The 55,470-nt window shown below is 69.4% G+C and carries 54 protein-coding genes, 1 tRNA gene and 1 riboswitch (1 of these 56 only partly in view); of the genes, 32 read left to right on the forward strand and 23 right to left on the reverse strand.

Annotation, left to right across the window (positions count from 1 at the left end):
* Window positions 1–214 carry the start of a formate dehydrogenase subunit alpha gene (gene fdhF, locus HLB44_RS28005; RefSeq protein ID WP_173130801.1) on the reverse strand. Its footprint begins 2,621 nt before the window's first position, so only the first 214 of its 2,835 coding nucleotides appear in the window; the start codon lies at window positions 212–214; its stop codon lies beyond the left edge, outside the window.
* A complete protein-coding gene (locus HLB44_RS28010) occupies window positions 214–1,992 on the reverse strand; it encodes an NADH-ubiquinone oxidoreductase-F iron-sulfur binding region domain-containing protein (RefSeq protein WP_173130804.1) in 1,779 nt (592 codons plus the stop codon). The genes fdhF and HLB44_RS28010 overlap by 1 nt, the downstream gene beginning before the upstream one ends.
* Window positions 1,993–2,112: 120 nt before the next feature.
* Here HLB44_RS28010 and HLB44_RS28015 point away from each other — a divergent pair, with 120 nt between their 5' ends.
* The 4 genes from HLB44_RS28015 to ahpF all read left to right on the forward strand — a co-directional run bounded on the left by HLB44_RS28015 (window position 2,113) and on the right by ahpF (window position 8,024).
* On the forward strand, window positions 2,113–3,852 hold the full coding sequence (locus tag HLB44_RS28015) for a DUF4253 domain-containing protein (RefSeq protein ID WP_173130807.1): 1,740 nt from the start codon (window positions 2,113–2,115) through the stop codon (window positions 3,850–3,852).
* A gap of 27 nt (window positions 3,853–3,879) precedes the next feature.
* Complete coding sequence (locus HLB44_RS28020) at window positions 3,880–5,670, forward strand: DUF885 domain-containing protein (protein WP_173130810.1); 1,791 nt, start codon at window positions 3,880–3,882, stop codon at window positions 5,668–5,670.
* 107 nt (window positions 5,671–5,777) lie between these two features.
* Entirely contained in the window at window positions 5,778–6,341 is a 564-nt protein-coding gene (ahpC, locus tag HLB44_RS28025) for an alkyl hydroperoxide reductase subunit C (RefSeq protein WP_173130812.1), read from the forward strand.
* A 93-nt stretch (window positions 6,342–6,434) separates the two neighbouring features.
* Complete coding sequence (ahpF, locus tag HLB44_RS28030; RefSeq protein ID WP_173130815.1) at window positions 6,435–8,024, forward strand: alkyl hydroperoxide reductase subunit F; 1,590 nt, start codon at window positions 6,435–6,437, stop codon at window positions 8,022–8,024.
* A gap of 8 nt (window positions 8,025–8,032) precedes the next feature.
* On the opposite strand, the gene HLB44_RS28035 is transcribed toward ahpF, so the two are convergent.
* From HLB44_RS28035 to HLB44_RS28060, 6 genes are read right to left on the reverse strand one after another with little or no spacing between them, the layout of a single operon-like run.
* A complete protein-coding gene (locus HLB44_RS28035; RefSeq protein WP_173130818.1) occupies window positions 8,033–8,830 on the reverse strand; it encodes an SDR family NAD(P)-dependent oxidoreductase in 798 nt (265 codons plus the stop codon).
* 4 nt (window positions 8,831–8,834) lie between these two features.
* The gene (locus tag HLB44_RS28040) at window positions 8,835–9,758 is read right to left on the reverse strand and encodes a branched-chain amino acid ABC transporter permease (protein ID WP_217283823.1); all 924 of its coding nucleotides are present in this window, start codon (window positions 9,756–9,758) and stop codon (window positions 8,835–8,837) included.
* 27 nt (window positions 9,759–9,785) lie between these two features.
* On the reverse strand, window positions 9,786–11,114 hold the full coding sequence (locus HLB44_RS28045) for an ABC transporter substrate-binding protein (RefSeq protein ID WP_173130821.1): 1,329 nt from the start codon (window positions 11,112–11,114) through the stop codon (window positions 9,786–9,788).
* A gap of 33 nt (window positions 11,115–11,147) precedes the next feature.
* On the reverse strand, window positions 11,148–12,056 hold the full coding sequence (locus HLB44_RS28050; RefSeq protein ID WP_173130824.1) for an NAD(P)-dependent oxidoreductase: 909 nt from the start codon (window positions 12,054–12,056) through the stop codon (window positions 11,148–11,150).
* Window positions 12,053–13,972 carry a bifunctional 5-dehydro-2-deoxygluconokinase/5-dehydro-2-deoxyphosphogluconate aldolase gene (locus HLB44_RS28055; protein WP_173130827.1) on the reverse strand — a complete coding sequence of 640 codons (1,920 nt, stop codon included), beginning with the start codon at window positions 13,970–13,972 and terminating at the stop codon, window positions 12,053–12,055. Before HLB44_RS28055 ends, HLB44_RS28050 begins: the two co-directional genes overlap by 4 nt.
* Window positions 13,969–14,862 (reverse strand): MurR/RpiR family transcriptional regulator, encoded by an 894-nt coding sequence (locus tag HLB44_RS28060; protein ID WP_173130830.1) that lies wholly within the window; start codon window positions 14,860–14,862, stop codon window positions 13,969–13,971. Before HLB44_RS28060 ends, HLB44_RS28055 begins: the two co-directional genes overlap by 4 nt.
* Before the next feature lie 120 nt (window positions 14,863–14,982).
* Between HLB44_RS28060 and HLB44_RS28065 the strand changes: the two genes are divergently transcribed.
* The 4 genes from HLB44_RS28065 (at window position 14,983) to HLB44_RS28080 (ending at window position 18,497) form a co-directional block, all read left to right on the forward strand.
* Entirely contained in the window at window positions 14,983–16,005 is a 1,023-nt protein-coding gene (locus HLB44_RS28065; protein ID WP_173130833.1) for a branched-chain amino acid ABC transporter permease, read from the forward strand.
* Between the two features lie 408 nt (window positions 16,006–16,413).
* Window positions 16,414–17,157, forward strand: coding sequence for an ABC transporter ATP-binding protein (locus tag HLB44_RS28070; protein WP_173130836.1), 744 nt, complete (start codon window positions 16,414–16,416; stop codon window positions 17,155–17,157).
* A complete protein-coding gene (locus HLB44_RS28075; RefSeq protein WP_173130839.1) occupies window positions 17,157–17,852 on the forward strand; it encodes an ABC transporter ATP-binding protein in 696 nt (231 codons plus the stop codon). Before HLB44_RS28070 ends, HLB44_RS28075 begins: the two co-directional genes overlap by 1 nt.
* Before the next feature lie 3 nt (window positions 17,853–17,855).
* Window positions 17,856–18,497, forward strand: coding sequence for an ATP-binding cassette domain-containing protein (locus tag HLB44_RS28080; RefSeq protein WP_173130842.1), 642 nt, complete (start codon window positions 17,856–17,858; stop codon window positions 18,495–18,497).
* 20 nt (window positions 18,498–18,517) lie between these two features.
* On the opposite strand, the gene HLB44_RS28085 is transcribed toward HLB44_RS28080, so the two are convergent.
* Window positions 18,518–19,942 carry a CHASE3 domain-containing protein gene (locus HLB44_RS28085; protein ID WP_173130845.1) on the reverse strand — a complete coding sequence of 475 codons (1,425 nt, stop codon included), beginning with the start codon at window positions 19,940–19,942 and terminating at the stop codon, window positions 18,518–18,520.
* Window positions 19,943–20,007: 65 nt separating this feature from the next.
* Here HLB44_RS28085 and HLB44_RS28090 point away from each other — a divergent pair, with 65 nt between their 5' ends.
* Entirely contained in the window at window positions 20,008–20,640 is a 633-nt protein-coding gene (locus tag HLB44_RS28090) for a response regulator (RefSeq protein ID WP_173130849.1), read from the forward strand.
* Window positions 20,641–20,648: 8 nt separating this feature from the next.
* On the opposite strand, the gene HLB44_RS28095 is transcribed toward HLB44_RS28090, so the two are convergent.
* Both HLB44_RS28095 and HLB44_RS28100 read right to left on the reverse strand, forming a co-directional pair.
* The gene (locus HLB44_RS28095; protein WP_246312506.1) at window positions 20,649–21,062 is read right to left on the reverse strand and encodes a response regulator; all 414 of its coding nucleotides are present in this window, start codon (window positions 21,060–21,062) and stop codon (window positions 20,649–20,651) included.
* A gap of 152 nt (window positions 21,063–21,214) precedes the next feature.
* Window positions 21,215–21,418, reverse strand: a complete 204-nt coding sequence (locus HLB44_RS28100; RefSeq protein WP_173130854.1) for a hypothetical protein — start codon at window positions 21,416–21,418, stop codon at window positions 21,215–21,217.
* A gap of 164 nt (window positions 21,419–21,582) precedes the next feature.
* On the opposite strand from HLB44_RS28100, the gene HLB44_RS28105 reads away from it, so the two are divergent.
* On the forward strand, window positions 21,583–22,566 hold the full coding sequence (locus HLB44_RS28105) for a recombination-associated protein RdgC (RefSeq protein WP_173130857.1): 984 nt from the start codon (window positions 21,583–21,585) through the stop codon (window positions 22,564–22,566).
* On the opposite strand, the gene HLB44_RS28110 is transcribed toward HLB44_RS28105, so the two are convergent.
* Window positions 22,559–23,914 (reverse strand): alpha/beta hydrolase family protein, encoded by a 1,356-nt coding sequence (locus tag HLB44_RS28110; RefSeq protein WP_173130860.1) that lies wholly within the window; start codon window positions 23,912–23,914, stop codon window positions 22,559–22,561. The genes HLB44_RS28105 and HLB44_RS28110 overlap by 8 nt on opposite strands.
* Entirely contained in the window at window positions 23,911–25,113 is a 1,203-nt protein-coding gene (locus tag HLB44_RS28115; protein ID WP_173130863.1) for a hypothetical protein, read from the reverse strand. The genes HLB44_RS28110 and HLB44_RS28115 overlap by 4 nt, the downstream gene beginning before the upstream one ends.
* 101 nt (window positions 25,114–25,214) lie before the next feature.
* Between HLB44_RS28115 and HLB44_RS28120 the strand changes: the two genes are divergently transcribed.
* Window positions 25,215–26,129: a LysR family transcriptional regulator gene (locus tag HLB44_RS28120; RefSeq protein WP_173130865.1), complete on the forward strand. Its 915-nt coding sequence runs from the start codon at window positions 25,215–25,217 to the stop codon at window positions 26,127–26,129.
* Window positions 26,130–26,133: 4 nt separating this feature from the next.
* Here HLB44_RS28120 and apbC read toward each other — a convergent pair whose 3' ends face one another.
* Complete coding sequence (apbC, locus tag HLB44_RS28125; protein WP_173130868.1) at window positions 26,134–27,228, reverse strand: iron-sulfur cluster carrier protein ApbC; 1,095 nt, start codon at window positions 27,226–27,228, stop codon at window positions 26,134–26,136.
* An 81-nt stretch (window positions 27,229–27,309) separates the two neighbouring features.
* Here apbC and HLB44_RS28130 point away from each other — a divergent pair, with 81 nt between their 5' ends.
* From HLB44_RS28130 to HLB44_RS28160, 7 genes are all read left to right on the forward strand, one after another.
* Window positions 27,310–28,869 carry a class I adenylate-forming enzyme family protein gene (locus HLB44_RS28130; RefSeq protein WP_173130871.1) on the forward strand — a complete coding sequence of 520 codons (1,560 nt, stop codon included), beginning with the start codon at window positions 27,310–27,312 and terminating at the stop codon, window positions 28,867–28,869.
* 392 nt (window positions 28,870–29,261) lie between these two features.
* Window positions 29,262–29,870: an energy transducer TonB gene (locus tag HLB44_RS37990; RefSeq protein ID WP_281375237.1), complete on the forward strand. Its 609-nt coding sequence runs from the start codon at window positions 29,262–29,264 to the stop codon at window positions 29,868–29,870.
* Window positions 29,871–29,965: 95 nt separating this feature from the next.
* On the forward strand, window positions 29,966–30,799 hold the full coding sequence (locus HLB44_RS28140) for a MotA/TolQ/ExbB proton channel family protein (protein WP_173130874.1): 834 nt from the start codon (window positions 29,966–29,968) through the stop codon (window positions 30,797–30,799).
* A 38-nt stretch (window positions 30,800–30,837) separates the two neighbouring features.
* Window positions 30,838–31,266 carry an ExbD/TolR family protein gene (locus HLB44_RS28145; protein ID WP_173130877.1) on the forward strand — a complete coding sequence of 143 codons (429 nt, stop codon included), beginning with the start codon at window positions 30,838–30,840 and terminating at the stop codon, window positions 31,264–31,266.
* A 12-nt stretch (window positions 31,267–31,278) separates the two neighbouring features.
* A complete protein-coding gene (locus HLB44_RS28150; RefSeq protein ID WP_173130880.1) occupies window positions 31,279–31,701 on the forward strand; it encodes an ExbD/TolR family protein in 423 nt (140 codons plus the stop codon).
* A gap of 8 nt (window positions 31,702–31,709) precedes the next feature.
* On the forward strand, window positions 31,710–32,918 hold the full coding sequence (locus tag HLB44_RS28155; protein WP_173130883.1) for a hypothetical protein: 1,209 nt from the start codon (window positions 31,710–31,712) through the stop codon (window positions 32,916–32,918).
* 13 nt (window positions 32,919–32,931) lie between these two features.
* The gene (locus tag HLB44_RS28160) at window positions 32,932–33,882 is read left to right on the forward strand and encodes an MBL fold metallo-hydrolase (protein WP_173130888.1); all 951 of its coding nucleotides are present in this window, start codon (window positions 32,932–32,934) and stop codon (window positions 33,880–33,882) included.
* 37 nt (window positions 33,883–33,919) lie between these two features.
* Here HLB44_RS28160 and HLB44_RS28165 read toward each other — a convergent pair whose 3' ends face one another.
* The gene (locus HLB44_RS28165) at window positions 33,920–34,387 is read right to left on the reverse strand and encodes a MarR family winged helix-turn-helix transcriptional regulator (protein ID WP_173130891.1); all 468 of its coding nucleotides are present in this window, start codon (window positions 34,385–34,387) and stop codon (window positions 33,920–33,922) included.
* A 51-nt stretch (window positions 34,388–34,438) separates the two neighbouring features.
* Here HLB44_RS28165 and HLB44_RS28170 point away from each other — a divergent pair, with 51 nt between their 5' ends.
* Window positions 34,439–34,978, forward strand: coding sequence for a PaaI family thioesterase (locus HLB44_RS28170; RefSeq protein WP_173130894.1), 540 nt, complete (start codon window positions 34,439–34,441; stop codon window positions 34,976–34,978).
* Here the strand turns inward: HLB44_RS28170 and eda are convergent.
* The gene (gene eda, locus HLB44_RS28175; RefSeq protein ID WP_173130897.1) at window positions 34,975–35,604 is read right to left on the reverse strand and encodes a bifunctional 4-hydroxy-2-oxoglutarate aldolase/2-dehydro-3-deoxy-phosphogluconate aldolase; all 630 of its coding nucleotides are present in this window, start codon (window positions 35,602–35,604) and stop codon (window positions 34,975–34,977) included. The two genes, HLB44_RS28170 and eda, sit on opposite strands and share 4 nt — an antisense overlap.
* Before the next feature lie 7 nt (window positions 35,605–35,611).
* Window positions 35,612–37,441, reverse strand: a complete 1,830-nt coding sequence (gene edd / locus HLB44_RS28180) for a phosphogluconate dehydratase (RefSeq protein WP_173130900.1) — start codon at window positions 37,439–37,441, stop codon at window positions 35,612–35,614.
* 103 nt (window positions 37,442–37,544) lie between these two features.
* On the opposite strand from edd, the gene HLB44_RS28185 reads away from it, so the two are divergent.
* Window positions 37,545–38,135, forward strand: a complete 591-nt coding sequence (locus HLB44_RS28185; RefSeq protein ID WP_173130903.1) for a gamma-glutamylcyclotransferase — start codon at window positions 37,545–37,547, stop codon at window positions 38,133–38,135.
* Here HLB44_RS28185 and HLB44_RS28190 read toward each other — a convergent pair.
* Entirely contained in the window at window positions 38,132–38,752 is a 621-nt protein-coding gene (locus tag HLB44_RS28190) for a nucleotidyltransferase family protein (RefSeq protein ID WP_173130906.1), read from the reverse strand. The two genes, HLB44_RS28185 and HLB44_RS28190, sit on opposite strands and share 4 nt — an antisense overlap.
* 123 nt (window positions 38,753–38,875) lie before the next feature.
* Here HLB44_RS28190 and pdxH point away from each other — a divergent pair, with 123 nt between their 5' ends.
* The gene (pdxH, locus tag HLB44_RS28195; RefSeq protein WP_173130909.1) at window positions 38,876–39,514 is read left to right on the forward strand and encodes a pyridoxamine 5'-phosphate oxidase; all 639 of its coding nucleotides are present in this window, start codon (window positions 38,876–38,878) and stop codon (window positions 39,512–39,514) included.
* 10 nt (window positions 39,515–39,524) lie between these two features.
* Here the strand turns inward: pdxH and HLB44_RS28200 are convergent, their stop codons facing one another.
* A complete protein-coding gene (locus HLB44_RS28200; RefSeq protein WP_173130912.1) occupies window positions 39,525–42,143 on the reverse strand; it encodes a hybrid sensor histidine kinase/response regulator in 2,619 nt (872 codons plus the stop codon).
* A gap of 83 nt (window positions 42,144–42,226) precedes the next feature.
* Window positions 42,227–42,757, reverse strand: coding sequence for a peptide-methionine (S)-S-oxide reductase MsrA (msrA, locus tag HLB44_RS28205; RefSeq protein ID WP_173130916.1), 531 nt, complete (start codon window positions 42,755–42,757; stop codon window positions 42,227–42,229).
* A 114-nt stretch (window positions 42,758–42,871) separates the two neighbouring features.
* Here msrA and HLB44_RS28210 point away from each other — a divergent pair, with 114 nt between their 5' ends.
* Complete coding sequence (locus tag HLB44_RS28210; protein WP_173130919.1) at window positions 42,872–43,678, forward strand: YdcF family protein; 807 nt, start codon at window positions 42,872–42,874, stop codon at window positions 43,676–43,678.
* Window positions 43,679–43,916: 238 nt separating this feature from the next.
* Here HLB44_RS28210 and HLB44_RS28215 read toward each other — a convergent pair whose 3' ends face one another.
* Complete coding sequence (locus HLB44_RS28215) at window positions 43,917–45,488, reverse strand: UbiD family decarboxylase domain-containing protein (protein ID WP_173130922.1); 1,572 nt, start codon at window positions 45,486–45,488, stop codon at window positions 43,917–43,919.
* A 248-nt stretch (window positions 45,489–45,736) separates the two neighbouring features.
* Between HLB44_RS28215 and HLB44_RS28220 the strand changes: the two genes are divergently transcribed.
* The 9 genes from HLB44_RS28220 to HLB44_RS28260 all read left to right on the forward strand — a co-directional run bounded on the left by HLB44_RS28220 (window position 45,737) and on the right by HLB44_RS28260 (window position 53,900).
* Window positions 45,737–46,609 carry a lytic transglycosylase domain-containing protein gene (locus HLB44_RS28220; RefSeq protein WP_173130925.1) on the forward strand — a complete coding sequence of 291 codons (873 nt, stop codon included), beginning with the start codon at window positions 45,737–45,739 and terminating at the stop codon, window positions 46,607–46,609.
* 47 nt (window positions 46,610–46,656) lie between these two features.
* Window positions 46,657–46,775: riboswitch (ZMP/ZTP riboswitch) on the forward strand.
* A gap of 62 nt (window positions 46,776–46,837) precedes the next feature.
* Window positions 46,838–48,085 (forward strand): serine hydroxymethyltransferase, encoded by a 1,248-nt coding sequence (gene glyA, locus HLB44_RS28225; protein WP_173130928.1) that lies wholly within the window; start codon window positions 46,838–46,840, stop codon window positions 48,083–48,085.
* Between the two features lie 44 nt (window positions 48,086–48,129).
* Window positions 48,130–48,573 carry a transcriptional regulator NrdR gene (gene nrdR / locus HLB44_RS28230; protein ID WP_173130931.1) on the forward strand — a complete coding sequence of 148 codons (444 nt, stop codon included), beginning with the start codon at window positions 48,130–48,132 and terminating at the stop codon, window positions 48,571–48,573.
* Between the two features lie 105 nt (window positions 48,574–48,678).
* Window positions 48,679–49,236, forward strand: a complete 558-nt coding sequence (locus HLB44_RS28235; RefSeq protein ID WP_173130934.1) for a GspH/FimT family pseudopilin — start codon at window positions 48,679–48,681, stop codon at window positions 49,234–49,236.
* A 103-nt stretch (window positions 49,237–49,339) separates the two neighbouring features.
* Window positions 49,340–49,813: a type IV pilin protein gene (locus HLB44_RS28240; RefSeq protein ID WP_217283824.1), complete on the forward strand. Its 474-nt coding sequence runs from the start codon at window positions 49,340–49,342 to the stop codon at window positions 49,811–49,813.
* 2 nt (window positions 49,814–49,815) lie between these two features.
* A complete protein-coding gene (locus HLB44_RS28245) occupies window positions 49,816–50,388 on the forward strand; it encodes a prepilin-type N-terminal cleavage/methylation domain-containing protein (protein ID WP_173130937.1) in 573 nt (190 codons plus the stop codon).
* Complete coding sequence (locus HLB44_RS28250; protein WP_173130940.1) at window positions 50,379–51,083, forward strand: PilW family protein; 705 nt, start codon at window positions 50,379–50,381, stop codon at window positions 51,081–51,083. The genes HLB44_RS28245 and HLB44_RS28250 overlap by 10 nt, the downstream gene beginning before the upstream one ends.
* Window positions 51,080–52,435 (forward strand): PilX N-terminal domain-containing pilus assembly protein, encoded by a 1,356-nt coding sequence (locus HLB44_RS28255; RefSeq protein ID WP_173130943.1) that lies wholly within the window; start codon window positions 51,080–51,082, stop codon window positions 52,433–52,435. The genes HLB44_RS28250 and HLB44_RS28255 overlap by 4 nt, the downstream gene beginning before the upstream one ends.
* A 1-nt stretch (window position 52,436) precedes the next feature.
* Window positions 52,437–53,900 (forward strand): type IV pilus modification PilV family protein, encoded by a 1,464-nt coding sequence (locus tag HLB44_RS28260; RefSeq protein WP_173130946.1) that lies wholly within the window; start codon window positions 52,437–52,439, stop codon window positions 53,898–53,900.
* Between the two features lie 25 nt (window positions 53,901–53,925).
* Here the strand turns inward: HLB44_RS28260 and HLB44_RS28265 are convergent, their stop codons facing one another.
* Together HLB44_RS28265 and HLB44_RS28270 are read right to left on the reverse strand one after the other, a co-directional pair.
* Complete coding sequence (locus HLB44_RS28265; protein ID WP_173130949.1) at window positions 53,926–54,141, reverse strand: hypothetical protein; 216 nt, start codon at window positions 54,139–54,141, stop codon at window positions 53,926–53,928.
* A 212-nt stretch (window positions 54,142–54,353) separates the two neighbouring features.
* Window positions 54,354–54,430 (reverse strand) — tRNA-Asp (locus tag HLB44_RS28270).
* Window positions 54,431–54,547: 117 nt separating this feature from the next.
* Between HLB44_RS28270 and HLB44_RS28275 the strand changes: the two genes are divergently transcribed.
* Window positions 54,548–55,435, forward strand: coding sequence for a DMT family transporter (locus tag HLB44_RS28275; RefSeq protein WP_173130952.1), 888 nt, complete (start codon window positions 54,548–54,550; stop codon window positions 55,433–55,435).
* The last annotated feature ends 35 nt before the right edge of the window (window positions 55,436–55,470 follow it).

Genomic DNA, 55,470 nt, shown 5'->3' on the forward strand with positions numbered 1-55,470 from the left:
TCATGCCGGGCTGCACCGCGCGGCAGCAGGAGGGCGCCAGCGCACGCTCGCCTTGCACCTCGACGACGCAGGCGCGGCAGTTGCCGTCGGCGCGCAGGCCTTCGGCGTAACACAGGCGCGGGATCGCCACGCCGTGGCGCTCGGCGGCGTGCAGGATCGATTCGCCGGGATGCGCGTCGCAGGCGGCGCCGTTGAGCGTGAAGCTCGTCCCCATCACTTGACCTCGTCCGGAAAGTAGCGCTGCACGCAGCGCACGACGTTGGGCGCCGCCTGGCCGAGGCCACAGATCGATGCGTCGGCCATCACCTGGGACAGGTCGTCGAGCGTGGCCTGGTCCCAGTGCGGCGCCGTCATCAATCGCGCCGCCTTGTCGGTGCCGACGCGGCACGGCGTGCACTGGCCGCAGCTCTCGTCGGCGAAGAAGCGCATCGCGTTCAGCGCGGCATCGCGCGCGCGGTCGACCTGCGACAGCACCGTCACCGCGGCCGAGCCGATGAACGAGCCGTGCGGCTGCAGCGTGTCGAAGTCCAGCGGCACGTCGGCCAGCGTTGCCGGCAGGATGCCGCCCGAGGCGCCGCCCGGCAGGTAACCGTACAGCGTATGGCCCTCGGCCATGCCGCCGCAGTACTCGTCGACCAGCTCGCGCAGCGTGATGCCGGCCGGCGCCAGCTTCAGGCCTGGCAAGCGCACGCGGCCGCTGACCGAGAACGAGCGCAGCCCTGTGCGGCCATGACGGCCGAAGGACGTGTGCCAGGCGGCGCCGCGCAGGGCGATGTCGCGCACCCAGTACAGCGTCTCGAAGTTGTGCTCCAGCGTGGGCCGCCCGAACAGGCCGACTTCGGCGATGTACGGCGGCCGCAGCCGCGGCTCCCCGCGCTTGCCCTCGATGCTTTCGATCATCGCGGACTCCTCGCCGCAGATGTAGGCGCCGGCGCCGCGGCGCAGCTCGAAACGCGGCAGCGGGCACGGCGGGTCGGCCTGCAGCCGCGCGAGCTCACGCTCGAGCAGCGCGCGGCAGCCGTGGTATTCGTCGCGCAGGTAGAGGTACACCGCCTCGGTGCCGACGACCTGCGCGGCGATCAGCACGCCTTCGAGGAAGCGGTGCGGGTCGCGCTCGAGGTAGCTGCGATCCTTGAAGGTGCCGGGCTCGCCCTCGTCGATGTTGACGGCCATCAGGCGCGGCGCCGGATAAGCGCGCACGATGCGCCACTTGCGCCCGGCCGGGAAGCCGGCGCCGCCCAGGCCGCGCAGGCCGGCATCGTCGAGGGCTTGGATCAGGTCGTCGGCGCTGCGCTCGCCGCCGGCCACCGCGGCGGCGAGGCGGTAACCACCTTGCGCGCGGTAGGCGTCGTAGCCGACATACGCCGGCGCGATGCCGCCATCGGGCGGCGTCAATGCGGCCGGCGCCGCCGCCGCGGGATCGAACACCGCACGGTCGTCGGCCAGCGGATGGGTGTGCTCGCCGGCGGCGAGCGCGGCTTCGACCGCACCCGGCGTCGCCTGCGGCAGCGGCCGCTGCCCGAGCACCGCAACCGGCGCCTGCTCGCAGCGTCCGACGCACGGCGCAGCGCGCAGCCGCACATCCGCGCCGATCACGGCCGCCACGCCCTCATGCAGCGCGGCCGCACCGGCCATCGTGCAGGCCAGGCCATCGCAGACCCGCAGCGTGACCCGCGGCGCCGGCGTGTCGTCGCTGGCCACGTCGAAATGGTGATAGAAGCTCGCGACCTCGTAGACCTCGACGACCGACAGCCGCATCTGCGCCGCCAGCGCGACCAGGTGGCGCTCGTACAGCAGCCCCCAGCGGTCATTCAGCAGGTGCAGCAGCTCGATCAGCCGGTCGCGCGGATGCGGCCCCGGGCCGATCAGTGCACGTACGTCGGCGACGGCGATGGCCTCGGGCTGGCGGCCCTTCAGCCGTCCGGGGCCGCGGCGGCGCCGGTCATCGGCCGCAGGTGCTGCAACGGGTGGCGAAGCGGGATCGGGTGTCATCGTCCGGGGCAGTCGGTCGCGTGGTCGTCACTCGGGATTGTGCGTCGGCGGTCACCGCCCGCAGCGCGCGTAGGATGCGGCGCCAACGCATCATCACCAGGACAGCGAGGGAGGAATGGGATGCTGACGATGACGAGCCTGCGGCACGCCGACCTGGATCAAGCCGCCGCCGAACTGATGGCCAATGCCTGCACGCTGGCCGCCGGCGGGCTGGCAGCCGCGGCAGCCGACGCGTTGCACAAGCTGCAGTCGGACGGCCCGTGGCGCATCGGCCGCCATGGCGCATCGGCGCGGCAACTGGCACAACTGCTGCCGCGCACGTGCCTGCTGGCCGGACGCGCCTGCCCGCCGGTGGGCGACGAACCCGCGCGTGCGCACGACGCGCTGGCCTCCTGGGCCGAGCAGGAGGCCGCGCAGCAACTGCGCTCGATGGCAATGACCACCGCGCAACAACTGGCGCCTGCCGGCCAGGGCTGGACCGAGGCGGGCCTGATGACGATTGCGCACACCACGTCGTCCTTCGGCGGCCAACGGCCGCCGTTCACGCAGTTCTGCCTCGATGCCCAGGTGATCCTGAAGCGGCGCATCGCCGAGCGCTTCGGATTCGGCGGCGAGCCGGTCGAGATGCCGCCGGACGACGTGCTGGAATCGTTGCCGGCGGCGGACCTGCAGGCCCTGCTGGCGCGGCTGCAGTTCGCCGGTGCCGAGATCGCCGACGAGGCGCGGGCGATCCCGACGGCGACCATCGCCGAAGCGGCCGCCGCGCACTTGCTCCGGCACGAGCTGCCCACCGACTGGCTGAGCGAATTCATCTTCCGGGCCGCCGTCCTGCTGGAGTGCGCAGACGCTCGGCCCGACAGCGCGGCCACGATCGTCGCCGGGTGGTACGAGATCGACCCGGCTTGCGCCGCCCCGCTGCTGGAGATGGCGACGACCGAACCCGTGCGCGAGGCGCTCGCTGCGGGCCACTTCCGCGCGGCCCTGCACGTGCATGCCGCCGCGGCGGATCGCTACCTCGAGCTGCTGGATGAACGCCCGCAGCGGGCGCCGTCCGTGCCGGCGCAGCCGCAGTGGAACGGCGACACGCTGGCCTCCTTCGTCGCGCAGCTCGCCGGCACCCCGCTCGCCGGCCTGGACTTCGTCGAACTGCCGATCCTCGGCACGAGCGAACGTGCGTATGCCGCTGCCTGCCCGGTGGAGTCCGCCTACCCGCTGTGGCAGCGCGCGCGGGCAGCGGTCGATCGCACGCAGCGCTGGCCACTCGTCACCACGCTCTGGGGCAACAGGCGCACGCCGCTCGACCCGGCCTCCGTCGCCGACGAACTGTTCTCCCGCTTCGAGTTCGAGAACGGGCCGGCGGCGGACGACGTGTCGCCGCGCGCTGTCCTGGCGGCGGCCGAGGCCGTCGACCTCGAGGCCTACCTGGCACGCAAGGCAGCCGGGCGCGAAGCACCCGCCGAGGACGCCGGCGGCGCCGATGCTGACGAACCGGACCCGACGCTCGCGATGCCCGGCTGGTTCGAGCCCGACAACGCGCAGCTCGTCTTCCTGCCGACACCGCGCAGCGAGGATGCCCTGGCCTACCTGCACTGGTACGGCTGCCTGGACGGCGGCGCGGCCGGCATGATCGCGCTGATGCGCCGCTGGCGCGAGCGTTTCGGCGCCGAGCTGTTCGCGCACTACGGCACCATGCTGCAGCTCGTCGCCGCGCGGCCGCCAGAACAGCTCGACGCCGCGCTGGCGCTGGCGCACGAACACCACCTGGCCAGCAGCCGCGCGCTCGACTTCGCGGCCACGCTGCGCCACTACGCGCGCGGCTTGCTCGGGCACGAGCGCTGGTTCCTGCATGAGCGGCCCTGACAGCGGGCCACCAAGGAGAGCTCGACGATGACCCTCATCCGCACGACCGCCGCCCTGCTGCTCGGAGCCGCCGCCCTGCTGCCCCAGCCGGCGTCGGCGCAGGCCGACCCGGCCGAAGCGCAACGCCTGCACGCGCTGTTCGAAGCGCAATGGGAAGCGCTTGCCCGCGAGCATCCCGAATGGGCGACCTTTCGCGGCGACCACCGCTTCGACGATCGCTGGACCGACAACCGCCCCGCCGCACGCGAGCAGCGCGACCGCGCGGCACGCGAGCGGCTGCAGCAACTGCGCGCGATCGATCGCACCAAGCTCGGCGCCACCGACCTGGTCTCGCTCGACATGGCACTCGAACGCCTGCAACGCGAGGTGCGGCACCAGGCCTTCGCCGGTTACCGCACGATGTCGGTCGGCTCGATGCGCGGCCCGCACACCGCGCTGCCCGAGGTGCTGCGCTTCAACGCCAACTCGACGCGGCCGCAGGTCGAGCAGATGCTCGCCCGCGTTGGCGCCTTCCCGGCCTTCATCGACCAGGAGATCAACAACCTGCGCGAGGGCATGCGCCTGGGCTGGGTGCCGTCGAAGCCGGTGTTGCAGCGCGCGCTGATCACCCTCGACGGCCTGCTGGGCGCCCCCGAGGCCAGCCCGATCATGGAACCCTTCAAGACGCTCGGCTCGGCGATCCCGCTGGACGAGCAGCGCCAGCTGCGCGAGCGCGCGCTGAAGCTGATCGGCGAACAGGCGCAACCGGCGCTGCGCCGGCTGCGCGACTTCCTCGCCGGACCCTACCTCGCCGCCGCGCCGGCCGAGGGCGCGTATTCGGGCTATCCGGGCGGGGCCGAGGTGTATGCCGCGCTGGTGCAGGAGCACACGACGACGGCGTTGACGCCGGACCAGATCCACGCGATGGGCCTCGAGCTGGTCGGGCAGCTGCGCCGGCAGATGGAAGAGGTGATGCGCTCGAGCGGCTTCACCGGCGGCTGGGACGCGTTCCTGAGCTACCTGAACTCGGATCCGAAGTTCTTCCATGCCAGTCCCGAGGCGATGCTCGCCGGCTACCGCGAGATCGCCAAGCGCATCGATCCCGAGCTGCCGAAGCTCTTCGCCGAGCTGCCGCGCCTGCCCTACGGCATCCGCTCGATGCCGGCCTACCTGGGCCCCGGCGCTGCCGCCAACTACAGCCGCGGCTCGGCCGACGGCACGCGTGCCGGCTGGTTCAACGCCAATACGCAGGCCTACAAGGCCACGCCGACCTGGAGCATGGAAACGCTGGTCGCACACGAGGCGGCGCCCGGCCATCACCTGCAGACGGCCCGCGCGCTCGAGCTGCGCGACCTGCCGGCCTTCCGCCGCAGCGCCTTCTACACCGCCTACGGCGAGGGCTGGGCGCTGTATGCCGAGACGCTGGGCAGCGAGCTCGGGCTGTACACCGATCCGTACAGCCGCTTCGGCCACCTGCAGGCGCAGATGTTCCGCGCCGTGCGGCTGGTGGTCGACACCGGCCTGCATGCCAAGGGCTGGACGCGACAGCAAGCGCTCAGCTACATGATCGAGCAGACCGGCATGGACGCCGGATCGATGGCCGCCGAGGTCGACCGCTACCTGTCCAACCCCGGCCAGGCGCTGGCCTACATGGTCGGCCAGCAGCGCATCCTGGCGCTGCGCGAGCGCGCGAAGCAGGCGCTGAAGAGCCGTTTCGACATCCGGCAGTTCCACCACGTGATCCTCGACCAGGGCCCGATGCCGCTGGACGTGCTGGAGCGCCAGGTCGACGCCTGGATCCAGCGCTCGGGTGCCGTGGTAGCGGAAGTCGCCCGATAAAGATTTGCAATGACCGTTATCTGATCAATCAACCCACGCAATGCTGCACCGCAGCTAGAGTTCACTCCGTTGTCAGTCCTCACTCATCAACAAACGGAGTCGAACCCATGTCCCTCATCAACACCCAAGTCAAGCCGTTCAAGGCGACCGCCTACCACAACGGCAAGTTCGTCGAGCTGAGCGAAACCAGCCTGAAGGGCAAGTGGTCGGTGCTGTTCTTCTACCCGGCCGACTTCACCTTCGTCTGCCCGACCGAGCTGGGTGACCTGGCCGACCACTACGACACCTTCAAGTCGCTCGGCGTCGAGATCTACGGCGTGTCGACCGACACGCACTTCACCCACAAGGCCTGGCACGACACCTCGGACACGATCAAGAAGATCAAGTACCCGCTGATCGGCGACCCGACCGGCACGCTGACGCGCAACTTCGGCGTGATGATCGAAGAAGAAGGCCTCGCGCTGCGCGGCACCTTCGTGATCAACCCCGAGGGCCAGATCAAGCTGATGGAAGTGCACGACAACGGCATCGGCCGCGACGCGCAAGAGCTGCTGCGCAAGGTGCAGGCGGCCCAGTACGTGGCCAACCATCCGGGCGAAGTCTGCCCCGCCAAGTGGACGCCGGGCGCCGAAACGCTGGCGCCGTCGCTGGACCTGGTCGGCAAGATCTAAGCCGGCTTCTCCCCCTGCTCGCGACCGTTCATCCCGGGACCCTTACGGTCCCGGGTGGGGACGGCCTTTGCCTCGAACCCGGAGTTGACGCCCATGTTGGACACCGCCCTGAAGACCCAGCTCAAGGCCTACCTCGAGAAGCTGCAGCGCCCGATCGTGCTGGTCGCCGCGCTGGACGACACGCCGAAGTCGCAGGAGCTGCACGCGCTGCTGCGCGACATCGCCGAGCTGTCGCCGAAGGTCACGCTGGTCGAGCGCTCCGAGGTCGCCGACGAGCGCACGCCGTCGTTCGCGATCGGCCTGCCCGGCGAGCCGGCGCGCATCCGCTTCGCGGGCGTGCCGATGGGGCATGAGTTCACCTCGCTGGTGCTCGCGCTGCTGCAGACCGGCGGCCATCCGCCGAAGCTGGACGCGGCGCTGATCGAGCAGATCCGTGCGCTCGAGCCGGCACAGGACCTGGTCTTCGAGACCTACATGTCGCTGAGCTGCCAGAACTGCCCGGAGGTCGTGCAGGCGCTGAACCTGCTGGCGGTGCTGAACCCGCGCGTGCGCCACGTGACGATCGACGGTGCGCTGTTCCAGGACGAGATCGCGCAGCGCCAGATCATGGCGGTACCTACGGTTTACCTGAACGGGCAGGTCTTCGGCCAGGGCCGCATGGGTATCGAAGAGATCGTCGCCAAGCTCGACTCGGGCGCGGCGCAGCGTGAAGCCGTTCGCCTGCATGCCAAGCCGGTGTTCGACATGCTGATCGTCGGCGGTGGCCCGGCCGGTGCGGCGGCGGCGGTGTACGCCGCGCGCAAGGGCATCCGCACCGGCGTGGTGGCCGAGCGCTTCGGCGGCCAGACCCTGGACACGCTGGGCATCGAGAACTTCATTTCGGTCAAGGAAACCGAAGGCCCGAAATTCGCCGTCGCGCTGGAGCAGCACGTGCGCGAATACGAGGTCGACGTGATGAACGCGCAGCGCGTCGAGCGCGTGATCCCGGCCGACGAGCCGGGCGCGCCGATCGGCGTGCAGCTGGCCAATGGCGCGACGCTGCGCGCCCGCAGCGTCGTGGTGTCGACGGGAGCGCGCTGGCGCGAGGTCGGCGTGCCGGGCGAGCGCGAGTACCGCAACCGCGGCGTCGCCTACTGCCCGCACTGCGACGGGCCGCTGTTCAAGGGCAAGCGGGTCGCGGTGATCGGCGGTGGCAACTCCGGCGTCGAGGCGGCGATCGACCTGGCCGGTATCGTGCGTGAAGTCACGCTGCTCGAATTCGCGCCGCAACTGCGCGCCGATGCGGTGCTCGTGCGCAAGCTCGAGAGCCTGCCGAACGTGCGCATCGTGATCAATGCGCAGACGACCGAGATCACCGGCGCCGACGGCAAGGTCAATGGCCTGCGCTGGCGCGACCGGACGGCCGACGCCGAGCACGACATTGCGCTCGAAGGCGTCTTCGTGCAGATCGGCCTGCAGCCGAACACCGAATGGCTGCGCGGCACGCTGGCGCTGAGCAAGCACGGCGAGATCATCGTCGACGCGCGCGGCGCGACCAGCTTGGCCGGCGTGTTCGCCGCCGGCGACGTGACGACGGTGCCGTTCAAGCAGATCATCATCGCGGCCGGTGATGGCGCGAAGGCGGCGCTCGGGGCGTTCGATCACTTGATCAGGACGTCGGTACCGGAGGCCGTGGCCGCGTAAGTCGGCGCCTATTGGCAGGCGGTGATGCCGCCGTCCAGATACAGCACCTGGCCGGTCACGAAGGCCGCGCCGGGGCTGCACAGGAACACCGCCGCACCGGCGACGTCGGCCGGCTCGGCGACGCGGCCGAGCGGAATGCGGCCGACGATCTGCTCGCGCGTGGCGGGGTTCTCGAGCCAGTGCCGGGCCATTTCCGTACGCACGACAGTCGGCGCCAGGCCGTTGACGCGGATGCCGTGCGGGGCCAGCTCGCTGGCATGCTGGCGCACCAGCATCTGCAGCCCGCCCTTGCTGCTGCAATAGGCCGAGTAGCCGCGGCCGCGCAGGCCGAGCTGCGCGCGCACCGACAGCAGATGCAACTGCGCGCCGCCGCGCCGCGAAGCGATCTGCGCCTTGGCTGCCGCCTGCGCGAGGAACATCGCGGCCTTCAGGTTCAGCTGCAGTACCTCGTCGTAGGCGGCCTCGGTGACGTCGAGCAGCGGCTCCTCGCGCTGGATGCCGATGCAGTTGACGAGGATGTCGATCCGCCCCGCCGCCGCGACGCCGTCGCGGATCGACGGCACCGAGTGCGCATCGATCAGCGTCGCCGACGCGTCGTGACCGCCGGCGCGCAGCACGTCGACCAGCGCTGCTGCCTTGGCCTCGTCGCGCGCGCCGACCACGATCCGCGCACCGGCGATCGCCAGCGCCCAGGCGATCGTTTCGCCGATGCCGCCGGTCGCGCCGGCGACCAGTGCGCTCTGCCCGCGCAGGTCGAAGAGCCCGCGCAGCGACGCGGTGTCGAGTGGCGGTGTCACGGTGTCCATGGCTTCAAGTGTCCAGCACGCTCTTCTTGCCGAACAGCCCGCGTGACCGCCAGGTGACGATGGCGATGAACAGCAGGTACATGCTCATCAGCGACCATTCCGACGCGTAGGCCCCCGTCAGGCCGACGACCAGCCCGACCATCAAGCCAGCGATCACCGCGCCCCACAACGAGCCGACGCCACCGAGCACGATGATCAGGAAGGCCGGCACGACCGCATCGACGCCCACCTGCGGCCGGATGCCCCAGATCGGCGCCATCACCACGCCGGCCAGCGCCGCCAGCCCGACGCCGATCGCGAACACCACCATGCGCAGCCGCGACAGGTTGATGCCGAGCGCGCGCACCATCTCGCTGTCGTGCGCACCGGCCTTGATGATCGCGCCGTAGGGCGTGTACTCCAGGAACAGCCACAGCAGCACGATCATCAGCAGCGCGAAGCCGGTCGCGAAGAAGCGGTAGCGGGCATAGATCAGGTCGCCGATCAGCACCGCGCCGTTCAGCGCCTGCGGCAGCGGCAGCTGCTTCTCGGTGGCGCCCCACGTCAGTCGGATCAGCTCCTCGATCACCAGCGCGGCGCCGAAGGTCAGCAGCAGTCCATACAGCGGATCGCGGCCATAGGTGCGGCGCAGGCACAGCTCGAGCAGCAGGCCGAAGAGGCCGACGAAGACCGGCGCCAGCGCCAGCGCGAGCAGGTAACGCAGCTCGACCGACAGGGCCATGTACCACTGCTGCAACTGCGGGAACCAGCCGAGCTGCGGCGCCATCACGAACAGCGCCGCGTACATGCCGAGCGCGAAGAGCGAGCCGTGCGCCAGGTTGATCGTCTCCATCACGCCGACGATCAGCATGAAGCCGAGCGCGATCAGCGCGAACAGCAGCCCGAGCGACAGCCCGTTCAGCAGGTGCGGCAGGAGCTGCAGCAGCAAGTCAGACCTCGTAGCTCGATGGACTGGTCATACCTCGTAACTCGGTGTGGCCTCGTAGGTCTCCAGCTTGCACGCCGCCGGCGCATCCTTGTCCTGCACCTCCTTCGGATCGATCTGCGCCAGGATCTTGAAGATGTCGTCCTTCTCGGCCGGCGCGTCGTTGTAGCTGGCCATGTAGATCGTCTGCTGGCAGTGATGCGTCACCGGGTCGATCCACGCGTCGAAGTGCTGCAGCCGGTCGGCGGCAGCCATCTTGCGGCCTTCGAGCTTCTTGATCACCGCCAGGTTGTTGGTCGTGCCGGCCTCCTCGACGCAGCGCAGCAGCTCACGCGTGGCCATGTAGCCGTTGTGATAGACATTGCCCGGCACGCGGATCGCCATGCCCGGGTACTGCTTCTGGTACGCCGCGACGAATTCCTTGACGCCCGGCAGGCCGAGCCGGTAGTACCACGTGGTGCCGAAGACGCCGAAGATCGCCTCCGGTCCGAGGCCGTAGACATCGGGCCAGTCCTGCTGGTTGTTGATCCACGCCGCCGCCTGGTGCAGCTTCAATTGCACGACCTGCTGGCGCAGCGCCTTGATGTCGTCGCCGCCGACCGCGGTGGCCACGACCTGCGGCTTCAGCTGCTGCAGCTTCAAGAGATACGGCGAGAAGTCGCGCGTGTTCTGCGGCACCAACAGCTCTTCGACGATCTTGCCGCCGTTGGCCTCGACCACCGCACGCGTCGCCTTCGAGGTGTTGTGGCCCCACACGTAGTCGTTGGTCAGCAGCACCCAGTTCTTGCCGCTGGCCTTCATCGCGTTCTTGACGATGGCCTGCGAGAAATTGCTGCCGTTGCCGTCCCAGACGAACTTGACGCGGTGGCAGTCCTTGCCGGCCTCGGTCGGCGAGCTCGAGTTGGTGTTCAGGAAGATCGTGCCGTACTTCTGCGCCACCTGCGAGATCGCATTCGCCACGCCCGAGTGCACCGCGCCGATCAGGAAGGCCGCCTCGTTGCGCGTGATCAGACGTTCGGCCACGCGCGAGCCGGTCGCCGGCGTGGTCTCGGTGTCCATGTGCAGCGCTTCGATGCGCCGGCCGAGCACGCCGCCCTTCTCGTTGAACTCCCGGATCGCCATCATCGCGCCCAGCCGCTCCTCGCCGCCGGACGCCGCGTACTGCCCCGACGCGTCCATCGTCAGCCCGATCACCAGCGGCTTCTTCGCCGCCGCTTGCGCCCAGGCATGGTTGTGCTTCCACGGCCCGTAGAACGGTGCGGCGCCGTAGAGCCCGGCGCCCAGCAGCGCGAGGCTCGAACGCTTCAGCAGCGTGCGGCGGGTGGTCGGATCGGACGGCAGGTCGGAACGGTCGCTCATGGTCGTCTCCTCGTGTGATGCACGGACGTCAGTTCAGGCGCGCGGCACGATGCGCACGTCGTTCAATTGCTCCTGGGCCTCGAACAGCGAGGCGATCAGGTGTTCGCCGAAACCCAGGTTCACCGCCTGCACCAGCGCCTGGTGCGTCGCGGCGCCGATCGGGCTGGCCACCGGCAGCGTCTCGGCCAGGTGCGCGTAGTAGCGCAGGTCCTTGCGCGCATTGCCGATGCCGAACTTGAAGCCGTCGAGCGCGCCTTCCTTCAGCGTGCGCGTGGCCATCATCTGGAAGATGCCGCAGTTGACGCCGCCGACCGAGACCACGTCGTAGAGCTTGTTCAGATCGAGCCCCGACTTGGCGGCGACGGCGAAGGCCTCGGCGATCGCGCAGGCGAAGCTCATCGCCATCATGTTGTTGACGAGCTTGAGCACATGGCCGTGCCCGGGCGGGCCGACGTGGAAGATGTTTTCGCAGAAGGCGCGCAGCACCGGCTCGATCGCCGCGAAGTCTTCTGCCTCGGCGCCGACCATCGTGTTCAGCCGGCCCTCCTCGGCCTCCTTCGGCGTACGCGCCAGCGGCGCATCGATCAGCTTCGCGCCGCGCGCGGCGAGATCCGCGCGGAGGCGCGCCGTCGACGCCGGCTCGGCGGTCGAACAATCGATGATGCGCAGCCCTGGCCGCGCGCCTTCGAGCAGGCCGCCGCGGCCGTACACCACTTCCTCGACCTGCGGCGAGCCGGTGACGCAGACGATCACCGCATCGCATTCGCGCGCCAGCGCCGCATGGGTGTCGAGCTCCTGCGCGCCGGCCGCGAGCAGGTCGGCCAGCGTGTCGCGGCTGCGGTGCGCCTTGAAGCGCAGGCCGAAGCCCTTCGCGAGCAGATTGCGCGCGATGCCGTGCCCCATCATGCCCAGGCCGACCAGGCCGATCTGCTGCTGCGTCATGCGACGCTCCTTTCGGATGTGGGGTGGCGCGCGGCGTCCCAGTGGGCGATCAGCTGCGCGTAGCGGCGGGCGACATCGTCGATCACCGCGTCATCGCCGATCTCGCCGGCGAACCAGGCGCGCGCGGCCGGCGCGAAGACGGTGCGGCCGATCGCGAAGCCGCGGCAGATCGGATGCGGCGCGGCAGTGTGGAAGCTGCGCGCGATCGCCTCGTCGTCGGCATCATTGCCGAGCAGCAGCACGCCGCGGCAGTGGGGATCGTGGCGCGCAATCACGTCGGCGATCGCGCACCAGCCGGCCTCGCCGGACGGCGGCAACTTCCACCAGTCGGGCTTCAGGCCGGCGTCGTAAAGCTGCGCCAGCGCCTCGGCCAGCGTGCGCTCGTGGCTCGGCAACTCGCGCGGCGGCATCACTTCGAGCAGCCACTCGCGTGCGTCGGCGATGCAGATGCGCTGCAGCTCGGCCAGGCGTTCGAGCTGCGTTGCGCGCAGCGTCGGCGGATCGTCGGGATGGTGCAGCAGCAGGCACTTGGCGACGTGGTCGGCAGGCCAGTGCCGCAGCGCAAGTGCCAGGCCTTCGGGCGCCTCGAATTCGAGCGGCCGCGAGCCGGGCCGCTCGACCGCGCGGGCGATCCACCAGCCGCGGCCGATGGTCGCCGGGAACACGGCCTCGCCATAGCTGCTGTCCAGAATGATGCCGGCGCCAGGCCGGCCGGCGGCACCCTGCACTGCCGCGGCGTCGACCAGTTGCTTGAAGCGCTGGATGCGCACTGCGCCCTGCCCGTGCGCCTCGGCCAGCTGTTGCAGCTGCGCGCGGTGGTCGACGGCGAGCACCAGCAGCTCGGGCCAGGCGCGCGTGCGCGTCGTCACGCGGTGCAGGTGTTCGAGCTGCGCGTCCTCGCGCAGCCGCCGCGTCGGGCTGCCATGGAACAGGAAATGCTGCAGCTCGGTCCAGCTCGGCATCGCCGGCGCGCAACCGTGGCGCGAGACGACCAGCGCGCCGCAGGCATTGCCCCAGCGGCAGCAGCGCTCCAGCGGCTCGTCCTTCAACCAGCCGCGCAGGAAACCGGCCATGAAGGCATCGCCGGCGCCGAGCACGTTGAAGACCTCGATCGGAAAGCCCGGGCCCTGCAGGCCTTCATCGAGCATTGCGGGGATCGGGCCAGCGAAGGCGACGCAGCCGGCAGCGCCGCGCTTGAGCACCAGCAGGCCGGGCGTCAGGACACGCAGCCGCTTCAGTGCGACGATCGAATCGATGCTGCCACCGGCGATGTGGATCTCCTCGTCGGTGCCGACGACAAGGTCGCAATGCGGCACGATGGACTGCAGCACGGCGCTGACCTGCGCGCTCTCGACGAAACGCTGCTCGCCGAGGCCCGGCGCGGTCAGCCCCCACAGCACCGGCCGGTAGTCGATGTCCAGGATCACCCGCGTTCCGGCGGCGTGCGCCGCGGCGATCGCCGCCTCGCACGCGGCGCGCGTGCCGGGCTGCGACAGGTGCGTGCCGGAGATCAGCAGCGCACCGGCATCGGCGATGAAGCCGGGCTCGATGTCGTTTTCGCACAGACCCATGTCCGCGCAATTTGCGCGATAGAAAATCAGCGGGAAGGTGTCGCGGTCCTGGATGCCGAGGAACACCAGCGCAGTCAGCCGCTCGGGGTCGATGCGCACGCGGCTCACGTCGACGCCCTCGGCCGCCAGCGACTCGCGCACGAAGCGGCCGTTGTGCTCGTCGCCGACGCGGGTCAGCATGGCCGGCTTGAGGCCCAGGCGCGCCAGGCCGACTGCAGTGTTCGCGGGCGAGCCGCCGAGGTACTTGGCGAAGCTGCGCATGTCCTCGAGACGGCCGCCGATCTGGTCGCCGTACAGGTCGACCGCGGCGCGGCCGAGGCAGATCAGGTCGAAGCGGCGGGTCATGAGGCGCTCGCCTGCTTGCTCGTCCTGGTCGTTTTCGCGGTGCGCGCCGCCGGCTTGGCGCTGCCCTGCTCGGCCAGGCGGTGTCCGGTGCTGACCACCAGCGCCTGCGCCAGGCACAAGGGCGCGACCAGCGAGCGGAACGGCCGCGACGAATCGTCGGCAATCTCGAAGCACACGCGCGCCGAGGCCTGCAGCGGCGACAACGGCGCATCGGTCAGTGCGATCACCGGCACCTTCCGCGCGGCACAGGCCTGCGCCGCTTCGAGCACCTCCGGCGAATACGGCCGGAAGCTGGCGACGATCAGCACATCGCGCGCACCGATCAGGCGCAGGCCGTCGCGCAGCATGCCGCCGACACCATCGAGCAGCTGCGCCGGCAGCTCGAGCCGGCCGAGCGCATAGGCCAGGTAACACGCCACCGGAAACGCGCGCCGCTGCGCGAGCACGTGAATGCGCTCGGCCCGCGCGATCAGCGTCACCGCGGCCTGCAGGTCCGCCGCGCGGATGCCCTCCTCCAGTTGTCCGAGATCGGCGACCGCATCGCCGACCAGCTGGTGCAGCACGCCGCCGGGCGTGCCGCCACCATTGAACTGCTTGCGGCGCAGCTGGTCGATGCGCTCGCGGTAGCTGCTGCCGGAGCGCTCGACCAGGTGGCCGCGGAAGACCTGCTGCATCTCCGAGAAGCCGCGGTAGCCGAGCGCGTTGGCGAAACGCACCATCGCCGACGGCTGCACCTCGGTGGCCTCGGCCAGCGCAGCCACGGTGCCGAGCGCCAGCTCGTGCGGGTTCTCGAGCGCGAAACGCGCAATGCGCTGCTGCTGTTTCGACAGCGTCGGGAAAGCGCTGGAGATCACGCCTTTCAACTCTTCGTAGCTGCCTGCGGGGGTCATCGGGAGTTGCCCTGAATCTGAATCAAACGAGAATAAACGTTCTTGCTTGTGGAAAGCATAGAACGTACATTCGATTCCTGTCCAGTCTTTTCCAACGCCCCGTCGAAAGGGTTTTCGAGCATGCGCACCCGCAGCGGTCCCGCGAAACGCCTGCCCTGGCCGATGCTGGCGACACTGGGCCTGCTGCTGTCGACGCCGCTGTGGCTGCAGCAGGCGGGGCTCTACCAGTACCTCGCGCTCGAGGTCGCGATCTGGATGCTGTTCGCGCTCGGCTACAACCTGCTGCTCGGCGGCACCGGGCTGCCGTCGTTCGGCCATGGCGCCTACTTCGGCATCGGGGCTTATGCGTTTGGTTTGCTGCAGCAGCGGTGGGTGGCCAACCTTTGGCTCGACCTGCTCGGTGCAGTGCTTGCTGCGGCGCTTGCCGGCGCCTTGGTCGCCCTCTTCATCTCCCATCGCCGCGGCATCTACTACGCGCTGCTGACCATCGCCTTCGGCCAGGTCGGCTGGTTCATCGCCATCAAGTGGCATTCGGTCACCGGCGGCGAGGACGGTCTGCTGAACATCAAGCGCCTGCCGGCCGACTTCGGCTTCGCGACGCTGCCGCTGGCCAGCAACGAGGCGCTGTTCTTCTTCTGCATCGCCGTGCTGGCGATCGTGATGGCGCTGCTGTGGCGGCTGATCCATTCACCGTTCGGCCGCGTGCTCGCGGCGATCCGCCAGAACGAGCTGCGCGCCGCCTTCGTCGGCCACCACGTCTGGCTCTACAAGTGGCTGGTCTTCACGCTGTCGGCGGCGATTGCGGGTCTCGCCGGTGCGCTGTTCGCGATGGCCCAGCAGTCGGCCTATCCGAACGTGATGAGCCTGCACAACTCCGGCTTCGTCGTGATGATGGTGCTGATCGGCGGCGGACTGGTCAGCTTCTGGGGTCCGCTGGCCGGTGCCGCCTTCTTCATCCTCGCGCGCGACCTGCTCGGCGCTTACACCGAAACCTGGCTGCTGTGGTACGGGCTGATCTTCATCGGCATGGTGCTGCTGAAACCCGAGGGCCTGGCCGGGCTGTGGCAGGAATGGGCGGCACGGCTGCACAAGACGCCGGCGCCGTCGGCCGCACGCATCGAGCACAAGGAGAGCTTGGGATGAACCATCCGCGAGTGATGGATCACGGCCCGTTGCGGCCATTGCGGTTGAAGACTCAGCGAGATCAGGCCGCCAGGGCGCCCTGTTGCGCTCGTGTCCCCCGGTCGCTCCGCTCCCTCCTCCTCTTACCTCGCTCCACAGGGCACCCTGCCGTCCTGATCCGGCCCGTCTCTGGTATTCATCCTTCGCACGCCACTGCATCGCGCTTGCCAAGGACATGGGGTACCCGCTGCAGCGAGGTAAGAGGAGGAGGGAGCGGAGCGACCGGGGGACACGAGCGGCAGCGGGTACCCCGTGGCCTTGGCTCGCTCTGTCTCTGCATGCGGCGCCGAACGTCCGCACTGGGCCGCGAGCTGCCACCCGTGGCGCTTCATTCGCCGCCGGCGCCACGAATCGCGATGGACCACTGACATGCCCCTCTTTGAAGCCCAGGGCCTCGCCAAACGCTTCGGCGACCAGGTCGTGCTGCAGAACGTCTCGCTGGCCTTCGACGAAGGCATGCTGGCCGGCATCATGGGACCGAACGGCGCTGGCAAGACGACCTGCTTCCACCTGCTGACGGGCCGCTACAAGCCCGATCGCGGCTGCGTGCGCTTCGCCGGCGAGGACATCACCGGGCTGCCGCCGCGGGTGATCGCGCGCAAGGGCATCGCGCGCTCGTTCCAGGCGATGAACCTGTTCAACGACGACTCGGCGCTGGACAACGTGCTCGTGGCCACGCCTTTCGTGCGTCAGCACGGCTTCGATCCGTGGCGCGACCTCGGCGCCGACAGTGGCGCGCAGGACGCCGCGGCGCAGGTGCTGGCGCGCGTCGGGCTGAAAGGCAAGGAACACGTGCCGGCGAAGCGCCTGTCCTATGGCGACCGCCGCGCGCTGGAGATCGGCGTTGCGCTGGCCGCCGCGCCGCGGCTGATGTTCCTCGACGAGCCGACCGCCGGCCTGGGCGCCGACGGCACCGCGCGGCTGGTCGAGCTGATCGGCGAGCTGCGGCGCCAGCTGACGATCGTGATCATCGAGCACGACATGCGCTTCCTGTTCGGCCTGGCCGACCGCATCACCGTGATCCATTGGGGCCAGGTGATCGCCGAGGGCACACCGGACGAGCTGCGGCGCAATGAATGGGTGCAACGTTCGAACCTGGGGGCCTTGCAGTGATGTTGTCCGTAGATCGCATCGACACGTACTACGGCGAGACGCAGGTCCTCTTCGGCGTGTCGCTCGCCGTGCGCGCCGGCGAGGTGCTGGCGCTGCTCGGCGCCAGCGGCGCCGGCAAGACGACGACGCTGCGCTCGATCCTCGGCCTGACGCCGGCCCGCAGCGGCGCAATCCGCTTTGACGGCCGCGAGATCACGCATGCGCCGACGCATGCCATCGCCCGCGCCGGCATCGGCTGGGTGCCGGACGACCGCCGCATCTTCCCGACGCTGACGGTCGCGCGCAATCTGGCGATCGCCGGCAAGTCCACGCGCTTCAAGCGCTGGAAGCTCGCCGACTGCTTCGGCATCTTCAGCGCGCTGGAACACCTGATGCCGCGCGAATGCGAGAACCTGTCCGGCGGCGAGATGCAGATGGTGGCGATCTCGCGCGCGCTGCTCGGCGCGCCGGGGCTGGTGTTGTTCGACGAGCCGAGCCAGGGCCTGGCGCCGAAGGTGGTGCAGGACGTGATGGCGACGATCCGCCGGCTGAAGGACGAGGGCGTCGCCGCGCTGGTCGTCGAGCAGAACGTGTCGAGCGCGCTGGCGGTGGCCGACCGCGCCTGCGTCATGAGCGCCGGCCGCATCGTGCACGACGGGCCGGCGGCCGAGCTGCGCGAGGACGCCTCGAAGCGCCGGCAGCTGCTGGGTGTCTAGCATATGAATGACGCGGCCAGCATCAACCCCACACCACCGCTGCTGCAGGTCGAGGGCCTTGCGCGCCACTACCGCCGCGGGCCGCCGCTCGCGCGCCGCACGACCTTCTCGCTGCAGGCCGACTTCCGCCTCGATGCCCCCGCGGTGATCGGCGTGCTCGGCCCCAACGGCTCGGGCAAGACCACGCTGTTCGAGCTGGTCACCGGCAGCAACCTGCCCGATGCCGGCCGCGTGCTGGTGCGCGGCCAGGACATCCACGGCGTGCGCACGAAAGAGCGCGACCGGCTGGCGATCCACTACCACCAGAGCTACCAGCTGCGCCGCTTCCAGCGTCGCAAGCCGGACTGGATGCTCGACGCAGCGGCGTCGGATGCCCCCTGGGTGCACCTGTTCGACGAGCCGCAGTTCAACACCCAGGACGGCTACATCGGCTTCATGCTCGACTTCTTCCGCCAGCTGCGCAGCGAAGGCCGGCTGGTGCTGCTGTGCCTGCACCCGAACGAACGCTTCCACGTCGAGATCCTGCGCGAGATCTGCGAGGGTTTCCTGTTCGTGCACCAGGGCAGCGTGACACCCCTGCCGGACTTCGAGCACCTGGTGGCCGAGCCGCGCGTGCGGCAGTACCTCGGCGCGCTGGCGCCTTGAGGACGCACCGCCAAGGATTTTTATCCGCGCGACGGCCCGTCCGTGGCGTCCGCGACGCCTTCTTCCGCCGGCTCGCCGACCGCCGCTTCGGGCTGCTGCGGAATGCGCGCGCGCACCCGCGTGCCGCGGCCCGGCGCGGCCTCGACCTCGAACTGCCCGCCGTCGGATTCGACGCGGTAGCGCATGCCGCGCAGGCCATGCCGGCCCGGCACCTCGGCCTGCGCATCGAAGCCGCGGCCATCGTCGTCGACCTCGATGCAGGCCGCCCCTTCGTCGACCGACAGGGTCACGTCGACGCTGCGCGCGTTGGCGTACTTGGCGATGTTCGTGAAGGCCTCCTGGACCAGCCGGAACACCGTCAGCTCGGCTTCCGGCGTCAGCCGCACCGGCGCCAGCGACGCCTCGACGTTCAGCCCGCTGCGCTCGGCGAATTCGCGGCACTGGATCTCGAGCGCGGCGACCAGGCCCAGCGTGCTCAGCGACGATGGCCGCAGGTCCTCGATGATGCGGCGCTTCAGCGCGATGCCGCTGTTCAGCGTCGCGGTCAGGTGATCGAGCCGCTCCAGCGCCTCGGGCGCGGCCTTGGCCAGCCGCGGCTTGATGCGCGCGGCGTCGAGCTTGGCTGCCGTGAGCAGCGCGCCGAGCTCGTCGTGCAGCTCACGCGCCAGGCGCTGGCGCTCGTCCTCGCGCGCCGTCTGCAGGTGGCGCGTCAGTTCGGTCAGGTCGTTGGTGCGTCGGCGCACCTGCACCTCGAGCCGGTCGCGCTCGGCCTGCAACGCCTGCTGCTGGCTGCGGCGCTGCTTCTCCATCGTCTGGCGCTGGCGCAGGAAGAGGATCAGCGCCAGCACGCTGGCGCCGGTCAGCGTCGCGACGCCGATGCGGTTCAGCAGCAGCGTGCCGAAGATGCGCTTCAGGCTGCGCTCGACGCGGCGGCTCTCCAGCGCCATCAGCTGCTCGCCGCGCTGGCGGATGAATTCCATCTGGTCGCGGCCGATGTTGGTCATCACGATCTCGCGCGCGGTGTCGATGCGGCCTTCACGCGCCAGGCGGATCGTCTCCTTCGCTTCGCTGACCTTCAGCGCGACGGTTTCGGCGAGCTCCCGCGCGACCGGCCGCGCCTGCGCATCGCCCAGGTTCTCGTAGTAGTCGCGCAGGCTCAGCAGGCTCTGCTCCAGCTCGGCGGCGGCGCTGTCGAAGGGCGCCAGGTACTCGTCGCGCAAGGTCAGCAGGTAGCCGCGCTGGCTCGATTCGACGTCGACCGTGCGCCGCATCACCGCATACACCGCCAGCCGCGCCTGGCCCATCTCGACCAGCCGGTCCAGCGTGGTGCGCGCTTGCTGGTAGCCGCCTTCGCTGACGGCGATGATCAGCCCGCCCGCCAGCACCGCCAACGGCAGCGCGAAGGCGCTGTCGCGCAGGCGCCGCAGCCAGCCGGAGAGCGTCATCGCCGCACTCCGATGGCCCGAGGCGGCCTACACTCGCGCGAGCACCGCCCGGAGGGATGAAGCGCATGATCCGCATCGCGATCGTCGACGACCATGCCGTGGTGCGCGCGGGCCTGCGCCAGTTCTTCGCCGACCAGGTCGACCTGCGCGTCACCGGCGAGGCGGCCAACGGCCGCGAAGCGGTGGAGCTGCTGCGCGGCGGCGAGATCGACGTGATGCTGATGGACTTGTCGATGCCCGGCCAGGGCGGCGTCGATGCGCTGGCGGCGATCAAGGCGCGCGCGCCGGACCTGCCGGTGCTGATCCTGAGCGGCCTGCCGGAGGAGCACTACGCCACCGCGCTGCTGAAGCAAGGGGCCAGCGGCTACCTGAACAAGGACTGCGACCCCGAGGACATCCTGCGCGCGATCCGCACCGTCGTGCGCGGGCGCAAGTACATCACCCCGGCGGTGGCCGAGCGGCTGGCCGACAGCCTGTCCAGCAACGCCGACAAGCCGCAGCACGAGCTGCTCTCCGAGCGTGAATTCCAGGTCTTCCTGCGCCTGGCCAAGGGCGAGACGATCGGTCATATGGCCGACAGCATGGCCTTGTCGGTGAAGACCGTCAGCACTTACCGCACCCGCGTCATGGAAAAGATGAAGCTGGCGACCAACAGCGACCTGACCTATTACGCGCTGAAGAACGGGTTGATCCAGTAGCGGCGCGTTCATGAACGCTCGCCCGCGCCGATGTCGGCGCAGTAGGCGATCAGCTCCTCGAGCTCGCTCGACTTGTCGAAGACGCGGTCGGCGCCCAGCGCGGCGCAGCGGCGGCGGATGTCCGGCGTGGCGTAGTTGCTGAGCACGACCAGCTTGCCGGCACGGCCGCTGGCCTGCGCGGCGGCCAGCACCGGCAGCCCGGAGCCGACCTTCAGGAAGATGTCGATCAACAGCAGATCGCAGAAACCGTCCGCCGATTCGAGCCAGCCCAGCGCCTGCGCCTGGTCCTCGGCGTGACCGACGACGTCGATCGGCAACAGATCCTCGAGCATCGCGACCAGGTTCTGCCGGATCACCGCGCTGTCTTCGACGATGAAACAGCGCAGCCGGCGCACGGCGCCGGCTTCGGAGGCTTCGGACAAGCGGGGGTCTGGTTCGCGCACGGCGGGTCGCAGGCGAGGTGCCGCGGTCGGGTTCTGGCCAGGGTCGCGCATTATCGAAGCCCCGCGCCGGTTGTCATGCCGCTGTTTTGATTGTGGAGCGCCAGCCCGGGTGCACGGGCTTTCAGCGCCGGTCAGCCGGGCAGCGCCATGATGACCGCCGCGAACGCCGCCAACAGCGACCGCGCTCCGGCGCGGCCGCCGCGACGTCGGGTCCGGCTGCTCGGGAAGCTGCCCGAAGGAACCGTCAGGTGCGGCGTCGCCGCTTCGTAGCCCAGCAGCGTGTCGTCGATCTTGCTGTCGATCTCACGAGGCCGGGGGCGGCGGCTGAGCTTCATCGGGCGTCTCCAGGGTACGGCGCAGGCGGGCTGGCGCTGACTCTAGGCAGCTCTTGCCCATTCGCGAATCGGCGCAGCGCCGTTTCGCGTGTAGGACAACGCCTATACGGCCGGAGGTGGCAGGCACAATCGCGCTCCCTCGTTCATCCCTCCCCGAAGCCTTCGTGTTCAAGAACCTGATCGTTCATCGCCTGGCGCCCGACTGGTCGGCCGCGCCCGCCGATCTCGAAGCCGCGCTGGCCGCGGCACGTTTCGTCGAATGCGGTGCGACGCAGGCGCGCTCCGCCGGCTGGGTCGAGCCGCGCGGCGTCGCCCACGCCCCGCTGATCGAGCTGATCGACGGCCAGTGGCTGCTGACCCTGCTGATCGAGCAGAAGGTGCTGCCGGGTGCGGTCGTGCGGCGCCAGGTCGAAGCGCTGGCCGAGCGCATCGAGCGCGACACCGGCCGCAAGCCCGGCAAGAAGCAGCTGCGCGAGCTGAAGGACCAGGTCCAGCTCGAGCTGCTGCCGCAGGCCTTCACCAAGCGCGCCAGCGTGCGGCTGTGGATCGCGCCGGCCGAGCGCCTGTTGATGATCGATGCCGGCAGCGCCAAGGTGGCCGACGAGGTGATCACGCTGCTGACCAAGTCGCTGCCGGGTTTCGCCGCGCACGCGGTGCAGACCGCGCTGTCGCCGGCGGCGGCGATGGCCGACTGGCTGGTCAGCGGCGAGGCGCCGTCGGGCTTCACCGTCGATCGCGACTGCGAGCTGAAGGCCAGCGACGGCGAGAAGCCGGTCGTGCGTTATGCCCGCCACGCGCTCGACATCGACGAGATCCGCGGCCACATCGCCGCCGGCAAGCAGCCGACACGGCTGGCGCTGACCTGGAACGACCGCGTCTCCTTCGTGTTGACCGAAGCGCTGCAGATCAGGAGGCTCGCTTTCCTCGACGGCGTGTTCGAAGGCCGCAAGGCCTCGAAGGACGAAGGCTTCGACGCCGACGCCGCGATCGCCACCGGCGAGCTGGCGCCGCTGATCGGCGAGCTGATCGATGCGCTGGGCGGCGAGCAGGTGATCGGTGGCGCGCCCGCACCGGCCGCGGCCCCCGCGGCAGCGGCCAGCGCCGACGGCATTCCGCCGTGGGAACCCGCCGAAGCCGTCGCTACTTGAGGCGCGCCGGCACGCGCGTCTCGAGCGGCGCCGGCCGGTAGGCCGGCAGGAAGCGGCAGCCGGGTCCGTAACTCGCCTCGAACGCGCGGCAGCGCTCGGCAACCGCATCGGCGCTGGGCCGTCGGCCGCTCGCCGCCCACTCCAGCAGCGCCGCGGCCAGCGCCGGGTAAACCGGGTCGGCCAGGTAGCTGTGCTCGGCATGCGCGGTGAAGGTCTGCAGCAGCCGCTCGCCGGCGCCCGCCGCGCGCATCGTGTCGCCGAACACGCTGTCGAGCTCGACGAAGGCGATCGGATCGTCGATGCCACGCACGCTCAGCACCGGCACGGCGATGCGGCCGCTCGGATCGGCGTCGGCGGCGAAGCGCTGCAGCGCCGCCGCATCGGCGCGGTAACGCGGCACGGCGGCATTCAGCGCCGCATCGTCGGCCGAGCCGGCGTAGCGCACGCCCTCGTTGCTGAACGGATTGCCGCCGCCGGTGCGGCGCTGCACGATGTCCTGGAAGTGCCAGGTGGCCCAGTTCAGGTGGCCCAGGATCGAGCGCTCGGGAATGCGGATCACCCGCTCGATCGTTTCGACCCGAGCCTGCTGCTCGCGCGTGCGTTGCGCCGCGGGCCGGTCGAGCGCCAGGCACTCGTTGATCCGAACGGCGAGCTGCGCCTGCGTCAGCGTCGCGCCTGCGGGCAAGCCCATCCACAGCGGGTAGGCCGGCTCGTCGGGTCGCGGATGGTTGTTGCACAGCTGCTGGTAGACCACGCGCAGATCGAGCCGGAAGTCGTACGAGCGGCTGCCACCGCCGAGCACGCCGCTGGTCAGCAGCACCGCGTCGTACGGGCGGGCGCCGCTGGCCGGCGCGCCGTACAGCTCGGCCGCGCGCGCCGCGACGCCGGCGCCCCAGGACTGGCCGTGCAGGATCGTGCGCCGCGGCTGCAGCCCGGGCATCTGCAGCGCGATGCGGCGCAGGCGTTCGGTGTCCTCGGCCGCCGCGGTGACCGCAACGCCGCCCTGGCGGAAGCTCGATCCGGCCCACGCGTAGCCGGCGCGCACGAAGATCGCCCAGCGCTGCAGGTCCTCGATCGTGCGTTCCAGGCGCGGCGCGCCCAGCGACGGGCCGCCGTGCGCGTGCAGCACCAGCACGCCGTTCCACTCGCGCGGCCGAGCGATCACGTAGAACGCGCCTGCCGAATCGCGGCCGCCGAAACAGCGGCTGCCCTCGGGCAGGCCGGCCGGGCAGGCTTGTTCGGCCGGTACGGCTTCAGCGACGGGTGCCGACTCGGGTGGCGTCGAGCAGGCCGCCGCCAGCCAACACAGCGCGACACTCGCGACCCGGCGTCGAAATCCGACCCTCATCGGGCGCGCCGGCGCAGGACGAGCGCCGCGATCAGCAGGGCCGACAGCGCCATGCCGGCGCCCCCCGGCTCGGGCACCGCCTGCACGAAGCCGAGCTGCTCGCTGGCGATGCGCTGCAGCGCACGCGCGTCGGCGGCGCGGATGCCCAGCTCGAATGCAGCGATCTCGCCGGCGCCCAGCGACAGCGGATCGAGCCCGGTCAGCGTGCCGAACAAAGTCAGCGCGCTCAGGTACGAGCCGTGCCGGCTGGCATGCGTGCCGTCGTCGAACCACAGGTCGATCAGGCCGTCGCTGGCGGCGCCGGGGGCATACATGTTGCGCGTCGCCACGCCTTCGGTCACCGCGCGCAGGAAGGCATCGCCGACCGGTGCGACGCCCGCGATGCCGCTGTTCGCCTCGGCTGCGCCGTAGTAGGCCGAGTGCAGGTCGCCGGTCATCGCCTCGAGCGTCGGGTAGAACGAGGCCGCCGGCGTCGCCGTGAAGCTGACCTCGCCGGTCACCGGATCGGTCACCGTGGTGAACGGCGCGTTGATCAGGTTCGGCCGCGCCCAGGTCTGGTACAGGTAGAGCTCGGTGACGCTGCTGGCGTTCGGATTCGCCGGCACGCTGCGCAGGGTGTTGCAGGTCGTCGCAGAGGCGCCCGTCAGGGCCTGGCAGGCTCCGGTGCTGCCGCCGATCAGGTCGCGCTCGCGGTAGCTGTGCGCCACGCCATCGTGCACGAAGTCCTCGATCTTGTTCGCATAAGCCGTAAAGTAAGCGGGGTTCGACGCCAGGCCGGGCTGCTTGGTCAGCGGCTCGTCGCTCTGCTCCTGCAGCACCACCTGGTTCCAGGTCTGCGAACCGATGTTGCCGCGCAGGTCCCAGCCCGCTGGATTGCTGTTCAGGAAATGGCCGCGCAGCGAAGCGGCATTGCGCGTCGACATCGAGACCTCGTAGTCGAGCCCGGCCTGCACCGTGAAGCGCTGGAAGATGCCGGCGACGCCGCCCCAGGGATGCGGCTCGAAGGCATTGCTGCCCGTCGGATTGGCCTGCCACATCGGAAACGTCAGGTCGTTGACGTTGGCGGCGTTGTAGCTCATCACCGGGTCGACTCGGCCGAAGGTGTAGCTGTTGCCGACGAACAGCACGCGCACCGGGTCGGCGAAAGCCGGCATGCCGGCGCCCAGGGTCATCAACAGCATCCAGCACCAGCGTTTCATGTCCTGCTCTCTCGTCTCGAAATGGGAAGGCGGCGTGACGATAGGGCGGCGGTCACTGCAGGTCAAATATCTCGAACTAGCAATCTCGATATGATTCACATATGGAATTGCGACACCTGCGCTATTTCCTCGCCGTGGCCGAAGCCGGTCACATGACGCGCGCCGCCGCCACGCTCGGCATCCAGCAACCCCCGCTGAGCCAGCAGATCAAGGCGCTCGAGCAGTCGCTCGGCGTCACGCTGCTGCAGCGCCATCCGAAGGGCGTCGCGCTGACCGAGGCCGGCCGGCAGTTCGAAGCCGAAGCGCGGCGCATCGTCGACGACGTTGCGGCGATGCAGCAGCGGATGTCGCGCATCGCGCGCGGCCTGCAGGGACGGCTCGCGGTCGCCTTCACCAGCTCGGCGGCAGCGCATGCCTTCACGCCCGAGGCGCTGCGCGCCTGCCGCAGCCGCTATCCGGGCATCGAGCTGCAGTTGAGCGAGGACAACGCCGCGACGATCACCGAAGCGATCGCCACCGGTCGGCTGCATTGCGGCTTCCTGCGCGTGCCGGTTGCACGGCCGGCGGGCGTGCAGCTGGAAACGCTGTTGAACGAGCCGGCCGTGCTGGCGCTGCCGCTGGATCACCGCCTCGCGCGGCTGCGCCGCGGCAAGCCGCAGCCGGTGGCGCTGGCGGAACTGGAAGGCGAACGCATGATCCTCGTGCGCCGCCCCGGTGCGCCGGGGCTCTACGCGAACCTGCTGGCGCTGTGTGCCACGCGCGGCGTGCAGCCGCTGATCGTCGCCGAGGTCGAACGCATGATGACCAACCTGAACCTGGTTGCCGCCGGCGTCGGGCTGTCGGTGGTGCCGGCCTCGATGACCGGCGCGCAGCCGCATGCGATCGTCTATTGCCCGTTCGAGCGCGGCGTCACGCTCGACGCACCGCTGACGCTGGCCTGGCGCGCGGCCGACAGCAACGGCCCGACCGCCACCTTCGTCGCGCTGGTGCGCGAGATCGCGCGGGCGCGGCGCTGAACCTTCAGGTGTTCTTGCTGACGGTGATCGTCGGGAACTTGGCGCTGAAATCCTTGGCCTTCTCGGCGATCTTCACGGCCACCTGGCGGGCAATCGAGCGGTAGGTCGCGGCGACCTCGCCGTCCGGCTCGGCAACCACGGTGGGGGTGCCGGAGTCGGCCTGCTCGCGGATCCCGCGCGTCAGCGGCAGCGCGCCCAGGTAGTCCATGTTGAATTCGGCGGCCATGCGCTTGCCGCCGTCGGCGCCGAAGATGTGCTCGGTGTGGCCGCAGTTCGGGCAGTTGTAGACGGCCATGTTCTCGATCAGCCCGAGGATCGGCACGCCGACCTTCTCGAACATCGCGACGCCCTTCTTCGCATCGAGCAGCGCGATGTCCTGTGGCGTCGTGACGATCACCGCACCGGTCAGCGGCACGCGCTGCGACAAGGTCAGCTGGATGTCGCCGGTGCCGGGCGGCAGGTCGACGATCAGGTAGTCGATGTCGCGCCAGTTGGTCTGCCGCAGCAACTGCTCGAGCGCCTGCGTGGCCATCGGCCCGCGCCAGATCATCGCCTGGTCCGGCTCGACCAGGAAGCCGATCGACATCACCTGGATGCCATGGCCGATCAGCGGCTCCATCGTCTTGCCGTCGCTGCTCTCGGGCTTGCCGCTGACGCCCAGCATCATGGGCTGGCTCGGGCCGTAGATGTCGGCATCGAGCACGCCGACGGTCGCGCCCTCGGCAGCCAGCGCCAGCGCCAGGTTCGCCGCCGTTGTGCTCTTGCCGACGCCGCCCTTGCCGGACGCGACGGCGATGATGTTCTTGACCGAGGGCAGCAGCTGCACGCCGCGCTGCACCGCGTGCGCGGTGACCTTGGCGCTGACCACTGCATTGACCTTGTCGACCCCGGGCACGCTGCGCGCGGCATCGACGAGCCGGCCATGCAACGCCGGGATCAGGCTCTTCGCCGGATAACCCAGCGTCACCTCGAACGAGACGTCGCTGCCGCTGATCTGCAGATTCTTCAGCTGGCGCGACGAGACATAGTCCTTGCCGGTGTGGGGATCGGCGACGGTCTTCAGCGCTTCGAGCAGCGCGGCTTCGGTAACGGTGGTCATGATGAGCAGCAGAGGCGACCGGGCAGTCTAGCGCCAGCGCGCTGCCTAGAATGAATTCGGCCCTTCGAAGGAACCTCGCCGATGAGCACGACACCGCCCGACTTCCGCGACCTGGCCTCGCTGGTGCACGAACACGCCGAGCGCCAGCCGACGGCGCGAGCGGTGTGCTGCGGCGATGTGTGCCTGGATTACCAGGGCTTCGACGAGCGCATCGACCGCATCGCCGCGTCGTTGCAGCGTGATCGGTTGGCGCCGCGCGAGACGATCGCCATCTGCGCCGCAGCGAGCATCGACTACCTCGCGCTGTTCGTCGGCGCATTGCGCGCCGGCTTGGGCGTAGCGCCGCTGGCGCCGGGCTCGACTGCCGCGCAGCTGCTGGCGATGGTCGACGATGCCGATGCGCGGCTGTTCTTCGTCGATGGCGCGGTGGCCGACGCGCTGGCCGACGCCGATGCAAAGCTGCCGCCCGGCGTGCACGACGTGCGGCTCGACGACAGCACCGGCGGGCCGGCCTTCACGGCCTGGCTCGCGCCCGAGGGCAGCCGCCCCGCCCCGGTGCCGATCGACCCGGCCTGGCCCTTCAACCTGATCTATTCGTCGGGCACCACCGGCACGCCCAAGGGCATCGTGCAGCCGCATGCGATGCGCTGGGCCCACATCCAACGCGCCGTGCAGTCCGGCTACGGACCCGAGACGATCACGTTGACGGCCACGCCGCTCTATTCCAACACCACGCTGGTCTCGGTGATCCCGACGCTGGCCTGGGGTGGCTGCGTCGTGCTGATGCCGAAGTTCGATGCCGCGCAGTACCTCGCGCTCGCCGAACGGCACCGTGCGACGCACACGATGCTGGTGCCAGTGCAATACCAGCGGCTGATGGCGCGGCCGGACTTCGGCCGCCACGACCTGTCGTCGTTCCGCTTCAAGTTCTGCACCAGCGCGCCCTTCCACGCCGAACTGAAAGCGGATGTACTGGCACGCTGGCCGGGTGCGCTGGTCGAGTACTACGGCATGACCGAGGGCGGCGGCACCTGCATCCTGGAGGCGCACCTGCATCCGACCAAGCTGCACACGGTCGGCCAGCCGGCCGAGGGCCACGACATCCGGCTGATCGACGAGGACGGCCGCGAGGTGCCGGCGGGCGACAGCGGCGAGGTCGTCGGCCGTTCGCCCGGCATGATGAGCGGCTACCACAAGCACCCCGCCAAGACGACGGAAGCCGAGTGGTACGACAGCGAAGGCCGGCGCTACATCCGCACCGGCGATGTCGGCCGCTTCGATGCCGACGGCTTCCTGATCCTGCACGACCGCCGCAAGGACATGATCATCAGCGGCGGCTTCAACATCTACCCGAGTGACCTCGAGGCCGTGCTGCGCCGTCATCCGGCCGTCGCCGATGCGGCGGTGATCGGCATTCCGTCCGCCGAATGGGGTGAGACGCCGGTGGCGTGTGTCGTGCTTCGCGAACCGATGGATGCGCAAACGCTGCGCCAATGGGCCAATGACCAGGTCGGCAAGACGCAGCGCCTGTCGGCATTGCGCACGTTCGCCGAATTGCCGCGCAGCGCGATCGGCAAGGTACTCAAGCGCGAATTGCGCGAAGCGTGGAGCGCCGCGTCGGGCTCGGCGGCAACCCAGTAACGAAGCGGGTTCAGCGGGCGCGGTCCGAGACGCACCATTTCTGCTGATTCGGCTGGCACGTGACATGCATGTATTGGGATGCATCTCCCTCGCAACGATAGATTTGCTTACCTCATCGCCGATGAAACTTCAAGCACATGCGCGCTCGTAACCGCGTTGACGCCTTAAGGTGTTGCACCGAGCGAACAGCGGATTCATTCACGCTATATTCACGCCCTTCGCAGCCGGACGAGCTGCCAAGGGCCGGCTCCGGCCCCTGATCAATACACATACCAAAGTCGCAGAGACCCGGCACATCCGTCGCCGGGCCGTCTGGAGGTCAACGAGTGGATTACGCTCAACAGCAACGCAACCCGGGCAAACACCTGACCGGGTTTTTGATAGTCATCGTCTTGCACGTCATCCTCGGGTGGGCATTGATCAATGGCCTCGCGCGCAAGATCGTGGAAGTGATCAAGGCACCGATCGAAACCAAGATCATCGAAGAGGTCAAGCCGCCGCCGCCGCCGCCGCCGGAGAACCTGCCGCCACCGCCGAAGATGGCGCCGCCGCCGCCGTCCTTCGTGCCGCCGCCGGAAGTGCAGATCGCCAATCCGCCCCCGGCGCCGGCGATCACCGTGACGCGTGAAGCGCCGCCGCCGGCACCGCCCGTGGCGCTGGCGCCGCCGCCGGCACCGACCGCACCGCCGGCACCGGTCGCGCCGCGCGTGGCCGTCGCTGCGCAGATCAACGTCAACGCCTGCGACAAGCCCGAGTACCCGGCCGCTGCAACGCGTGCCGAAGCCACCGGCGTCACCAAGATCCGCTTCACGGTCGATGCCGCGGGCAAGGTCTCGAAGGCCGAGGTCGAGAAGGCGTCCGGCGCTTCACGCGAGCATCGCCTGCTCGACCGCGCCGCGGTCGAAGCCTTGAGCAAGTGCCCGTTCAAGCCCGGTACCGACGAGACCGGCAAGCCGGTCGGCGCGACCACCGTGGTCGAGTACCACTGGAAGCTCGAATAACGGCTCGCGGACATCCGCCGGCCCCCTTCCTTTCACCCCGCGCGCAGCACGAATTCCGAACAGATCTGCGCGACCGTTCCTGCCTGGAGTCACCCATGTTCCTGAACAAACTCTTGCGCGCGCCTTTGGCCGCCGCACTGCTGGCGATCGCCGCCCTGGTCTCGACGACCGCCCCGACGCCTGCGCTCGCGCAAGCCGCCTCCGCACCGGCGGCCGAAGCCGCTGCACCGGCTGTGGCCACCGCCCCTGCCGTCAAGATCGAAAAGGAATCGGTCGCCAACCCCTACGGCATCGAAGCGATGTGGAAGGAAGGCGACTTCGTCACCCGCGGCACGTTGATCATCATGATCATCATGTCGATGGGCAGCTGGTACATCATGTTCACCAAGCTGTGGGAGCAGAGCAAGCTGCTGAAGGCCGCCGACAAGGTCACCGACGGCTTCTGGAAATCCGGCTCGGTCGCCAAGGGCGCATCGACGCTGGACGAAGGCAGCGCCTTCCGCTTCATCGCCGAATCGGGCCTGAAAGCCGACGAACACCATGAAGGCACGCTGACCGAGCAGATCGACCGCCACACCTGGATCGGCATGAGCGTGCAGCGCTCCGTCGACAACATCAACAGCCGCCTGCAGGACGGCCTGGCCTTCCTCGCCACCGTCGGCTCGACCGCGCCGTTCGTCGGCCTGTTCGGCACCGTCTGGGGCATCTACCACGCGCTGACCGCCATCGGCATCTCGGGCCAGGCCTCGATCGACAAGGTCGCCGGCCCGGTCGGCGAAGCGCTGATCATGACCGCCTTCGGCCTGGCCGTCGCGGTGCCCGCGGTGATGGGCTACAACTGGCTGATCCGCCGCAACAAGAGCGTGATGGAGCGCGTGCGCGCGTTCTCGGCCGATATCCACAACGTGCTTCTCGCCGGCAAGCGCTGATTCACTTTCAGCGTTTGTTCGCGCGATAGGAGAACGCCATGGCCATGGCCGTCGGATCGCCTGATGGCGAAGAAGAACAGATGAATTCGGCCATCAACACGACGCCCCTCGTGGACATCATGTTGGTGCTGCTGATCATCTTCCTGATCACCACGCCGGTGATCACGCAGAGCGTCAAGCTCGAGCTGCCGAAGGAAAAGAACGTCCCGACGCAGACCAAGCCGGAGAACATCCTGCTCGCAGTCAGCAAGGATGGCGACGTGTACTGGAATGCGCGGCGCATGCCCGATGCCGAGAAGCTCGTCGAAGAGCTGAAGAAGGAAGCGGTCAAGGATCCGCAACCCGAGGTGCATATCCGCGGCGACCAGGACGCCCGCTACGAGAGCGTCGGCCGCCTGGTGGTGGCCTGCCAGCGCGCCGGCATCGCCAAGGTCGGCTTCATCACCGAACCGCCCCCCAACCAGTAAGAGGAGCCGACCATGGGTATGCAAGTAGGCTCCGGCGAGGGCGAAGGCGAGGTGATGATGGACATCAACACCACGCCGCTGATCGACGTGATGCTGGTGCTGATCATCATGCTGATCATCACGATCCCGATCCAGACGCACGCGGTGAAGATGAACATGCCGGTGGGGCCGAGCTCGGCACCGCCGAAGCCGCCGGAGATCGTGCGCATCGACGTCGACTTCGACGGCACGATCGGCTGGAACGGCGCGATCGTCAGCAAGGACGAACTGCTCAACAACCTGGCACAAACTGCCGCGATGCCCGACCAGCCCGAGGTGCACCTGCGCCCCAACAAGCTCGTTAGCTACAAGGTCGTCGCCATGGTGATGGCCAATGCGCAGCGCCTGGGCGTCACGAAGATCGGCATCATCGGCAATGAGCAGTTCCTGAATTGAGAGAAGCGATGAAGACGTTGCATGCCCTCGCCGCGGCCGCGGTGCTGGCCTGTGCCCTGGGCTCGGCCCAGGCCCAGGCAGTGCGGCCCGAAGTCGGCAAGCCGCTGCAGCAGGCCAGCGATCTGCTGCGTGCCGGCAAGGCCAAGGAAGCGCTGGCCAAAGTCCGCGAAGCCGATGCGATCGGCGGCAAGACCGGCGCCGAGCAGATCATGATCGACCGCATGCGCGGCGCCGCCGCGCAGCGCGCCGGCGAGAGCGGCACCGCGATCCAGGCGTTCGAGTCGCTGTTCCCGCGGGTCTCGGGCGCCGAAGCCGCGCAGGTCGCCGAGCAGCTGGCGTTCGCCTACTCGCAGGCCAAGGATTGGCCGCGCACCAGCCAATGGATCCAGAAGGCGCAGGCCGCCGGCAGCCACAGCGCGCAGCTGAAGCAGCTGCAGGCCTACGTGCAAGGCCAGAGCGGCGACTACGGCGCCATCGCGCGCGAGTCGGCGGCGGCAGTCAGCGCCGCCGAGCAAGGCGGTCGCCGCCCCGATGAAGGCGACCTGCTGCGCCTGGCCGATGCGCAGGCGCGCACCAACAACAGCGCCGGCCAGACCGCGACGCTCGAGAAGCTGCTCGCCTACTACCCGAAGAAGGAGTACTGGGGCATCTTCCTCGGCCGGCTGCCGCGCAAGAGCGGCTTCTCCGACCGCTTCGCGCTCGACGTGATGCGCCTGAAGCTCGCCACCGGCAACCTGTCGAAGACCGACGACTTCATGGAGATGGCGCAGCTCGCCATCCAAGCCGGCTATCCGACCGAAGGCAAGGCCATCGTCGACAAGGGCTTCGCGGCCGGCGCGCTCGGCACGGGTCCCGAGGCCGATCGCCACAAGCGCCTGCGCGACCTGGCGGTGCAGCGCGAAGCCGATGCCAAGGCATCGATCGAGCAGCGCGCCACCGAGGCCGCCGCGCTGAAGGACGGCAACGACCTGATCACGCTCGGTTATGCCTACGTGACCATGGGCCAGGCCGACAAGGGCATCCCGATGATCGAACAAGGCATCGCCAAGGGTGGCCTGAAGCGCCCCGAGGACGCCAAGCTGCGCCTGGGCATGGCGATGCTGCAGTCCGGCAAGGGCAAGGCCAAGGCCGTGCAGACGCTGCGCAGCGTGCAAGGCAACGACGGCTCGTCCGACCTCGGCCGGCTGTGGGCGCTGTACGCGAACCACGCCGGCTGACGATCCATCGCCGGTGGCCCTGCCCGACTTCGTCGAGCCGCTCGGTGACGACCTCTACGCGGTCGACACCGGCTTTCATCGGCCGCGCTTCGACGCGGCCTACCTGATCGTCGAACGCGGCCGCGCGGCGTTCGTCGACACCGGCACCAACCACGCGGTGCCGCGCATGCTGGCGGTGCTCGACGCGCTCGGGCTCGGCCCCGACGCCGTCGACTACGTGATCCCGACGCACGTGCACCTCGATCATGCCGGCGGTGCCGGGCTGCTGATGCAGTCGCTGCCGAAGGCGACGATGCTGGTGCATCCGCGCGGCGCGCGCCACATGATCAATCCGCTGGCGCTGTACCTCGGCGCCCAGGCGGTCTACGGCGAGGAGGAGATGCAGCGCTCCTACGGGCGGCTGCACGCGGTCGATGCGACGCGCGTGCGCAGCCCGGCCGACGGCGAGGTGATCGAGCTCGCCGGCCGCCCGCTCACCTTCATCGACACGCCGGGCCACGCACGTCACCACCACTGCATCTGGGACGAGCGCTCCGGCGGCTGGTTCACCGGCGACACCTTCGGGCTGTCGTACCGCGAGCACGACACCACGCGCGGCGCCTGGATCCTGCCGACCTCGACACCGGTGCAGTTCGATCCCGATGCGCTGCGACGCTCGATGGACCGGCTGCTCGCGCGATCACCGCGCTGCATGTACCTGACGCACTTTGGCCGCGTCACCGGCGCGCCGCGCTTGGCCGACCTGCTGCACGAGCAGCTCGATGGGATGGTCGCGCTGGCGCTGCGGCTGCGCAGTGCACCCGACCGCCATGCGGCGCTGAAGACCGCGCTCGGCGAGCTGTACAGCGAGCAGCTCGCGCGCCACGGCGTCGCCGATCCGGTGGCCGCGGTCGACGACCTGGACCTGGACATCGAGCTCAACGCGCAAGGGTTGGCAATCTGGCTCGACCGCAGCACGACCTAACGCCGCAGTGCCGCGGCCGAACCGAGCGCCGCCCGGATCAGGCTTCTTCCTCCGCCAGCGCATCCAGCCGCGCCAGGCAGTCGTCGAGCAGCGCATGCAGCGCGATCACCTGCTCGACGCCGAGCCGCTCGTTCAGCGCCAGCTGCGCCTGCTTCCAGGCCCGCTGGCCCTCGGCCCGCTTGGCGCGTCCGGCCGGGGTCGCCGACACCAGCCGGCTGCGCGCATCCGCGCCCGGCCCCTGCTCGAGCCAGCCGAGCGTGATCAATGGCTGCAGGTTGCGCGTCAGCGTCGACGCATCGAGCCGCATGCGCGCCGCCAGCGCCGAAGGCTTGATCGGCCCCAGCAGCACGACGTGCGACAGCAGCGAGTACTGCGTGTTCTTCAGCCCCGTCTGCGCGACGTAGGCGTCGTAGTGGCGCGTCACCGCGCGGCTCAGCTGACGCAGCTTCAGGTTGGTGCAGCCACGCGGCCCGTGGGACAGCGCGGAGGACGATGAACGGCTCATTCATTGATTGTATATACAATGGTTGCAGCTACAACTTACAGGAGTGTCGCGATGGAGAGTCCGCAACAGACCCTGGCCGCCTGGCAGGCCCGCGAAGCCGAGCTGCGCGCGCGCCTGCGCGAGCCGGGCATCAGCCGGCCGGACCAGATCGTCGACAAATCCGGCCTGCAGTTCTTCGAATCGATGTTCGCGGGCGAGCTGCCGCCGGCGCCGATCGCCCAGGCCCTGGGCTTCCTGCTGGTCGAGGTGCGGCCGGGCCACGCCGCCTTCCAGGGCCGGCCGCAGGCGGCACACTACAACCCGCTCGGCACGGTGCACGGCGGCTGGATCGCAACGCTGCTCGATTCGGCCGTCGCCTGCGCGGTGCACTCGACGCTGGCGCCAGGCAAGGCCTACACCACGCTCGAGCTGAAGGTGAACTACGTCAAGGCGCTGACCGACAAGGTGCCGCTGGTGCGCGCGCTCGGCGACGTGATCAGCGTCGGCGCGCGCGTCGGCACGTCCGAGGGTCGCCTGATCGGCCCCGACGGCACGCTCTACGCCCACGCGACAACGACCTGCCTGATCTTCGACGCGCCGATCGCGCGTTAGGCGCGGCGCAGCGCGCCGGCCTCGCGCGCCAGCCGCGTGATGCGCGCCCAGTCGCCCTGCTCGACGGCATCGGCCGGCGTCAGCCACGAGCCGCCGCAGACCTTGACGTTCGGCAGCGCGAGGAACTGCGGCGCCGTCTCCAGCGTGATGCCGCCGGTGGGGCAGAACGCGACATCGGGGAACGGGCCGGCGAAAGCCTTCAGCATGCCGACGCCGCCGGCCTGCTGGGCCGGGAAGAACTTCAGGAAGCCATGGCCGTCGCCGTGCGCCGTCATCACCTCGCTGGCGGTGGCGACGCCGGGCAGCAGCGGCAGGCCGAGCTCGCGGCAGGCGGCGCCGACCTCGCGGGTGTAGCCGGGGCTGACGGCGAAGCGGCTGCCGGCGTCGCGCGCCGCGCGCGCATCGGCGGCCGTGCGGATCGTGCCGGCGCCGACCAGCGCCTCGGGCACCGCCTTGGCGATCGCCTCGATGCATTCGAGCGCCACCGCGCTGCGCAGCGTCACCTCGAGCACCTTGACGCCGCCGGCGAGCAGCGCCTCGGCCAGCGGCACGGCATCGGCGACGCGCTGCAGCACGATCACCGGAATCACGGGGCCGTGGTCGGCCAGGCTCAGCGGATCGATCATTCGTTCCTCACAACCAGGTGATGGCGCCTTGCTCGGCGCTCGAAACATGGCGGCGCATGCCGCCGAACAAATCGCGGCCGAGGCCGTGGGCGTTACCCTCAGCCTGCGCCGGATCGAGTGCATGCACCGGCCGGGCCGCCCACGCCGCGTCGTCGATCAGCACGTCGAGCTGGCCGTTGACGGCATCGAGCCGGATGCGGTCGCCGTCGCGCACCTTGGCGAGCGCACCGCCCGCCAGCGCCTCGGGCGAGACATGGATCGCCGCCGGCACCTTGCCCGACGCGCCGCTCATGCGGCCATCGGTGACCAGCGCGACCTTGAAACCCTTGCCCTGCAGCACCGCCAGCGGCGGCGTCAGCTTGTGCAGCTCGGGCATGCCGTTCGCGCGCGGCCCCTGGAAGCGCACGACGGCGATGAAGTCACGTTCGAGCTGCCCGGCGGCGAAGGCCTTCAGCAGCGCCTCCTGGCTGTCGAAGACCAGCGCCGGCGCCTCGACCACATGGCGGTCCTCGGGCACCGCGGAGACCTTGATCACCGCGCGGCCGAGGTTGCCGGTCAACAGCTTCAGGCCGCCCGACGGCGAGAACGGCTGCGCGGCCGGCCGCACGATCGCCGTATCCAGCGACTCCACCGGTGCCGGCTGCCAGCGCACCTGCACCGGCTCGGCCTCGGCCTCGGCCAACACCGGCGACTGTGCATAAGCCGCGATGCCACCGGAGGCCACCGTCGCGACCTCGCCGTGCAGGCAGCCGGCATCGAGCAACTCGCGCAGCACGAAGCCGGTGCCGCCGGCGGCCTGGAACTGGTTCACGTCGGCCTGGCCGTTCGGATAGACGCGTGCCAGCAGCGGCACCTCCGCCGACAGCTCGGCGAAGTCGGTCCAGTCGATGCGGATCGCCGCGGCACGGGCGACCGCGACCCAGTGGATGAGGTGGTTCGTCGAGCCGCCGGTGGCCAGCAGCGCGACCATCGCGTTGACGATCACCCGTTCGTCGACCAGCCGGCCGATCGGCGTGTAGCGCTGGCGCTTGGTGATGCCCAGCAGCGTCGCGACCGCTTCGCGCGTCAAGGCCTCGCGCAGCGGCGCATGCGGATGCACGAACGCCGCGCCCGGCACGTGCAGGCCCATCGCCTCGAGCAGCATCTGGTTGCTGTTCGCGGTGCCGTAGAAGGTGCAGGTGCCGGCGCCGTGGTACGCCGCCTGCTCGGCTTCCATCAGCTTGTCGCGGCCGACCAGGCCCTGCGCATGCAGCTCGCGCACCTTGGCCTTGTCGCTGTTCGACAGGCCGGTGGCCATCGGCCCCGCCGGCACGAACACGCACGGCAGGTGGCCGAAGTGCAGCGCGCCGATCAAGAGCCCGGGCACGATCTTGTCGCAGATGCCGAGCAGCAGCGCACCGTCGAACACATCGTGCGTCAGCGCGATCGCGGTGCCCATCGCGATCGTGTCGCGCGAGAACAGCGACAGCTCCATGCCGGGCAGACCCTGGGTCACGCCGTCGCACATCGCCGGCACGCCGCCGGCGACCTGCACCGTCGCGCCGAGGCGGCGCGCCGCGTCGCGGATCAGCGCCGGGTAGTTCTCGTAGGGCTGGTGCGCCGACAGCATGTCGTTGTAGGCACTGACGACCGCGAGGTTCGGCGCGCGCTCGGCGACCACGCGCAGGCGCTGGTCGCCCGGCATGCCCGCGAAGGCATGCGCAACGTTGGCGCAGCCCATGCGCTCGGTGCCCGGCGGACGCGCCGCCAGCGCGTCGATGCGGGCCAGATAGGCGCGCCGGCCGTCGGCGCTGCGCTCGCGGATGCGCGCGGTGATCTCGGCGATGCGGGTCTTCATGGCGTGATGGTAATCGATGGATTGAAAATCAAGTAACTTGGTTACAGCCCGAGTACCCCGTCGGGCTATTGCCCGGCTTCTGGCATGCTGCATGCCTTAGCCGATGCTGATCCCTTTCCGCGATCCGAACGCGCTGCTCGAGCGCACCCGCGCCGACTGGCCCGACCACGGCGACCTGTGGGTCTTCGGTTATGCCTCGCTGATCTGGCGCCCGGAGTTCGAGGCCGCCGAGCAGCGTACGGCACTGGTGCGCGGCTGGCATCGGGCCTTCCGCATGCGCTCGCGCGTCAACCGCGGCTCGCCGGAGCAGCCGGGCCTGGTCTTCGCGCTGGTTTCCGGCGGAATGTGCCGTGGCCGCGTCTTCCGCATTCCGCGCGAGCGCGCCGACGACGAGCTGGTGCGCCTGTGGCAGCGCGAGATGCCCACCGGGGTCTACGACCCGCGCTGGTTGCCCTGCCAGACGCCGGGCGGCACGGTGCAAGCGCTCGCCTTCACGCTGAGCCGGCGCAGCCCGAGCTACACCGGCCGGCTCGACGACGCGCAGCTGTTGCACATCCTGCGCCACGCCGAGGGCCGCTATGGCACGACGCTGGACTACCTGCTGCAGACCGCCCATGCCCTGCGCGACTGCCAGGTGCGCGACCGCGAGATCGAGCGCCTGGTCGCGCTGGCCCGCGGACAGGGGCTGGCCTAACCCGGCGGATACGCAGGTGGCGCCGGGCTCGCGGCACGCAGCGCCGCCAGGTCGTCTTCGGTGTCGACGTCGATCAGCACGCCCGGATCCTCGAGCTCCAGGCCGATCGACGGATAACGCGCCACGACGCGGCGCGCGCCCTCGTCACCGCTCAGCTGCACCAGGTCGGAGAACAACTCGGCCGAGAAGCCGACCGGATGGCCGCGGCGCCCGCGGTGCTGCGCGAAAACGACCGGGTGCTGATCGAGCGCCGCGGCCACCGCCTGCAGCGAGGCCGGGGTGACCATCGGCATGTCGCCCGGCAGCACCAGCCAGCCGGGCGCATCGGGCCGGGCCGCGACGCCGGCGGCGATCGAGTAGCCCATCCCCAGTCCCGCGGGGCCGGCACCGACTTCGGGCAGCACGATGACATCGCGGCGCGCGACCCAGCGCGATGACTCGCCGGCCAGCGGTGCGGTCGTCACGACGACCACCGGCAGGCCGCTGGTGATCGCCTGCGCGATCGTTCGACCGAGCACGCTCTGGCTGCCCAGCGACTGCACCAGCTTGTGGTCGCGGCCACGAAAGCGGCTGCCGCGGCCCGCGGCCAGCACGACGATGACCGGTTGCGGTTTCATGGTGCGTTGCATTTGACACGGCAAGCATGGGGTCGGTCGGCAGCGATCGACAGTCGGAGGATCACTTAAGGCGTTCCACGTAGGGGTTCGGCCCCAAGCCGGACCCCACGGCATACTGCGGCGATGGACCGCCGACTCGCCGACCTGCGCAAGAGCTACGAGCGTGCCGAGCTCGACGAGACCGCGGCCGCTGAACAACCCCTGCGCCAGTTCCAGACCTGGCTGCAGCAGGCGATCGACGCCGCAGTGCCCGAGCCGAATGCGATGACGCTGGCCACCGTCGGCGCCGACGGCCGACCCTCGACCCGCATCGTGCTGATCAAGGGCTGCGACGAGCGCGGCATCGTCTGGTTCACCAACTACGACAGCCGCAAGGGCCGCGAATTGGCGGGCCATCGTTTCGCCGCGCTGCAGTTCCACTGGGTCGAGCTCGAGCGAGTCGTGCGCATCGAAGGTGCGGTCGAACGCGTCAGCTCCGAGGAGTCCGATGCCTACTTCGCGACGCGGCCGCTCGACTCGCGGCTCGGCGCCTGGGCCTCGCCGCAGAGCCAGGTGATCGCCTCGCGCGCGGTGCTGGTGGCCAACGCCGCCCGTTATGCCGCGCAGTTCGCGCTGTCGCCGCCGCGGCCGCCGCACTGGGGCGGCTACCGGCTGATGCCCGACGCCTGGGAATTCTGGCAAGGCCGCAAGAGCCGGCTGCACGACCGGCTGCGCTATCGGCTGGTCGAAGGCCGCTGGCAGCGCGAACGGCTCGCCCCGTGACGCTGGCGTTTCAGCCCGGCGCAGCGGCGAAGCCGACGACCAGCTGGTCGATCGCCGCCAGGAACCGCCGCACATCGATCGGCTTGGTCCAGTAGTCGTCGAAGCCGGCATCACGCGCGGCCTGCACGTCGTCCGGCATCGCGTTGGCCGACAGCGCGATGTAGCGGCAGCGCGCATGGCGCGGGTCGGCGCGCAGCCGCTGCATCACCTCGACACCGGTCATGTCGGGCAGCTGCAGGTCGAGCAGCACCACCTCGGGCGTGAACGCCGCGGCGCGCTCGATCGCGCTGCCCCCGTCCTCGCACAGCTCGACCGCCAGTGCGGGCCGCATGCCGAAGACCTCGCGCAGCAGCAGCAGGTTGACCGGGTTGTCCTCGACCGCCAGCACGCGCAATGCTGGCGTCGCCGCCGGTCGTGGCGCGGCGGCTCTCGGCGACTCGGGCAGCAGCGGCGGCGCAGCGATCGCCGGCAGCGGCGCCTGCGGCAGCCAGATGCGGAATTCGCTGCCGCGGCCGGGACGGCTGTCGACGTCGATCTGGCCGCGCAGGCGCTCGACATAGCGCCGCACGATCGCCAGCCCGATGCCCGGGCCATCGATGGCTTCCTGTTCGACACCGAGGCGCTGGAACGGCTCGAACGCCGCCTTCAGCTGTTCGGCGCTCATGCCGCGGCCGGTATCGCGCAAGGCCAGCACCCAGCCGGGCGCGTCAGCGCGCTCTTCGGCCCAGCTGCGCAGCTCGACGATGCCGCCGGGCCAGTTGAAACGCACCGCGTTGTCGATCAGCTGATCGATCACCCGCGACAGCCGCAGCCGGTCACTCGTCACCAGGCCCTCGAGCGGCCGGGCCGCCAGCCGCAGCTCGACGCCGGCTTCACGCGCTGCCGCCTGGGCGCGCTGCACGGCATCGGCGGCCAGCTCGTCGAGCGGCAGCGGCTCGAACAGCAGCGGCGCGGCGGTGCTGTCATCGCCGGCCAGGTCGAGCACCTCGTCGATCATCAGCAGCAGCTTGCGGCCGGCGGTCTCGATGCGCGCGAGCCGCTCCTGCTGGCGCACGCTCGGCGGCTCGTCGCGGTCGTGCATCAGCAGCGTCGCGAAGCCAAGCACCGCATTCAGCGGCGTGCGCAGCTCGTGGCTCATGCGGGCGAGGAACTCCGTCTTCGCGCGGCTGGCCTGCTCGGCGCGCAAGCGCTCGCGCGCGACCGCCTCGGCATTGCGGCGCTCGGTGATGTCGATGTCGATGCCGGCGACATAGAGCACACGACCGGCCGAATCGCGCACCGCACGCCCGAACGAGGCCAGCCAGCGCAGCTCGCCGTCGGGCCAGCGCACCCGGTACTCGTGGCGATAGGTTTCGCCGCGCTCGATGTCGCGCCGCAGCGCGGCCTCGCCGGCCGCGAAGTCGGCCGGATCGGCCGACTCGGCGATCACCTCCTCCATCGGCAGCGGCGACGGCTCGCGGCCGCGCAGCCGGTAGCCGACATCGCTCAAGTACGACGGCCGACCATCGAGCCGGCGCTCCCACACGCCGACGCCGGCGGCTTCCAGCACGAAGCCCAGGCGCTCGCGCTCGCCGGCCAGCGCCAGGCGGGCGATCTCCTGCTCGGTGACGTCGACGTGCACGCCGAACGAGACGCGCCGGCCGTCGCGCTCGACCCGCCGCGTGCGGGCGTGGATCCAGCGCACTTCGTCGCTGCCCGGCACCGGTATGCGAAACATCAGGTCATCGACCGGCGGCCACTGCGCGTACGACTGCTGCTGCCGCTCGCGCATCCAGTCGCGGTCGAGGGCGTGGACGTGTCGCTCCAGCCACTCGTCGAGCGACGGCGGACCCTCGCTCGGCGGCCGATGGTGCAGCCGGTACATCTGGTCGTCCCAGTCGACCGGGCCGTCGCCGACCGCGCGCGACCAGAAGCCGAGGCCGATCGTCTCGGCCGCCAGCCGCATGCGATCGGACAGGCGCAGGCTGCGTTCACGTTCGGCGGCCAGGTCGCTCAGGTCGATCGAGATGCCGAGCAGGCCGAGCAGCCGGCCGTCGGCGTCGCGCTGGGCGACGCGCCGCGTCAACAGTGTGCGAAAGCCGCCTTCGGGCAGCGCATAACGCACCATCGCATCGGCCACGCGGTCGCTGGACATCGCCTGCTGCGCCGCACGCGCCACCGCCTGGACATCGTCCGGATGCATCTGGCCCCGGTGGTCGGCCAGCGGCACCTTGAACACATCGCCGCTGTTGCCCAGCGCGAGCGCCCCGCGGCGGATGAAATGGATGTTGCGCAGCTCGCTGTCGACCCACCAGACCGAGACGTCGGACATGTACAGCGCGCGCTCGATCAGCTCGCGGTCGTGCTCCGGTCCGGCCCGCGGCGCGGCTTCGGGGACGAGCCAGATCAGGCGGCCGTCGTCGAGGGCAATGGTGCGGCAGCGCACGCGCTGCGCGACCGGGTGGCCGAACAGGCGATCGGCATCACCCGGGGAATGCAGGCCGGCGATCCACTGCTCGAACTCGGCTGGCGCAAGCCCGCTGGCGGCGAGCCACTGCCGGGCTGCGTCGTTCAGTTCCCATCCGGGTGCGCCGGCACCGTCGCGCACGCGCACGGCCGGCATCGGCGCTTGCCGCCAGAGCTGCTCCATCGAACACCCGTCTTTGTCCAGCGCGCTCGCGGGCGCACGCGATGCGGCTCAGTGTAGCGCCCGGCCCGCCACCGGGACGCCGTTCACTGCTTGACGCGGGCCGCGAAGGTGCGGCGGAACTTCTCGACCTTCGGCGCGACGACGAAGGCGCAGTAGCCCTGGCCCGGATTGCGCGCGAAGTAGTGCTGGTGGTGGCCTTCAGCGCGCGAATAGTTGCGTTCCGGCGCGACCTCGGTGACGACACGGCCGCCGAGCGAGCGTTTCACTTCGGCCAACACCTCGTCGACCACCGCCTGCTGCGCCGGCGTGTGCCAGTAGACGCCGGAGCGGTATTGCGTGCCGACGTCGTTGCCCTGGCGGTTCAACGTCGTCGGGTCGTGGATCACGAAGAAGATCTCCAGCACCTCGCGCAGCGTGATGCGCGCCGGATCGAACTGCACCCGCACGACCTCGGCATGGCCGGTGTCGCCCTGGCAGACCTGTTCGTAGCTCGGGGCCGTCACGTGGCCGTTGCTGTAGCCCGACTCGACGGCCGTCACGCCATCGACCAGCTCGTACACCGCCTCCAGGCACCAGAAGCAGCCGCCGCCCAGCGTGATCGTCTCGAGGTCCATCGCCATCGTCCTTCGTCAGTGATCAACCGTCATTGTCGGCGCCGCAGCGCCTGGCCTTACAGCCCTCACAATGCGCGCCGCGGGCGATGCGGATTCGCTCCGCAGGAGATCCCATTGGACAGCCTGCTCGCCACCCTCGGCTGGGTGCATGTGAAACCGCTGTTGACGGCACTCGCGCTGCCGCCGGTGCCCTTGCTGCTGCTGGTGCTGATCGGCGCGCGCCGCAGTGCGCGCCACGGTGGCCGGCTGCTGCTGGTCCTGGCGCTGATCCTGCTGTGGTTCAGCTGCACGATGGTGCTGGGCAGCGCGCTGGAGCGCTGGCTGCTGAATCCGCCGCCGGCCCTGACGGAAGCGCGCATCGCTGCGCTGAAACCCGCGGCGGCCCGCCGCCTGGCCGTCGTCGTGCTCGGCGGCGGACGCGAGCGCCTGGCACCCGAGTATGGCGAGGCCCACCTCGCGCCGCGCTCGATGCAGCGCCTGCACTACGGCCTCTGGCTGGCGCGCCGCCTGGATGCGCCGCTGATGTTTTCCGGCGGCACCGGGCTCGCCCAATCCGAGGGAGCGGCGGAAGCCGACATCGCCGCCCGCATCGCCGAGCGCGACTACGGCCGCAAGCTGCGCTGGACCGAGAACGGCTCGCGCGACACGCGTGAGAACGCCGCGGCAGGTCTGTCGATGCTGGCCGGTGCCGGCATCACCGAAGTCGTGCTGGTCACCCACGACTGGCACATGCGACGTGCGCAACGCGCCTTCGTGGAAGCGGCGCAGCGCAACCGGCACGCGGTCCAGATCACCGCGGCGCCGATGGGTGGCGCCCTCTCCGATGACCGGCCGGTGCTGCGCTGGCTGCCTTCGGCCGAGGGCTTCGCCCAGGTGCGCCACGTGCTTCGCGAGGCCCTCGGCCTGCTGATGGGGGCGTGAAGTTCAGGGCCCTGAAAGTCAAACCCCCCCGGACCCTGAGGTACGGAGGGGTGGGTGGCAACCAGCCACCATATGGAGCTCTAGAGGAATGTGGTCCAGGGCCCCTGTAGCGCAGAGACTGCGCAACGGTTGATGCCTTGTTCATTCAAGGCACCCCAACAATAGTCGAGTGCGTTCGGCGTTTCAAGCCCCGGGCAGACCCGGGTTGCGCATCGTCAAACGCCCTTGCGCATCGTCGTCAAGCGCTCTTGGCGCCGGGGTTCATCAAGGCATCGAACAGCGGCGCGATGCGCGCCTGCACCTCGTCGGGCATGCTGATCGGGCGGCCCCACTCGCGCGACGTCTCGCCGGGCCACTTGTTGGTCGCGTCGAGCCCCATCTTGCCGCCCAGGCCGCTGACCGGTGACGCGAAGTCGAGGTAGTCGATCGGCGTCTCGGCCACCAGCGTCGTGTCGCGCACCGGGTCCATGCGGGTGGTGATGGCCCAGATCACGTCCTTCCAGTCGCGGATGTTCACGTCGTCGTCGGTGACGACGATGAACTTCGTGTACATGAACTGGCGCAGGAAGCTCCACAGCCCGAACATCAGTCGCTTGGCATGGCCGGGGTAACTCTTGCGGATCGAGATCACCGCCAGCCGATAGCTGCAGCCTTCAGGCGGCAGGTAGAAGTCGACGATCTCAGGAAACTGGCGCTGCAGGATCGGCACGAAGACCTCATTCAGCGCGACACCGAGCACCGCCGGCTCGTCGGGCGGCTTGCCGGTGTAGGTCGAGTGGTAGACCGGATCGCGCCGGTGCGTCAGGCGATCGATGCGGAAGACGGGGAACCAGTCCTGCTCGTTGTAGTAGCCGGTGTGGTCGCCGTAGGGCCCTTCGAGCGCATGCAGGTAGCCGCCGATCTCGCGCAGCGGCACGCCGTGCTCGCTGCGGCCCTCGAAACCGGGTGCGGCCGTCGGCAGGTGACCTTCGAGCGCGATTTCGGCATTGGCCGGCACCTGCAGCGGTCGCCCCGGCTCGCCGACGCTGCAATCGACCAACTCGGTCGCGCTGCCACGCAGCAGGCCGGCGAACTGGTACTCCGACAGGCTGTCCGGCACCGGCGTCACCGCGCCGAGGATGGTCGCCGGGTCGGCCCCCAGCGCCACGGCCAGCGGGAACGGGCGGCCGGGCTGCACCCGGGCGAAGTCGCGGAAGTCGAGCGCGCCGCCGCGGTGCGCGAGCCAGCGCATGATGACCTCACGGCGCCCGATTACCTGCTGGCGGTAGATGCCGATGTTCTGGCGCAACCGCGGCTTGTCGACCCCCTGCTGCGGCCCGCGGGTCACGACCAGGCCCCAGGTGATCAGCGGGGCGGCGTCGCCGGGCCAGCAGGTCTGGATCGGCCAGCGGCCCAGGTCGACGTCGTCGCCGCGCAGCTCGACCTCACGGCAGGGTCCGTCGCTGCGGCGCGCCGGCTTCATGTCCCAGACCGCCTTGACCAGCTGCACCAGGCGGCCGGCGTCCTTCAGCCCCTGCGGCGGCTCCGGCTCCTTGAGCCGAGCCAGCAGCGCGCCGATCTCGCGCAGCTCGCTGGTCTGTTCGGCCCCCATGCCGAGCGCCACCCGCCGCGGCGTGCCGAACAGATTTGCCAGCACCGGGACATCGAACCCCTGCGGGCGCTCGAACCACAGCGCCGGACCGCCGGCGCGCAGGACCCGGTCGGCCAGCGCCGTCATTTCCAGGGACGTCGAAACAGGGGGGGTGACGCGCCGAAGCTCGCCCAGGCGCTCGAGCTGTGCGCAAAAGTCCCGCAAATCACGGTACTTCATGCTACTTTTGAAATTAGAGGTCGAGTTCTTATGCTTGACCGGTTATTAGATGTCTTCCAGAATCCCGCCAACCTGATCTTTTTCAGGGTTTACACCCGTGTCCTCCCTCGTTGGGAGGGAGAGGACCCCGGAAGCTGCGAAGGCCGCCCGGCACTGCCGAAGGCGGCCTTTCAGCGAGCGGTCATTATCGTCGTCACCTCCCCGCGGCCCACTCGGCCAGGGCACCCGGTGGCGCGGAAAGGAAGGACATGACGGCAATCGCCAGCGTGCGCGCTGCCTTGGAGACCTGCGCACGATCGTGCAGCGTCTTCGTGCGCGACATCGGTACCGGCCTGCTCGAGGTGTGCCACAACTCGTTGGCGCTGCTCGGCTTGTGCGTCGTCGCCGCGACCCTGTTCGCCGGTGGACGCGCTGATCTGCGCTTGAGCATCGAGCAGCGCGCGCTCGACTGGCTGCAGACGCGCCAGGAGGCCCGTGACCCGTCGCCGACGGCACCGGAGTTCAGCGAACCGGACGCGGTTGCCCGCGCCACCGCGCTCGACCCGAAGGCGCTGCCGCGCCAGCAGGCGGCGGTCGCTCATTGGCTGTCGCGGCGCTATCGCGTCGCCCCGGAACCGATCGGCCGCCTGGTGCAGGAGGCCTGGCACGTCGGCCAGCGCGTGGGCCTGGATCCGACGCTGATCCTGGCGGTGATGGCGGTCGAGTCGAGCTTCAACCCGTTCGCGCAGAGTCCGGTCGGCGCCCAGGGCCTGATGCAGGTGATGACCCGCATCCATGACGACAAGTACGAAGCCTTCGGCGGCACGCGCGCCGCCTTCGACCCGGTGACCAACCTGCGCGTCGGCGTGCAGGTGCTCAAGGAATGCATCGCCCGCGCCGGCGGGCTGGAAGCCGGGCTGCGCCACTATGTCGGCGCCGCGAACCTCACCGAGGACGGCGGCTATGTCGGCAAGGTGCTGGCGGAGCAGGTCCATCTGCGCCGCGTCGTCGAGGGCAAGCCGGTCGCGGTCAATGCGCCCCTGGTCTCCACGACGCCGGCCGTGGTGCCGGCTCTGTCGACGAGCGAAGGCGCGCCGTCACAGCCGGCCGCGACGGTCGAGCGGGTTGCGCTGGCCCGCTGACGCCCCGGCCCGTGGGGCGCTCCGGCCGCCCTGCTCCGCTACACTTGCAAGCCTCGCGCGACTGGCGATAGGGCAATCGAGCCCGAGGTGGATCACCACCGTGGAGCGCGACCGGCGGGCCTCAGCACGCCGCCGGCCTCCGTAGCCGTTCGCCTGGGCAGCCCGCCCGGCGCCTCCCGAGCAGCGGGGGTGCCGTGCAGGACCAACCTTTGACGAGGACTGCCCTCCATGTTCGACCGTACCCAATCCACCGTCGCCAGCGTCGATGCCGAGCTGTGGACCACGATCCTGGCCGAGAACCAGCGCCAGGAAGACCACATCGAGCTGATCGCCTCCGAGAACTACGCCTCGCCGGCGGTGATGCAGGCCCAGGGCTCGCAGCTCACCAACAAGTACGCCGAGGGCTACCCCGGCAAGCGCTACTACGGCGGCTGCGAGCATGTCGACGTCGTCGAGCAGTTGGCCATCGATCGGCTGAAAGCATTGTTCGGCGCCGACAACGCCAACGTGCAGCCGAATTCCGGCTCGCAGGCCAACCAGGCGGTGTTCTTCGGCCTGCTGCAGCCCGGCGACACGATCATGGGCATGAGCCTGGCCGAAGGCGGCCACCTGACGCACGGCATGCCGCTGAACATGAGCGGCAAGTGGTTCAAGGTGGTCAGCTACGGCCTGGATGCCCAGGAAGCCATCGACTACGACGCGATGGAGCGCCTGGCGCACGAACACAAGCCCAAGCTGATCATTGCCGGCGCCTCGGCCTACTCGCTGCGCATCGATTTCGAGCGCTTCGCGAAGGTGGCCAAGGCCATCGGCGCCTATTTCATGGTTGACATGGCGCACTACGCCGGCCTGATCGCCGCCGGCGTCTACCCGAATCCGGTGCCGCACGCCGACGTCGTGACCTCGACCACCCACAAGACGCTGCGCGGTCCGCGCGGCGGCCTGATCCTGATGAAGGATGCCGTGGCCAAGCAGATCAACAGCGCCATCTTCCCCGGCATCCAGGGCGGTCCGCTGATGCACGTGATCGCCGCCAAGGCGGTGGCCTTCAAGGAAGCGCTGTCGCCGGAATTCAAGACGTACCAGCAGCAGGTGGTGAAGAACGCCGCCGCGATGGCCGAGACGCTGGTGCAGCGCGGCCTGCGCATCGTTTCCGGGCGCACCGAGAGCCACCTGATGCTGGTCGACCTGCGCGCCAAGGGCATCACCGGCAAGGAAGCCGAGAACGTGCTCGGCCAGGCCCACATCACCTGCAACAAGAACGCGATCCCGAACGACCCGCAGAAGCCGATGGTGACCAGCGGCATCCGCCTCGGCTCGCCGGCGATGACGACGCGCGGCTTCGGCGAGGACCAGGCGCGCGCGACCGCGAACCTGATCGCCGACGTGCTCGACCGGCCGCACGACGAAGCCAACATCGCCGCCGTCCGCGCGAAGGTCGCTGCGCTGACGCGCGACTTCCCGGTCTACCGCTGAAGCTGCCGCGGCGGCGATTCGGGGCGGCGGCTGACCACTGACTGATGCGCTGCCCCTACTGCGCCCACAACGAGACCCAGGTCGTCGAGACCCGGGAGTCCGACGAAGGCGACGTGATCCGCCGCCGCCGGCGCTGCCTGAAGTGCGACAAGCGCTTCACCACCTACGAGCGCGCCGAGATCGCGCTGCCGGCGGTGGTCAAGAAGGACGGTGCGCGGGTCGAGTACGACCCCGCGAAGCCGCGCAGCTCGATGATGCTGGCGCTGCGCAAGCGGCCGGTCAGCGTCGAGCAGGTGGATGCAGCGCTCGAGCGCATCCAGGACAAGCTGCTGGCCACCGGCGCGCGCGAAGTGCCGAGCTCGCGCATCGGCGAGCTGGTGATGCGCGAGCTCAAGCGCATCGACAAGGTCGCCTACGTGCGCTTTGCGTCGGTCTACCGCAGCTTCGAGGACGTCGACGCCTTCCGGCAGCTGATCCGGGACATCTGATTCGACCGACCACCCCCCTTGGGGGGATACCGTTCCCCACCTCGGGGCGACGCGAAAAACAGCGCCGATTTCTACAGTGGACGCATACCGAACCCGGAGCGTCCCATGTCCTTCAGCCACTACCGTACCGCCCGCCGCCAGCTCGTGCGTGGCGTCTCGCTCATCGAAACCCTGTGCGCCATGTCGATCGTCGCCACGACGCTCGGCCTCGGCGTGCCGGGGCTCACCAGCTGGCATCAGCGCCAGGCCCTGATTTCGAGCGCCGCCGAGCTGGAAACCGACATCCACTACGCCCGCTCGCTCGCTGTCGCGCGCAACGCATCGATCCGGTTGTCCTCGGCGCCGCTTGAAGGCGGCGGCAGCTGCTACGTGCTGCACACCGGTGATGCGCATGACTGCCGCTGCACCGCAGCGGGGGAGGCGATCTGTGAGAACGGCGCCCAGGCGCTGCGATTGGTCCACCACCCGAAGGGCGGCCCGGTCAGCCTGAGCAACGGCAAACTGTCGATCGCGTTCAATCCGGAGCACGGCACCGTAACGCCGACGGCAACCTTCCGGTTCGTGGACACCGAGGGTCGCGCGCTGCACCAGGTCGTGAACATCATGGGCCGCACCCGGTCGTGCTCCCCCGGCGGGGCGGTGACCGGCGTCAAGGCGTGCTGAGACCCCCTGAAAACGTGGGGGATGGCGACGAGCGGCCCGCGGCGGCGGATGAGCGGCGGCCGGACGGCTGCAGCCGGGACCGTCACGGTGCGACCATCGCCCCATGCATTCGATGCGCCCTTGCCGCTCTCCTGGCCCGGTTGACCGCGGCTTCACACTGATCGAGCTCCTGATCACCATCGCCATCGTCGCCGTGCTGGCGTCGATCGCCTATCCGAGCTTCAAGGAGTCGATACACAAAGGCCGGCGGGCGGATGCGATCGACGCCATGACGCGCGTTCAGCAAGCCGAGGAAAGATGGCGGGCGAACCATTCCGCCTACACGAAAGACTTGTCGAAAGACACCGGAATCGGCGTGTCAACGTCTAAGGACGACATGGCCTCGCCGGACGGGCACTACAAGGTGACGGTAGACCTGCCACTAGGTGAAGAGGGATCGAGCTACATCATCACTGCGAACGCGAACAACCCAGGCTCGCAAGCCAAAGATACGAAGTGCCTGATGATGCGGATGACGATGGCGGGCGGCAACCTGAAGTACGACTCGACGAGCGGGCAAACCTGTTGGGCGAAATGACCATGAACATGCGCCTGCGCCGACCGTTGCGAGGATTCACACTGATCGAGGTATTCGTCGGTGTAGCGATTCTGGTCATCATCCTGGGTCTGGGCGTACCGTCGCTACGCGATTGGATGATCGCCCAGCGGGTGAGCTCGGTCGCAAGTGAATTGGCGACGGACATGCGCTTTGCTCGATCAGACGCCACCAGCGGCAACGACGGCGGCGGAGTCGACTTCAAGAACACGGCGAATGGCTGTTACACCGTCTTTCGCGGGACACCGCCACGGGGCGCGAGCTGCGATTGCACGCGCCCGGCCGGGACCGTGTGTACGGGACCGCTCCTGGAGCTCAAGACCGTCGTGCTACCGGCCGGTGAAGACGTCTCGATCAACGCGTCGGCTTCAAGGGTGCTCTACGCCACGGGCGCGACGTTGACGTTGGTCACCGGAGCCGCAGCAACAAGCCGCGTGGTCACTGTCGACGGTGGCGGTACGCGCAAGCTGCACGTGATCACCACCACCGCCCTGCACCATCCGCGGGTATGCAAGCCCAGCGGTTCAACCATACCGGGATTCCAGTCGTGTCCCTGACCTGTCACTTCCCGCATCGCTCGCGCGCCGGCCGAACGCATCGCGTTTCGGGCTTGTCGATCGTCGAATTGCTCGTCGGCATTGCGGTCGGCTTGTTCGTCCTGGCGGGTGCGACCATGGTTGCATCGAACCAGATATCCGACAACAAGCGCCTGCTGCTCGAGACGCAGATTCAGCAAGACATGCGCGCGGCCATGGACATCATCGTCCGTGACATTCGCCGCAGCGGCTTCAGCTTCCACGCTGACCGCCCGCAAGCCGTGGGGGGGGCCGTGCCGGTCCTGAACGGTTACAGCCCTGCTGGCGTGCTGAACGCCGGCACTGAGCTGGAATACACGTACTCGCAGGAGACGACTGCTTCGGAAAACAATGTCGCGGACCCCGATGACTTCCGTGGCTTCCGCCTGCAGGGCGAGGCGATTCAGGTCCAGTTGGGCCAAGGCAAATTTCAGGCACTGACCGACCCCAGCGTCGTCCGGATCACCACCTTCACGGCGATTCCCGCCGTCACGGTACTGAATCTGCCCACTTGCCCGGCACCGGGGCCGTGCCCCAGCGCGAATGCCTGCGGCAACCAACGCATCGAGACGCGAAACATCGTGCTCGTGATGGTCGGCCAGGCCCTCAACGATCCCAGTGTGCAGCGCCGCATCGACGCGACCGTTCGCGTTCGCAACGACCGGGTATGCCTGTGACCGCTTCCGCCTTGCGAATGGCTGGCAGCCAACGGGGTGCCGCGACCCTGGCGGTCGTGATGGTGCTGTTCTTCATTCTGGCAATGGTGGCCGCCTACACCAATCGCAACCTGATCTTCGAGCAGCGGACTTCGGCCAACAGTTATCGGTCGGCACGGGCGCTCGCCGCCGCCGACGCAGGCGTCGATTGGACGATCGCGATGCTCAATGGCGGCATCATCGGCCCCGATTGCACGGCCGCCGGGGCCACCGACGACTTCCGCACGCGTTACCTGAGCCTGCAGTTCGACGGCACCTACCTCGCCAACAAGTGGCCGGCCATCTCGCCGACAGATCCGGAGCAGGCACAGCCGGCTTGCGCAGCGACCGACCCCGCCACCGGAACCGGTGCCTGGGACTGCAGATGCCCTCTCGGCCCACCCGCGCTGCTCGACCATGCCAATGCCGCGAATCCGGTGTTCGCGGTGAACTTCGGAGCGCCTGACAAGCCGGGCGTCACGGTCCTTCATTTGCAAGCCTGCAACTCCGCACGCAGCGGCACGGTGACGGGCGCCAACATGAATGCGTTCGGCGCCTGCCATGTGAACGACATTGACAGCACCGATCCGAGCCGGCAGGCGCGGCTGGCCGTGGATTCTTCAGCGACGATCCGGGTGTCGCTGGGTCTGCTGAGTGCGCTGCCGAACTCGCCAACCGCAGCGATGACCGTCGTCGGGACCATTACGCAGCCACTCGGCACGACATTGCGAGCGGTCAACGCCGATCCGTCGACCGGTCTCGCATTGCGCGCCGGCGGTGCCATTGGTAATCCGGCTGCCATCCAGGCGGTGGGACCGGCCGGCAGCACGTTCTCGACGCAACGACCCGGCGACAGCGATCTGAACAGCGTAGCCGCCGCCGACTTCTTTCGCCAAGTCTTCGGCATGCCTGCCGCCAACTATAGCCAGCAACCAGCCGCCGTCATCCTGGATTGCGGCGGCGGATGCGGTGCCGCGGCGAGCCTGACGACAGCGGCGACCCAGAATCCGACGCGCATCATCTTCGTCGATGGCAACCTGACCTTCGATGCAGCCGCGGCCTACGGCTCAGCCTCGCAGCCGACGATGCTGGTGGCCACGGGCAACGTGACGGTAGCGCAGCCGATCACCTTCAATGGCGTGATCTTCGCAGGCGGCAATTTGACCTGGAGCTCCGCCGGTGGCGTCGTCAACGGTGCGGTGATCGTCGGCGGCAACTACACGGGCACCGGCGACGCGGCAGTGGCGTACGACAGGGCCATCGTGGAACGAGTTCGACAGTTCTATGGATCATTCGTCCGTGTGCCGGGCAGTTGGAATACGGAGAAGCGCTGAGATGGCACGCCATAGCAGACCCAGCCCGCGGGGCGTCGCGTTGGTCGAGGCGCTGGTCGCGATGGCCATCATGGCGTTCGGCATGCTCGCCGTCGTCGGCGTTCAAGGCACGATGCGCTTCAATGCCGACATCGCCAAGCAAAGAGCCGAAGCGACGCGCTTGGCCGAATCCGAACTCGAACGCATCCGCGCGTTCAGCACCGTCGGCAGTGGCGACGCGGCAGATTCGGAATACGACCACATCGCCAGCTTGCAGGGCGAGACCACGTTCACAGGAGTGAACGCCACGTTTCGCCTGGCGCGTACGGTGACGCTGTCACCGAGCGGTCAACACAAATCGCTTGCCGTGATCGTCAGGTGGAATGACCGCATCGACGTCGAACAGACCGTGTCGCTCTACGACGTGATCTCTCGTGCCGACCCGTTGCTCTCAGGCCTCGTGATGGCGGCGAAGCCGCTGTCGGTCGTGGGTCGCCGCGAGGGGCGGCATCCCACCATCCCGATCGGCGCGAAGGATCTCGGCGACGGCACGAGCATGTTCAAGCCGAAGGAGTCCGGCACGATCGCCTGGGTCTTCAACAATGCCACCGGTGCGATCACCCACACCTGCACCGGTGTGACGACCGCCTCCGCCTCGTTGACCACCGGCGACAAGTCAGCCCACTGCGTCGCGTTGTCGATATCGGCGCAGCTCCTTTCGGGCGAAATCCGTTTCAACCTGCGTGGCGCGACCAAGGATCTCGCCAATGGCTTCAGCGCCATCAAGCCGGCCGACGGGGCTGACGTGGCCTGGGTGATCGATCATGCGACGCTGCGCGTCGCTCGGATCTGCCCTGTTTCGGCCGGGACGACGACCAGTTCGCTGACCGCCGCCGACGTTTCCGCAGGATGTACGACGGCCAGCATGCCGATCTCGCCTTTCGACCCGGCCGATGCGAGCCATACGCTCGTCGCGGCGGACTCGGAAGTGCCGCTGTGGCCTTCGCTACCCGTCGGTGTCGAGTTGGCATCGCCGCTGCCCGGCGTCTCGAGCTATCTTTGCGTCACGAACGCGGATACCTCGATGTTCTCGCCGGCCGCCGCCCCGCAAACCTCGGTGCAGTACTTTTGCATCATCCAGCCGACATCGACTTCGGGCTGGGGCGGCAAAGCCAACCTGGCACCGGTCGCCTACAGCGACCGCAATCAGGCCGTCTGGTCGATCGGCACGACGGCGGGTACCTACCGCACCTGCCGCTACACGCAGGCCTCGACGGATTTCACTGAGAACGTCGATCATCCGAAGACCTATTCCGAGTGGTCATCGACGTGTGGCGCCGATCTGAACTGCCGCAAGGTCACCGGCAATCTGGTGAATCAGAATTTCCTTGTCATTGCAGGAACCAAGACCTGCCCCACGGACACGACGGCGACACCGGCCAGCGGTGATCTCGTCAACAGCAATACGCGGCCGCACCAACCTTGATTCGAGGGCGCGTTCGTGTGGCCGCTCAGTGCAGGCTGCTGATTCGCACCGCCGGCGTGCTGAACTCGCGGCCGACGACGGCGCGGGCATAGAGGTAGTTGCAGCGCGCGCGATCGCTCAGCGCGTCGAGATCGACACGACCGGTCGCGTCGCACGGGAAGGACATGCCGCGCCCTTCGATGAAGAGCGAGTCGAAGCGCAGTTCGTAGCGGGCGGCGTCGTTGTGGCAGGCGCTGTGCATGTTCGACCTCGGGTGCGGTGCTTTGCGAATCGGATGTGCAAAGCTTAGGCAATTCCGCTTGCCGGCGCCTTCGGCCTGCCGCTGTATAACAGGTCGGTGACTGGCCGCCCCGCGTGTAGGAAGTTGCCCGACAGCTCGGCCGCGACGTGGCAATTCACACGCTGAAAACACAAACGCCACCTCGAAGGTGGCGTTGCGCTGCTTGAAGACTTTGGCGGAGTGGACGGGACTCGAACCCGCGACCCCCGGCGTGACAGGCCGGTATTCTAACCAACTGAACTACCACTCCGCGGCGGCTTGAAGCAAGTCTTGCACTATAGCATGGCTTTCTGAGGGCCGGCAACAGAGCGCGCAGATTCAAGCGCCGAACCGGCTGCGCGGCGGCGTGCTGGCGACAATGCCCGCCATGCAAGCCGTCCTGTTGATGATCGTTGCGACACTGCTGTTCGCGACGATGAGCGTGGCCGTCAAGCTCGCCTCCGCGCAGTACGGCACCGGCGAGATCGTGTTCTACCGCGGGCTGATCGGCGCCCTGATGATCGCCGGGCTGTCGCGCTGGCGCGGCGTCGCGCTGCGCACGCCGGTGCCGGCGATGCACTTCTGGCGCAGCGCCAGCGGCGTCGCGGCGCTGATGCTGTGGTTCTACGCGATCGGCAACCTGCCGCTGGCGACCGCGGTGACGCTGAACTACATGTCCTCGGTGTGGATGGCGATGTTCCTGATCGGCGGTGCGGTGCTGCTCGGTGCGGCGCGGGTCGATGGCCGGCTCGTGCTGTCGGTAATGGTCGGCTTTGCGGGCGTCGCGCTGATCCTGCGGCCGACGATCGCGCACAACCAGCTCTGGCACGGCATGGCCGGCCTGCTGTCCGGGATGCTGGCGGCGATGGCCTACCTGCAGGTGACTGCGCTCGGCCGCGCCGGCGAGCCGGAGCTGCGCGTGGTGCTGTACTTCTCGCTCGGCAGCGTCGCCGCCGGCGCGGTCACCGCCGCCTTCGAAGGCGTGCACCCGCACACCGTCACCGGCGTGCTGCTGCTGCTGGCCACGGGCCTGCTGGCCACGGTGGCGCAGTTGCTGATGACACGCGCCTACTCCATCGGCCGGCCGCTGGTGAACGCCAGCCTGCAGTACCTGGGCATCGTCTTCTCCTTCGGCTACGGGGTCTGGCTGTTCGGCGACCCGGTGACCTGGATGGCGCTGCTCGGCATGGCGCTGATCGTCGCCGCCGGCATCGGCGCGAGCCGCTTGCGCAGCCAGGCCGCACCGCAGTCCAATACACCGACGAGCGAGTCATGAGCACCCCCAAACCTGCCGCTTCGCGTCAGGCCCCC

The sequence above is a fragment of the Pseudaquabacterium terrae genome (assembly GCF_013266755.1).
GTDB lineage: Bacteria > Pseudomonadota > Gammaproteobacteria > Burkholderiales > Burkholderiaceae_C > Pseudaquabacterium > Pseudaquabacterium terrae.

Coding starts and splice junctions, on each gene's coding strand:
- HLB44_RS28010 (WP_173130804.1), bottom strand. CDS start 1,992: ATGACACCCGATCCCGCTTCGCCACCCGTTGCAGCACCTGCGGCCGAT.
- HLB44_RS28015 (WP_173130807.1), top strand. CDS start 2,113: ATGCTGACGATGACGAGCCTGCGGCACGCCGACCTGGATCAAGCCGCC.
- HLB44_RS28020 (WP_173130810.1), top strand. CDS start 3,880: ATGACCCTCATCCGCACGACCGCCGCCCTGCTGCTCGGAGCCGCCGCC.
- ahpC (WP_173130812.1), top strand. CDS start 5,778: ATGTCCCTCATCAACACCCAAGTCAAGCCGTTCAAGGCGACCGCCTAC.
- ahpF (WP_173130815.1), top strand. CDS start 6,435: ATGTTGGACACCGCCCTGAAGACCCAGCTCAAGGCCTACCTCGAGAAG.
- HLB44_RS28035 (WP_173130818.1), bottom strand. CDS start 8,830: ATGGACACCGTGACACCGCCACTCGACACCGCGTCGCTGCGCGGGCTC.
- HLB44_RS28045 (WP_173130821.1), bottom strand. CDS start 11,114: ATGAGCGACCGTTCCGACCTGCCGTCCGATCCGACCACCCGCCGCACG.
- HLB44_RS28050 (WP_173130824.1), bottom strand. CDS start 12,056: ATGACGCAGCAGCAGATCGGCCTGGTCGGCCTGGGCATGATGGGGCAC.
- HLB44_RS28055 (WP_173130827.1), bottom strand. CDS start 13,972: ATGACCCGCCGCTTCGACCTGATCTGCCTCGGCCGCGCCGCGGTCGAC.
- HLB44_RS28060 (WP_173130830.1), bottom strand. CDS start 14,862: ATGACCCCCGCAGGCAGCTACGAAGAGTTGAAAGGCGTGATCTCCAGC.
- HLB44_RS28065 (WP_173130833.1), top strand. CDS start 14,983: ATGCGCACCCGCAGCGGTCCCGCGAAACGCCTGCCCTGGCCGATGCTG.
- HLB44_RS28070 (WP_173130836.1), top strand. CDS start 16,414: ATGCCCCTCTTTGAAGCCCAGGGCCTCGCCAAACGCTTCGGCGACCAG.
- HLB44_RS28075 (WP_173130839.1), top strand. CDS start 17,157: ATGTTGTCCGTAGATCGCATCGACACGTACTACGGCGAGACGCAGGTC.
- HLB44_RS28080 (WP_173130842.1), top strand. CDS start 17,856: ATGAATGACGCGGCCAGCATCAACCCCACACCACCGCTGCTGCAGGTC.
- HLB44_RS28085 (WP_173130845.1), bottom strand. CDS start 19,942: ATGACGCTCTCCGGCTGGCTGCGGCGCCTGCGCGACAGCGCCTTCGCG.
- HLB44_RS28090 (WP_173130849.1), top strand. CDS start 20,008: ATGATCCGCATCGCGATCGTCGACGACCATGCCGTGGTGCGCGCGGGC.
- HLB44_RS28100 (WP_173130854.1), bottom strand. CDS start 21,418: ATGAAGCTCAGCCGCCGCCCCCGGCCTCGTGAGATCGACAGCAAGATC.
- HLB44_RS28110 (WP_173130860.1), bottom strand. CDS start 23,914: ATGAGGGTCGGATTTCGACGCCGGGTCGCGAGTGTCGCGCTGTGTTGG.
- HLB44_RS28115 (WP_173130863.1), bottom strand. CDS start 25,113: ATGAAACGCTGGTGCTGGATGCTGTTGATGACCCTGGGCGCCGGCATG.
- HLB44_RS28120 (WP_173130865.1), top strand. CDS start 25,215: ATGGAATTGCGACACCTGCGCTATTTCCTCGCCGTGGCCGAAGCCGGT.
- apbC (WP_173130868.1), bottom strand. CDS start 27,228: ATGACCACCGTTACCGAAGCCGCGCTGCTCGAAGCGCTGAAGACCGTC.
- HLB44_RS28130 (WP_173130871.1), top strand. CDS start 27,310: ATGAGCACGACACCGCCCGACTTCCGCGACCTGGCCTCGCTGGTGCAC.
- HLB44_RS28140 (WP_173130874.1), top strand. CDS start 29,966: ATGTTCCTGAACAAACTCTTGCGCGCGCCTTTGGCCGCCGCACTGCTG.
- HLB44_RS28145 (WP_173130877.1), top strand. CDS start 30,838: ATGGCCATGGCCGTCGGATCGCCTGATGGCGAAGAAGAACAGATGAAT.
- HLB44_RS28150 (WP_173130880.1), top strand. CDS start 31,279: ATGGGTATGCAAGTAGGCTCCGGCGAGGGCGAAGGCGAGGTGATGATG.
- HLB44_RS28155 (WP_173130883.1), top strand. CDS start 31,710: ATGAAGACGTTGCATGCCCTCGCCGCGGCCGCGGTGCTGGCCTGTGCC.
- HLB44_RS28165 (WP_173130891.1), bottom strand. CDS start 34,387: ATGAGCCGTTCATCGTCCTCCGCGCTGTCCCACGGGCCGCGTGGCTGC.
- HLB44_RS28170 (WP_173130894.1), top strand. CDS start 34,439: ATGGAGAGTCCGCAACAGACCCTGGCCGCCTGGCAGGCCCGCGAAGCC.
- eda (WP_173130897.1), bottom strand. CDS start 35,604: ATGATCGATCCGCTGAGCCTGGCCGACCACGGCCCCGTGATTCCGGTG.
- edd (WP_173130900.1), bottom strand. CDS start 37,441: ATGAAGACCCGCATCGCCGAGATCACCGCGCGCATCCGCGAGCGCAGC.
- HLB44_RS28185 (WP_173130903.1), top strand. CDS start 37,545: ATGCTGATCCCTTTCCGCGATCCGAACGCGCTGCTCGAGCGCACCCGC.
- HLB44_RS28190 (WP_173130906.1), bottom strand. CDS start 38,752: ATGAAACCGCAACCGGTCATCGTCGTGCTGGCCGCGGGCCGCGGCAGC.
- pdxH (WP_173130909.1), top strand. CDS start 38,876: ATGGACCGCCGACTCGCCGACCTGCGCAAGAGCTACGAGCGTGCCGAG.
- HLB44_RS28200 (WP_173130912.1), bottom strand. CDS start 42,143: ATGGAGCAGCTCTGGCGGCAAGCGCCGATGCCGGCCGTGCGCGTGCGC.
- msrA (WP_173130916.1), bottom strand. CDS start 42,757: ATGGACCTCGAGACGATCACGCTGGGCGGCGGCTGCTTCTGGTGCCTG.
- HLB44_RS28215 (WP_173130922.1), bottom strand. CDS start 45,488: ATGAAGTACCGTGATTTGCGGGACTTTTGCGCACAGCTCGAGCGCCTG.
- HLB44_RS28220 (WP_173130925.1), top strand. CDS start 45,737: ATGACGGCAATCGCCAGCGTGCGCGCTGCCTTGGAGACCTGCGCACGA.
- glyA (WP_173130928.1), top strand. CDS start 46,838: ATGTTCGACCGTACCCAATCCACCGTCGCCAGCGTCGATGCCGAGCTG.
- nrdR (WP_173130931.1), top strand. CDS start 48,130: ATGCGCTGCCCCTACTGCGCCCACAACGAGACCCAGGTCGTCGAGACC.
- HLB44_RS28235 (WP_173130934.1), top strand. CDS start 48,679: ATGTCCTTCAGCCACTACCGTACCGCCCGCCGCCAGCTCGTGCGTGGC.
- HLB44_RS28240 (WP_217283824.1), top strand. CDS start 49,340: ATGCATTCGATGCGCCCTTGCCGCTCTCCTGGCCCGGTTGACCGCGGC.
- HLB44_RS28245 (WP_173130937.1), top strand. CDS start 49,816: ATGAACATGCGCCTGCGCCGACCGTTGCGAGGATTCACACTGATCGAG.
- HLB44_RS28260 (WP_173130946.1), top strand. CDS start 52,437: ATGGCACGCCATAGCAGACCCAGCCCGCGGGGCGTCGCGTTGGTCGAG.
- HLB44_RS28265 (WP_173130949.1), bottom strand. CDS start 54,141: ATGCACAGCGCCTGCCACAACGACGCCGCCCGCTACGAACTGCGCTTC.
- HLB44_RS28275 (WP_173130952.1), top strand. CDS start 54,548: ATGCAAGCCGTCCTGTTGATGATCGTTGCGACACTGCTGTTCGCGACG.